Consider the following 57307-nt stretch of genomic DNA (forward strand, 5'->3'; position numbering starts at 1 on the left):
TCAGCTTGCGGGCAACGCGGACGCCGTCGGCGTCGGTGATCGAATCGAGCAGCGTGCCATCGGCGTGCTCGCCGCACAGCCGGATCGAGCGTGGACCGCGCGCGCCCGCGTAGACCTTCGGCGGCGCCGCGGGCGGCCAGTCCAGCGCCACATCGTCGAGGTGCACGTAGCGGCCGGACGTGGTGACCCGCTCACCGGCCAGCAGCGCACGCAGCGCGCCCAAATGCTCGCTGAGCAAGGTCACCGGCGACTCGACACGCGCGCCGACCTGCTCCATCCAGGTCTGCACACCATGTCCGATACCGAGGATCAGCCGGTCGGGGAACAGCCGGTAGAGCGTCGCGGCCTCCATGGCGGTGAGTGCGACATTGCGCAACGGCACCGGCAGCAGCCCGATGCCGACACGCACCCGCTCGGTCCACGCGAGCGCCGCCGCAGCAGTGGCGATTCCGCTCTCCAGAAAGCAGTCCTCCCACAGCCACAACTCCTCCAGCCCCGTCGCCTCAGCGACACGGACCGCCGCGCGGAGCGACTCGGGCGGATTTTGCGGACGGAACACAGCACCGAGAACAGTCACCCGGACATTCCTACCCGCCGCGTCCGGTCGGCGCAGGCAGATTTCGCCCAACGCTGCCGATCCCAGTGAATGCCAGCTAGCCTCACTCAACAAGATCGCCCATTCCAGTCAGAGGACCACCCGTTGTGAACAGGCCCCTACATACGTCCGCTCGAGGGGATTCGACCGAGGATCTGCTCAGGGGAAGGACCGCTGTCGTTACTGGAGCCAGCCGTGGCATCGGCCGGGCGATCGCGATCAGATTCGCGGCGGAGGGCGCGAACGTCGCGATGATCGCCCGAACCCAGGAACCGCACCCCCGACTACCCGGCACGATCCACACCGCCGCCGCTGAAGCCGAAGCCGCAGGCGGCGACGTGCTGCCCCTGGTCGCGGATGTGCGCGATGACAAGGCGCTGGCCGATGCGGTCGATCAGATCGTCGAACGGTTCGGCGGCATCGACATCCTGGTCAACAACGCCGGATCGGTCGATCTCACCGGCGCCGAGCAGATCGGCATGCGCCGCTACGACCACATGCAGGCCGTCAACCTCCGCGCCCCGTTCCTACTGTCCAAACTGGCACTTCCACACCTGCGCGCCTCCGCGCGAGCCGGGCGCAACCCACACATCCTCACGCTCTCCCCACCGCTCAACATGAACCCCGACCACATCGGCAACGGCGTCGCTTACACCATCTCCAAATATGGCGTCAGCCTTGCCTCCATCGGCCTGGCGCATGAGTTCCGCCCGTATGGCATCGCGGTGAACTCGCTGTGGCCCCGGACGAAGATCGATACCGCGGCGGTACGCAATCTGCTCGGCGGCGCGGAAGCCGTCGCGGCGTCCCGGACCGCCGACATCTGCGCTGACGCCGCTCTTTTGGTGGTGACCAGCCCCGCGGCGACCTACACCGGTCACCTGCTCTTGGACGAGGATGTCCTCGCTTCCCATGGCGTCACCGACCTGGACCGATACCGCGTCGTACCGGGCACCGGCGCGCTCGCCAACGATCTCTTCGTCGACGCGTAGACCACACAACCGGCTGCTCGGCGAGCTGATGGCCGCGGAGCGCTGGAAATTGTGCTTCACCGGCGGCCTCATGCCGGTGCCTGCAGAACCAGCTGATCCCAAGGCCGGGGTGGGTATTTGAAGATGGATGCGCGCATCAGGTGCGTCACGAACTCCTCGCGGTACGGGTCCCACAGCACGACGCGCTGGTTGGTCACTTCGTCGTCGGTCGGAGTGCTGCGATACATCTCCATGAAGGCCGGCTCTACCTGGCAAGCTTGCACGATCTCATCGATCTGGCGCTGCGGCACAGCTCCGGGCGCAAGGGTTCCGAAAGCTGCCGCCATCAGCCGGGCGCGCAGGTCCCAGTTCGCAATGACCTTGCGGGCAAGGGGATTGGTGAACATCCAGACGATGAGACTGGCTGGTTGCTCAGCGTCGGGTGGGGCCGGCGCGAGTCCTGGAAAGCGATCGAGAAACGGTCTGTTGCAGCCGTATAGGTCGAACGTTATGCGGTCGTGGCAGCAAGCCGGGTCGAGGATGCGGTCGAGGCCTGTCTGATCCTCTGTGGTCCAGACCGGCGGCACGCTCGACCAGTCGAGGGTTTCGAGCGGTGCCCTGTGGGACAAGGACCGAACTCGCTGAATCACCACAATGAACCGTTGGCGCTTCCAGTTCGGTACGCCGACCACTTCGAACCACAGTCTCAGTGCCTCGCCGTCGGGCACTCGCACGCCGGTCTCCCAGTAGTGCACCAGTTGCCGCGAGACGTGACAGGCTTCGGCGACGCGGGTTCTGCTCAGTTCGGCTGCCGCACGCTCCGCGGCCATCAGCTCGCCGAGCAGCCGGTTGTCAACTGGAATTTCTGCGTGATCCCGGGAACCGGAGCTAGTCCGGATGCGTCATTGAATAGTGACGGACCACGATTAACAGTGACTGGCCACGAGACGATGTAGGGACAGTCTCGCCGAGTCGGGTTCGGGGGATTGCCTGTGACGGTAGAGGCGAGCAACGGAGGTGCGATGGCGACCGGAGTGCCGCGGCCTGTATTCACGGCCGAGTTGCTCGCCGACCTGCACGCCGACAATCTGACGCCAGAGCAGCGTGCGCAGTGGTGGCCGGCGATCTCCCACGATCAGGAAGCGTTGTGTTTCCTGCGGTCGCTGGATGCGGTCAGCGCCGAACTGCGCACGCTGGGCAGCGACGAGCGCATCATTCACCCCATGCCCGCAGACGTTGCTGCCCGGCTCACCCAGTTCCTCGACGAATTGGACCCACCCGGGGACCCCACCCCGCAGGACGCCACGATCCAGCCCCCGCCGACCGATTCCGAAGCCACGCCGCCGCCGGTCGCGCTCGCCGAGTACCGCCACCGCCGGGTGCGCTGGTTGGCCGCGGCAGCCGCGGCGATCCTCACCTTCGCCGCCGTGGGCGGGGTTGCCGCCACACTGCGCGGCGGTGAGAATCCCGCGCCCACTGCCCAACCTACCGCTGGAAACGACCAGCTCGGCGGCGATCTCACCGCTAGTGCACTCGCCGCACTCGGCCGCCACACCGTCACCGGTTCCCTCGCCAACCCGGCCGCGCTCGATCGCTGCGTGCAAGCCAACGGACTCGATCGGACCGTCCTCGGCTCCACCGACATCACCTTCCAGGGCCGCACCGCGGTCCTCATCCTGCTCAGCGGTACGCGTACACCGACGATCACTGCGCTTGTCGTCGGAACCGGTTGCGGCACAGGCGATCCGCAACGCAGGGCCGTGCAGGACATCGGCTGACGCCCAAATACCCGCCACGACCGTGGGACATCCTGATCTCGCAGGGCGAACATGGGTCAGGACATCGAGCTACCTACCGCCGAGCAGTGATCCTCCCTCCTGGCTCAGCTTTTCCGGGCGCATATGTCGTCCATGGACACCTCCGCAGCATCGAGCCAGTGCCTTGCACACGACTCCTGGACGAACAGGCGCGCGGCTGTAGTGCGCGCGAAATGCGGCCGGCATCGTGCAGGAACAGAGGAAACGCTTCGTCGTATCGGACGAGCGGACTCTCGGCTCGGCCCGCTCAGGGCAGCTGCCGGGCGAAACGGGAGCCGCGCCGATGTGGCGGCCAACCGGCGTCCCCGACCTGTCCGGTGTGCACGAATTCGCCCCAGTATCTGCGGGTTTGAACGCCGAGCGTGTCGATCTCCTCGGGAGTGAGGGGCGCGAGCATCGGGGCGGCAGCCCAGGCCGAGCCAGTTCCGTACAGCAGCGGCAGGTCGATGCAGTGGCAGGCGCCGTATGGGTTGGCCGGATGCAGCTGTCCTACCCGGTAGCTGTAAACGGTCGCGCCCGCGTCGGACAGCTCGTCGGCGAAGCGGAAGAGGCCTTCCTCGAAGGCCTTTCGCCCGATCAGCCGCTCCACTGCGCGGGTCGCCTTGTCGCCGACCAGCGGCAGGCGCCCGACCTTGCCGAAGACCGGATGCGGGCCGCCGTAGTACGCCCGCGCCTCCTCGTCCGCGCAGCCGAGCACCACTCGCAGGCCTGCGGCCGCGTCGTGCACCGCCTGTCGCCAGGTGTGCTCGTCGGGCAGCGGATCCGATTCGGCTACCGGCAGGAAGGGCGGCGCCGAGTTCAACGCGCCCGGCCCCGCCATCCGGCGGACTGTACGACCCTGGGCGGCAAGGAATTCGGGCACGGGAGCGGTGAACGGGTCGGCGTCGAGTTCGGCGAGGAACATCGCCCCCACCCGTTCGGCGCGCTGGTGGCTCTGGAATCCGATGCCGAACGGTGCGCTCTGCACGATGGCCTGAGCGAACAGCGGTCTCGCTTCCGCGATGCCCAGCAGCGCGACGACCGACTGTGCGCCCGCCGACTGCCCCGACACGGTGATGCGCTCCGGATCGCCGCCGAACTCGGCGATGTGCTCACGCACCCACCGCAGAGCGGCGATCTGGTCACGCAAACCGAGATTGCCCGCCGAAACCCCCGGCGCCCGTAGGTATCCGAGGGCTCCGAGCCGGTAGCTCACCGACACCACGACGATGCGGGTCTCGCGCACGAGCTGGTCGGCGTCGTACAGATTCCACTGTCCACTGCCCGCGAGATACGCGCCGCCGTGCAACCACACCAGCACCGGACAGCTGCCGGGTTCGACGCCCTCCGGAGTCGTGACAGTCAAAGCCAAGCAATCCTCGGATTGATCCAGCGGGTCCGGCTTCCCCATCACGGGTTCGAGCCGCCCCGGCAGCTGCGGCGCGATGGCGTACCGCCGGGTCGCGTCGTACACCCCGTCGTGGGGTGCGACCAGCTGGGGCGCACCGAACCGCTCTGCCCGCGCATAGGGGATGCCGCGAAACACCGCTACCCCGCCGAGGGCTTCGCCCCGCCAGCGCCCCGAGGGCGCGACCACGTTGTCCATGCCACTCTCCGCCTTCTATCGCAAGTCGACTTGCGATAGCACCACGCTAGGCACCGAAACCGAGCAACGCAAGAGGACTTGCGATAATTGGCGGCATGGGCCAACCTCCGGCACAGATTCGCGGTGCCCGGCTGCGGAAAGCCGTCATCGACGCGACGCTCGCCCGCATCGAGTCGGTCGGCATCGGCAACGTGCGGGTCGCCGATGTCGCCGCGGACGCGGGCGTGCACGAGACCTCGATCTACCGGCGGTGGAAAACCCTGCCCAAGCTACTGCTGGACGCGCTGCTGTCCCGGATGGCCGAGGAGATCCCGCTCCCGGACACCGGGTCGCTACGCGGCGATCTGGAGCGATTCATGACCGACCTCATCCGCTTCGCGGAAACGCCGTCGGGCATGGCCTTGATCCGCGGCACGGTGATCGGCGACGCCGACCCGGACGTCGACGCCACGCGGCGGGAGTTCTGGATGCGGCGGTTGTCGGTATCCGAGGAGATCGTCCGGCGTGGCATCGCCCGCGGTGAGATCGCGTCGACGGCGGACCCCCGGCTGACCATGCTGACCCTGGCTGGTGTGGTCCACCTGCACGTCACCCAGCTAGACGCGGCGCTGCCCCCCGGCCTCGCGCGCGATGCCGTCGATCTCGTCGTGGGCGGGATCGCACCGCACTGAACACAGGCCGCACGTGCCACCCCAAGACGCTGATCGAAGCCTGGGTCCGCGGCTGGCGCGATGTCCTGGCGCGTGAGGCCACCGATCCCGTCCCGGGGCGGAATCACACGGCGCTGAACGCAGGCCGCACGGCCACTTCGAAACACTGATGGAAACCTGGGTCCGCGGCTGGCGCGATGTCCTGGCGCGCGAGGCCGCCGATCCCGTCCCGGGGCGGAATCACACGGCGCTGAACGAGGCCGCACGGGCCGATATTTCGGAATCTCTCAGGTAAGCCGACGATGATGGCGGCTGCAGCCCGGCCACCCGCAGATGTGGGCGGCGCATCTACGATCGTGGCGGCAGGTACCGTCCGGCGAGCGAAAGGCGTGGTGAGCGCACGGTGAGCAAAAACCAGGGTGGGAAGTCGAACCCGCTGCTGGCGGCGGAACGCGCCGACCGCAACCGCAAGATCCTGATCCAGGTCGGTGTCGCGGCCGTGCTGATCGGTCTGATCGCGGCCATCGGCATCGGCATCGCGGTCAAGAAGGCCCGCAAGGACGATCCCGGTCCCACCCCGTCCATCGCCGCGACCGGGAACCTGAACTCCGGCGGCGTTCCCGGCTCGATCACCGACAACGGCGCCGTCCGGCTCGGCAAGCCGGACGCGAAGGTCACCGTGCGCGTCGTGGCGGACCTGCAGTGCCCCGCATGCAAGGCCTTCGAGGCGGCCAACGGCAAGGTGCTGGAAGACGCGGTGAACAACGGCACCGCGGTCGTCGAGTACAACATCATCGCGTTCTTGGACAAGGCTTCCACCACGCGGTACTCGACGCGGGCGGCGAACGCCTCCTACTGCGTCGCCCAGGCCGACCCGACGAAGTACCAGGGCTGGCTGAAGACGATGTTCGCCCAGCAGCCGCCGGAGGGCGGCGCGGGCCTCACCGACGACCAACTGGTCCAGATCGCCAAGAGCGCGGGCTACACCGACGACGCGGTCGCCCAGTGCATCACCGGCCACACCTACGACAAGTACATTCAGGCCCGCACCAAGGACGTGCTGGAAAGCGGCATCCAGTCGACCCCGTCGGTCTTCGTCAACGGCAAGCAGATCCAGACCGCCCAGGAACTGATGGCCCCCGGCGGTCTCGCTCCCGTGATCAGCGCCGCCGCGGCCCAGTGATCACCGCGGGGCCGCGGGCCGCGTGGGTCCTGCTGATCGGTGGACTCGCCGGCTGGTTGGCTTCGGTCGCGCTGACCGTGGAGCGGTTCAAGCTGTTCACCGATCCCGGTTACACCCCTACGTGCAGCATCAACCCGATCCTGTCCTGCGGGTCGGTCATGGTGACCGACCAGGCCGCGGCGTTCGGGTTCCCGAATCCGCTGATCGGCGTCGTCGCCTTCTCCGTCGTGGTCACCCTCGGCGTGCTGTCGGTGGCCGGGCTGGGGTTCCCGCGCTGGATCTGGGGCGGGTTGTGGCTGGGCACCGTGTTCGGCGTCGGCTTCGTCTGCTGGCTGATCTTCGAAAGCCTCTACCGGATCAACGCGCTGTGCCCGTACTGCATGGTGGTCTGGGCGATCATCACGCCGCTGCTCGCGGTGAGCATCGACCAGTTGTGGGGCCGCTCCGGCGGCCCGCTGGGCATACTCGCCGAGTGGCGCTGGACCCTGGTCGCGGTGTTCTTCGCGGTGGTACTGCTGCTGGTTTTCCTGCGTTTCCAGGACTACTGGCTGTCGCTGGTCTGATCCGGCCGGATCAATTCGGCGGACCCGCGGTCAGCACCACCGCAACCGTGCGCTCCCCGCCCGCGCCGATGACGCCCAATCGGACGGTGTCGTTCGGTTTGCGTGTGTTCAGCGCGGCCCGCAGGGATTGCACGCTGGTGACGGCGCGATCGTCGACCGAGGTGATCACATCGCCCGGACTCAGCCCCGCGGCGTGCGCGGGCATGCCGTAGATCGCCACATCCACCCGGGCGCCCGTGCCGGTGGGCAGCGCGTTGGAGATGAGCACACCGAGGGTGGCCGTCGGGCCGATGTGCACCGTATCGGTCGGGGTGCCGGATCGAATCTGGTGGACCACCCGCATCGCCGCGTCGATCGGCACCGCGTAACCGTTGGGCGAGCGATCCTGGGCATGTTCCGGGTCCCCCGACGCCGCGGCGATGACCCCGACCACGAACGCGTTCCGATCGACCAGTGCCCCACCGGACTGTCCCGAGGTGACCTCGGCCGCGACCTCCAGCATGCCGCTGAGCGCTTTGCGCGACAGATCGGCGACGTTGACCGCCACGATCTCGCTGTCCAGGTCGGTGAGCGGGCCGTGCACCGCGGACGGCGGGCCGCCGGTCCCGCCCGCGTTGCCGATCGCCAGGACCTCTTCGCGCAGCCGCAACCCGGCCGAGCTGCCGATGGTGGCGGTCGGCAACGCGGCCGCAGGAAGGTCGAGCAGCGCGATGTCGGCGCCGGAGTCGTAGCCGAGCACCACGGCGTCGTAGGCCTTCCCGCTGCCGACGTCGGTGACGGTCACCGTGTCCGCGCCCTTGACCACGTGGTGGCTGGTGAGCACCTCACCGTCGGCGGTCAGGACGATGCCGGAACCCGCCGCGCCGGGGCCGGCCAGCGTGGTGGACGCACTGATGTTGACCAGCGCCGGTTGCACGGCCGCCGTGACGAACGCGGGGTCCAACGGCTCGGCGAGGGCAGGCAGGACGGAGGCCGCGGTCCTGGTGGGGTCGGACACGTCGCGCCCGGGCAGTTCGCCGCGATACCCGAGAAACGCGGCAATGGTGAGCACGAAAGTGATCACCATGACGAGCGCGCGCCCGCCACCCCGCGCGCGCCGCGCGATGATCTGCTGCCGTCCTCCGTCCATGGCTCTCCCGCCTCGGCGAATCGCTGCCGTTTCCATTGTCGCCGCAGATCACCGGCGAAGATCATCGAACCGGAGATCGGACCGAAAGAATGGTTTGTGACCAGGTTGTTTACCTGTCATGGTTGGCAACCGCACACATGCGGCGGTAGGCATGTATCCATGAGTACCGCTGCCGCCTACGCCCTGCCCGCCCCCGATGGCTCGTTCGAGAAGGTCACGATCGAGCGCAGAGGCCTTGGCTCCCACGACGTGCTGATCGACGTCAAGTACGCGGGAATCTGCCATTCGGACATCCACACCGCGCGCGACGAGTGGGGCGGGACCCGGTACCCGTGTGTGCCGGGGCACGAGATCGCGGGCGTGGTCGCCGCGGTCGGATCCGCGGTGATGAAGCATCGGGTCGGCGACCGCGTCGGCGTCGGGTGCATGGTCGACTCGTGCGGGGTCTGCGCGCCGTGCCTCGCAGACGAGGAGCAGTACTGCACCGCCGGCGCGACGATGACCTACAACACCCCGGTCGATCCGGTGGTGCAGCCGGGCGGGCACACCCTCGGCGGTTATTCCACGCAGGTTGTCGTCACCGAGAACTTCGTGGTCCAGATCCCCGAGGGGATCGGGCTGGACGTCGCCGCGCCGCTGCTGTGCGCCGGCGTCACGCTGTACTCGCCACTGCGGCACTGGGACGCCGGGCCGGGCAAGAAGGTAGCGATCATCGGCATGGGCGGGCTCGGGCACGTCGGCGTGAAGATCGCCGCCGCGATGGGCGCCGAGGTCACCGTGCTGAGCCACTCGCTGAGCAAACAGGACGACGGCAAGCTCTTCGGGGCCAGCGGCTACTACGCGACCAGCGACAAGCAGACCTTCCGCGATCTACGCGGCCGGTTCGACCTCATCCTCAACACGGTCTCGGCGGATCTTCCGCTGGACGATTACCTGCGGCTGCTCAACCTCGACGGCACCCTGGTGATCCTGGGCCTCCCCGAGAATCCGCTGCGCGTCAAGCCGTTCACCCTCGCCGGGTACCGGCGCTCGCTGGCAGGCTCGATGATCGGCGGCATCGCGCAGACCCAGGAGATGCTGAACTTCTGCGCCGAGCACGGCATCGGCGCCGAGATCGAGCTGATCTCCGCCGACGAGATCGACGGCGCCTACGACCGGGTGGTGGCCAGCGACGTGCGGTATCGGTTCGTCATCGACGTCGCCACCATGTGACCCGCCTGACCCGCGTGGCCACGCGTTCCGGGCCACGAATGGGTCGCCGCGTGGGTACGTTGGCTTTGTGCCTGCGGAGGACGAGGACGAAACCACACAAGCCGCCGAACCCGAGGACGGCGGCACGCGCATGCCGCAGTGGTTGCCGCGCGCGTTCCTGCTCGCCGCGGCGACTATCGCGGGACTGATGGCGGCGGGCTGGGTGCTCCAGCGCTTGCAGGGTCTGCTGACGGTTCTGCTCGTCTCGCTGTTCCTCGCGTTCGCCATCGAGCCCGCGGTGAACTGGCTGGCCCGGCGTGGAATGCGCCGCGGTCTCGCGACCGGGCTGGTGTTCCTCGCCCTGATGGCACTGGTCGTCGCCTTCCTGTGGACGCTCGGCGCGCTGCTGGTGGAGCAGGTCACCACCTTGGTGAAGAACGCGCCCGAGTACGCCGACGGGGTTGTGGACTGGATCAACCGCACGTTCAAGACCGACCTGTCCAGCACCGACATCCAGAAGTACGCCACCGAGTGGAGTTCGACCCTGGAGGGCTACCTCACCGGATTGGCGGGCGACGTGTGGGGCATCGGCGCCGCCGCGATCGGCGCGATCTTCCAGGGTCTCGGCATCCTGTTGTTCACTTACTATTTCGCCGCGGAAGGCCCGCGCTTCCGCAATGCCGTCTGCTCGCTGCTACCGCCGCGGCACCAACGACATGTCTTGCGCGCCTGGGACATCGCGGTGGACAAGACCGGCGGCTACATCTATTCACGAGCTCTGCTCGCGCTCATCTCTACGATCGCGCATTATGTGATGCTGCGGGTGCTGGACATGCCCTCGGCGTTCGCCTTGGCGCTGTGGGTCGGTGTGGTCTCCCAGTTCATCCCCACCGTCGGCACGTATCTCGCGGGTGCGCTTCCGGTGATCGTCGCGCTGGTGCACGGGCCGAGCACCGCGCTCTGGGTTCTCGGCTTCATCGTGCTCTACCAGCAGTTCGAGAACTACGTGCTGCACCCGCGCATCACCGCGAGCACGCTGGACATGCACGCGGCCGTCGCGTTCGGCGCGGTGCTGGCGGGCGCGGCGCTGCTCGGTGCGACCGGCGCGCTGCTCGCCATTCCGGTGACCGCGACTGTACAGGCGTTCTCCAGCGCGTATATCCGCCGCTACGACGTCGAGACCGACGAGGAGACCGACGCCCGGCGGCGGCCGCCGAAACGGCGCCGAACGTGGGCAAGGCAGTTGACTCTTCGCTTGGCGCGCGGCAACCCGCCACCAGCGGAATAGAACTGGTTCTTCCCATAAGTGGCCAGACACTCGCCAGCCGATGTAGAACTCTTCGAAACGATCCGCACCACACGGTGCCGAGGCTGGATGGGAACAATGCTGAAGCGGCCGCCGGACCTGGCCTTCGACCTCGGCAAGATGCACTTGCGGCGCAACGACCTGGCGGCCGCGCGCGAGGCATTCCAAATCGCCGTCGCTTCCGGGCACCCGGAATGGGCTCCGCTTGCCGCCGCCGAGCTGGGCGACCTGCTCAGCGCGCTTGGCGACAAACCGTCCGCGGAGGGCGCCTATCACGTTGCGGTCGATTCCGGCCACTCGGACGCGGCGCCGCGGGCCGCGTACCACTTCGGCCTGCTGCTGGCCGAGCGCGGCGATGCCGCCGCGGCCGAGGCAATGTACCAGCGCGCGGCCGAATCCGGGCACCCCGACGCGGCGCCGCGCGCGTGGATCAATCTCGGCTATTCGCGGGCCAAGCGCGGTGATTCGGACGCGGCGCGCACGGCCTACGAGCACGCGATCGCCTCCGGTCCTGGCGAGATCGCCCGGCTCGCCCTGTCCAACCTCGCCTACCTGCTGCGCACCGAAGACGATCTGGACGGCCTGAAAGCCGCCTACCGTCCCGTCATCGAGGACTGGCCCGCCGAGCAGTCGCTGATTGCCGCTGGCGATCTGGTTCAGCACCTGAGCGACGCCGGGGACTTGGCCGGAGCCAGGGAGGCTGCCCGCTTCCTCGCTGAATCGGATGATCCGGCGGTCGCCGCGCGGGCCAGTTTCGACATCGGGGTGTTCAGCAGCAGGCTCGGTGAAGCGGAGACCGCGCTGGCGGCCTACCAGCGCGCACTCGATTCGACCGACACCGAAGCACGCACCCGAGCGGCGGACGCGCTCGCGCCGGTCTACCACGAGCGGGCGGCGACCGTGCTGCTGGAGACCGACTGGGCGGGGCTGGCCCATGCCCGTGGCTCCGCCTCCGATGCGCCCGCTATGCTCGCCGACCTGATCGGCGACGACGCCGAAGACCGGTCACGCAGCATCGACTTCCTGTATTCCGCAGTGCTGCACGAGGATTCGATCTACTCCGTGACAGCGCCCGCGATCTCGGTCGTGCTCGGCGCCCTGCTGCACGAGCGCACCGACGTGAGCTATGCCCGCGCCTGGCTCAGCGAGCCACAGCCGCTGCGCCTCGAGCTGTTGAACTGGCTGCACGAAGTGATCGACACCGCCGCATGGCAATCGGCCGCCGACGCCGACGACGCGCTCACCCCGGCCGACCGCGCCGCCGCGGCGGCCTGTGTGGCGCTGTTCCCCGACATTCGCTTGGCCGCCGCGGCCGCGCTGGCCATGACGGAAACCGACTCCGTCGCCGATGCCGCCACCGAGGTGCTCGCGACGCTCAGCTCACTGGCCGCGGTCACCGAGTGATCGTGGGCAGCACCGCGCCGCCGGCCGACCGCGCCAGCACCGTCAGCAGAATCCGATAAGGAGCGGGACCGTGTCGGATCGCCCCCCCGACACGGCCCGTGCGGGGTGCGGTGTCACGCGGTGATCGCCGGAGTCGACTCGGCGACCGTGATGCGACGGCGGCGGGACGGGAGCATCGATGTCGGATGCGAGATGCTCCAGGCCGCGCTCTTGCAGATCATCTCCTTGAGTCGCGCGGCCGCTTTGCCGGTGAGCGCGGAGGACTTGGGCTGATCGTCGGGGGTCACCCACTGCATGATCCCGTCGCGGCGGCCGAGGCTGATGCACTGGCCGGTGTAGCCGATCGAATTGCGGGGAACCTCGCGGGCGGTCAGGCGTGCGGCGATGGCGTCGGCCGCCTGGTAGCCCGTCGGGACCCCCGAGGCGCAGGACATCCGCAGCGGACTGCCGCTCGCGCCGGGAGCGAGCGCGGCGTCACCGATGGCGTACACATCCGGGTGCGATACCGACCGCATCGTGTCGTCGACGACGATCTGCCCGGTCTGCGAAACCCGCAGGGTCGTGGCCGCGGCGATGGGATGCACGGCGAAACCGGCCGTCCACACGGTCAGCTGGGCCGGGATCGTTCGCCCGTCCGCGGTGACCGCGCCGGTCGGCTGGACGCGGGCGATGTCGGTGTGCTCGTGCACAGTGATGCCGAGCCTGCCGAACGCCTTGCGCAGATGCCGCTGGGCCTTCTCGCTCAGCCAATCGCCGGGAAAGCCGCGGGCGGCGAGCGCGACCGCGAAGTCCGGCCTGGCTTCGGCGATCTCGGTGGCCGATTCGATGCCGGTGAGGCCGCCACCGACGACCAGCACGGTTGCGCCCGCGGGGAGGTCTGCCAGACGGTCCCGCAGCCGCTGCGCGGACTGCTTGCCCGCGAGGTCGTAGGCGTGCTCGGCGACACCGGGCACGCCGCAGTCGTCGGCGGCGCTGCCGAGGGCGTAGACGAGGGTGTCGTAGTCGATCTCGCCGGGGCCGTCGGCGTCGGCGAGATCGACGGTCTTGCGTTCGACATCGACGGCGGCGACCCGCGCCAGCCGCACCCGCACGCCCGTGCCGGTGAAGACGTCGGTCAGTGTGCGGCGTTTCAGGTCCTGACCGGTTGCGAGCTGGTGCATGCGGACCCGCTCGACGAACTCGGGATCGGCGTTGACGAGGGTGATCTCGGTGTCGGCGGGGTGCAGCCGCTTGGCCAGGCGGCCGGCGGCATTTGCTCCGGCGTATCCGGCCCCGAGGACGACGATGCGGTGCTTCATGGGCTCACTCCTGTCTGGGTGGGGTTCGCTTCCTGAACCGGACAGCGGCCCGAACCCTGACAGAAGTGGCAGGTGATCTAGGTCACCATTCTTCGACGATGGGGTCCCCGTGCTCGGACATGGCCCACTGGCGCGTGGCGCGTTCGAGCTTGCTCGGGTTGGCCTGGGTATGGACGGCCGCGATGCCGTCGGACGTCACCTCCAGGGAGATGACACCGACGACCCGATCACCGACCATGACCACCAGCGCGGGCACGCCATTGGCCACCGCGGCGAACATGGTGGCGCGACCGCCGATGGTCTCCCACTTGGCGGCGGTGGGCTCGAACAGTCGGCGCAGGAACCGTGCCACCCGCAGCGCGCCCGTGACCGGCTGCGGCAGCGACACGACCACGCCGCCACCGTCGCCCGCGCTGATCGCATCGTCGGTCAGCAGCCGCACCAGTTCGTCGGTGTTGCCGCTCAGCGCGGCGGCGAGGAATTCTTCGACGATCTTGCGGGCGGCGGCCTCATCGACTTCCACCCGGGTCCGGTCGTTGGCCATGTGTTGTTTGGCGCGCCGGTAGATCTGCTGGCAGTTGGACTCGGTGACGTCGAGGATTTCGGCGATCTCGCCGTGCGAGTATCCGAATGCCTCGCGGAGCACGTACACGACGCGTTCCTTGGCCGACAGCCGCTCCATCAGGGTGAGCATCGCGATCGACACCGATTCGCGCTGCTCGACGGTATCGGCCGGACCGAGCATCCGGTCCCAGGCGAAGACCGGCTCGGGCAGCCACTGGCCCACATATGCCTCCCGCCGTGCCCGCGCCGAGGTGAGCTGGTTGAGGCAGATGTTCGTGAGCACCTTGGTCAGCCACGCCTCAGGTGTCTCGACGAATTGGCGGTCGGCGGCCTGCCAGCGCAGGAACGTATCCTGCACCGCATCCTCGGCATCGCTCGCCGAACCCAACAGGCGGTACGCGATCGCCTCCAATCGCGGCCTGGATTTTTCGAACACCTCGATGGCACGCTCACCAAGCAGCATGGCTCGAAGTTAACTGCTGCGAACTGCCGCCGAAGTCCCGACCCTGTGACAGGTGCGGAGATTTTATTGTGATGCAGGTCACATCAAGCCGGCTTCAGCCCTGCCCATGGCCGGAGCGACAGCGGAGCTACGCCTGGCTCACTCGGCGGCGTCGGCGGATTCGACGCGCCTGCGGATGCGGCGCGCCGCCGCGACCATGTTCCGCAGCGACGGCTCGAGCTGCCAATAGTGGCGAGTCTTCAGGCCGCCGTCCGGATTGGCCCACAATCGCTGCGGCGTCACCGCTTCGGCTGCCGCGGTGAGCAATTCGTCCAGCTCGTCGATGTCCGGAATGCGCGCGGACCGGCTCTCGTACACGCCGGGGCCGACGCCGTGGCTGAGCCCGTGCCCGGAGGCGCAGTCGTCCCGCAGCGCCCGCAGCACCCACTCGATGGAGCGGGTCGCCACGATCGCGGTGACGTCGGCGTCGAGTTGCTCGATCGCGTCGACCACCTCGGCGCGGCCGGAATAGCCGATGTGCGTGTGGATCTGGGTCTCGGCCTGCACACCGGAGGTGGCCAGCCGGAACGCGCCGACCGCCCAGCGCAGGTACTCCGCCCTGCCCTCCGGGCGCAGCGGCAGCATCTCCCGGATCGCCGGCTCGTCGACCTGGATGATCGAGATGCCCGCCTTCTCCAGATCCACCACCTCGTCACGGATGGCCAGCGCCACCTGGTCGGCGGTCTCGTGCAACGGCTGGTCCTGCCGGACGAACGAACGGGCGAGCATGGTGACCGGCCCGGTCACCATGCCCTTGACCGGCTTGTCGGTGAGCGACTGCGCGTAACTGATCCACTCCACCGACATCGGCGCTGGCCGCGACACGTCGCCGTAGAGGATCGGCGGCCGCACACAACGGGATCCGTACACCTGCACCCAGCCGAAATGGGTTGTCGCGAAACCGTCGAGCAGCTCGGCGAAGTACTGGATCATGTCATTGCGCTCGTGCTCGCCGTGCACCAGCACGTCCAGCCCGATGTCCTCCTGCAGCCGGATCGTCGCCTCGATCTCGGCCTCGATCCGCTTGCGGTACTCCTCGTAGGACAACCGTCCCTGACCGAGGTCGTAGCGCGCCTGACGGATGTGCGTGGTCTGCGGGAAGGACCCGAGTGTGGTCGCCGGCACCGCAGGCAGGTTCAGCTTGCGCTGCTGCGCTTCCCGGCGCACCTCGTAGGGCTCGCGTGAGCGCATGTCCGACGTGATCGCGTACACCCGTTGACGCACCGCGTGCTTCTGCTTGAAGTGCACCTCGGTCGGCCGCTTGCGCCACTTCTCCGACGGCCCCTCGGTGAGCGCCTTGGCGAGCGAAACCACTTCGCCCACCTTCTGTTTCGCGAACGCGAGCCGGTCGGCGACATTGCCCTCGATGTCGTATTCGATGAGCAGGTCGTAGGGCACGTGCAGCAGCGTGGTCCCGGTGGAGACGACCAGGTCCGGACACACCTGAGCGAGTTCGTTGAGGTATTCCAGCGTCACGTAGCGGTCGGCGCGCCACACGTTGCGGCCACTGATCACGCCCGCGTACAGGCGCTTGCGACGGATGCCGGGCACCTTCGCCAGGTCCTCCGGTCGCATCCGATGACTCGCCAGGTCCAGGCCGATCGCCTCGACACCGGTACCGGCCAAGATGGTCAACGCTTCACCGAAATCGCCGTACTGCCCGGTGACCAGCATGCGCGGGCGCAGCGGCGCTTTGGACAGCCGGTGGTAGGCGGTCTCGAACGCGGCCAGTTCGGCGGGCGTGCGCTCGCTGGTGAACGCGGGCTCGTCCAGCTGCACGCACGTGGCGCCGCGCTTGGCGAGGATCTCGAACAGCTCCTCGTAGACCGGCAGCAGCTTGTCCAGCAGGCTCAGGACGTCGAACCCGCCCGGCTCGCCGGGGATGTGCCCGGCCTTGGACAGCAGCAGCAGCGAAACCGGGCCGAGGACGACCGGCCGCAGCTCGATGTCTTGCCGCTTGGCCCGGTCGAATTCGTCGAGCAACGCCTCGGGATGCAGCGAGAACTCGGTGTCGGCGTCCAGTTCCGGCTGGCGGTAGTGGTAGTTCGTGCCGAAGAACCGGACCAGCTCCAGGGGCGGCAGGTCCGGGCGGCCGCGCGCCATCAGGAAGTAGAAATCCAGCGGGTGCAGGCCCTCCCGGTACGGCTCGAACCGCTTGGGCACCGCGCCGAACAGCAGCGCGTTGTCCAGCACGTGGTCGTAGAAGGAGAAGGTATTGCCAGGAACCTGGGTCAGGCCGGTCGCGGCCAGCTCGTTGAACTGGGTCTCCTGGATCTCGCGCCCGACCGCCAGCAGTTCGTCGCGGTCGATCCCACCGTGCCAGTAGGACTCCAGCGCCCGCTTGAGCTCGCGGTGCGGCCCGATCCTGGGATAGCCGAGGATGCTCGACCCGTAGCCGTCGGTCACGTTCACCATGAGCGGGACAACCCCTTTCGATCACCTGCGCGACGCCGCCGAGACCGGCGGGCACGCCCCAGCGCTACGCCCTGGAAATTCAGCCGAGCGCTCACACGGCCCGACCCTTTGCAGCTTATGCCGATTGTCGTCACCGGCTGAGTTACCGCACCACCCGCAGGCCGCTACTTCGGCAAACCTGGTACCAACCGTCCGATGATCGGCTTCCCAGCCCCGTCGGGTGCGAGTCTTACGAGCACCGTTCGTGGCCCGTCTCGGGTCCGAGTGTCCGATGCGCATGCGCCGCAGGCGCGAGCAGCGGATGCTCGGACGCGAGACTTCCCGGGGCCACGAACACGCAGCGCCGCAGGCGCTGCAAATCGAACACAGCTAGCGGTTGTTGTACTGGTAGAAGCCCGCCCCGGTCTTCTTGCCGAGCAGCCCGGCCTCGACCATACGCATGAGCAGCGGCGGGGCCGAGTACAGCGGCTCCTTGAACTCCGCGTACATCGAGTCCGCGATGGACTTCACGGTGTCCAGGCCGACCAGGTCGGTCAGCGCCAGCGGGCCCATCGGGTGGGCGCAGCCGAGCACCATGGCCTTGTCGACGTCCTCCTTGGTGGCGAAGCCGGATTCCACCATGCGGATGGCCGACAGCAGGTACGGCACCAGCAGCGCGTTGACCACGAAGCCGGAGCGGTCGGCCGAGCGCACCACCTGCTTGCCGAGCACCTCCCCGGCGAAGGCCTCGGCCCGCACGGAGACCGACTCGCTGGTCTTGAGCGTGGTGACCAGCTCGACCAGCGGCAGCACCGGGACCGGGTTGAAGAAGTGCATGCCGACCACGCGCTCGGGGTTCGCCGTGGCGACCGCGATCTTCATGATCGGGATGGAGGAGGTGTTGGAGGCCAGCACCGCCGACGGGTCGGTGACGACCTTGTCGAGTTCGGCGAAGATGCTCGTCTTCACCTTCTCGTCCTCGAGCACCGCCTCGACCACCAGCTGGCGGTCGGCGAAGTCGCCCAGGTCGGAGGTGAAGCGCAGCCGCCATGCGGCCTGTTCGCGCTCGCGCTCGGTGATCTTGCCGCTGCTCACGCCACGATCGAGGGACCGCAGGATGCGCGCACGGCCCGCGGCAGCTAGTTCGCGGGTCTGCTCGTACACCAGCACGTCGACGTGCGCGCGTGCACACACCTCCGCGATTCCTGCGCCCATCTGTCCGGCGCCGATGATCCCGACGCGTTGGATCTTTTCGCTGCTCACGTCCCGCTCCTGCTGGGTTGTCTGGCTCTGGGGTGGCTGGTCTGCGAAGGTGCCGCTCCGGTGTGAGCGAACGCCCTTCGATGGTCCAAGGTATAGGGATGCCCTCCCCGCCGGGGCTGTTCAGCGGGGAGGGCAGTACACCCCTACCGGAGTAGAGGATGGTCGGTATTCACTGTGTTTGATTTGCAGCACCTGCGGCGCTGCGTGTTCGCGGCCCCGGGAAGTCTCGCGTCCGAGCGACCGAGACTCGCGCCTACGGCGCATGCGCTTCGGTCACTCGGATGCGAGACGGGCCGCGAACGGCGCTCGATAGCCTCGCGCGTTCTGGTTGAGTCAGCCACGACGCTCACGGCTTTCGATTCCGCATGAGGGGGGTCGCCCAGCTCAGTGGAACTGGCCCTCTTCGGTGGAGCCCTTGAGGGCGGCCGTCGAGGTGTTCGGGTCCACGGTGGTGGCGATGGTGTCGAAGTAGCCGGCGCCGACCTCACGCTGGTGCTTGATGGCGGTGAAGCCACGCTCGGCGGCGGCCTTGAACTCGCGCTCCTGCAGGTCGACGAAGGCGGTCATGCCCTCGCGGGCGTAGCCGTGGGCCAGGTCGAACATGCCGTAGTTGAGCGAGTGGAAGCCGGCCAGGGTGATGAACTGGAACTTGAAGCCCATCGCGCCGAGCTCACGCTGGAACTTCGCGATGGTCGCGTCGTCCAGGTGGGCCTTCCAGTTGAAGGACGGCGAGCAGTTGTAGGCCAGCAGCTGGTCCGGGAACTCGCCACGGACGGCCTCGGCGAACTTGCGCGCGACCTCGAGGTCCGGCACGCCGGTCTCCATCCAGATGAGGTCGGAGTAGGGGGCGTAGGCCTTGGCGCGCGCGATGCAGGGCTCGGTGCCGTTCTGCACACCGAAGAAGCCCTCGGGGGTGCGGGTGCCGTCCAGGAACTCACGGTCGCGCTCGTCGACGTCCGAGGTGATCAGGGTGGCGGCCTCGGCGTCGGTACGGGCGATGATCACCGACGGAACGCCGGCGACGTCGGCGGCCAGACGCGCGGAGGTCAGGGTGCGGATGTGCTGCTGGGTCGGGATCAGCACCTTGCCGCCCAGGTGGCCGCACTTCTTCTCGGAGGCCAGCTGGTCCTCCCAGTGCACACCGGCGGCGCCGGCGGCGATCATGGCCTTCTGCAGCTCGTAGGCGTTCAGCGCGCCACCGAAGCCGGCCTCGGCGTCGGCGACGATCGGGGCCAGCCAGTTGGAGACGGAGGTGTCGCCCTCGACCTTGGCGATCTCGTCGGCGCGCAGCAGCGCGTTGTTGATCCGGCGGACCACGGCCGGAACCGAGTTGGCCGGGTACAGCGACTGGTCGGGGTAGGTGTGGCCGGAGAGGTTCGCGTCACCGGCGACCTGCCAACCGGACAGGTAGATGGCCTTCAGGCCGGCGCGGACCTGCTGGACCGCCTGGTTGCCGGTGAGGGCGCCGAGGGAGTTGATGTAGTCCTCGTTGTTGACGAGATCCCACAGGATCTCCGAGCCGCGGCGAGCGAGCGTGTGCTCCTCGACGACGGTGCCCTGGAGCTTCACCACCTGCTCCGCGGTGTAGTTACGGGTGATGCCCTTCCAGCGCGGGTTGGTGTCCCAATCCTGCTGGATCTCCGCAGCGGTCTTCGGGGTGCCGGTGGTCGACATCTGTGACTCCACTTCCTCGTTCAGTCGAATGCCCAACGCTCGAGCTGGCAGACAACTCGAACTGCTGGAGCGGCAATTCGCAGGCTTGCTAGTGCCTGGGGGTGTACTTCCACACGATGGCACACGAAGAAATAGGCGTCTACCTGTTGCTAATGCGAATCTGAGCTAGGTTTCCTACCCTCTTTGCTAACTCTGCAAAATTTGCCACCGAATTGCAAAGGTCAAATCTACCCACCGGTAGCCCTGACGTGCGGTTTTAGCGTAACGCTCGTACTGTTAGCGGACCGCCAGCGGGGCACGCATGACACGTCCACCCATTCCCGGCTGTGAGCACCTTCACAAGTCCCCTGTGGTGCGCATCACCGGTGGGCAGCGGCCGGAATCGCGGGGTTCCAGCCGACCCAACCACCCATGCCGAGCAAGAGCATGTACGCAGGGGTACCAAGAGGAATCGCTCGGGCCGCGGAGTTCTTTCCGCGTGCGGCCGTTCGATGTGCCGCCTCTCAGTCGGGACTTCCCCACAGACGATGCTGTCGCGCCGAGTCCGGGGTGATGCGTCCAGCCGCGACCAATACCTCGAACGCGGCGCGCTTGCGCGCGCAATCGTGCTCCCGATGCAACTGCATGGCGCGATGGGCGTCGACGATCGTCAGCGGTTGCTCCGGTCGATCGCACGCCCAGGCCTTCGGCCACACCACCGGGCGCATCGAGCAACGCCCTCGGCCGGGCTTGCCGACGGGGCCGGGGCGGCGCGGCCGACTGACCGGCCACACACACGCCACCCCCGACCATCGCGCACACACCAACCCCGACCACAGCGAGAACACTCTCCACTACGTGCCACGCGCACACGGCCGCTCGCCTGAGAGTGGGGGCCAATGCGTTGAGGTTGCCTGGCAGGATAGTGGCCGCGTCGGCGTCCGCGACTCGAAGAGCCCGACTGGCTCGGCACTGGTCTTCACTCCAGGCGCGTGGGACGCCTTCACCGCTGGCGTGGTCAGCGGCGAGTTCAACCGCCCGAACGCCTAGTCGGCCCGCGCTGTCTGATGTGGATCAGGCAGCGCGCGCAGCGTAGTTGGGGGTGAGGGCGCTCATCGTGCACAACCAGGCGCCGTCCTCGCGGACGAACACCTCGGTGACCCACTCATCGGAGCTGAACGGCTCACCGCGCCAAGCTCCTTTGTTCGTCCCGTGCGCGAGGATCACCGCCACCTCACCGAATACCCGCACTTCAAGCAGTTCGAACTCCATCTCCGAATGGGTCAGATCGCCGGAGGCGACGAGCGACAGGAACGTTTCCCGGTCGCCGGGGCCACCTTCTGGGCCGGTCAATATCCAGTCGGAGGTGGCGAAGCTGCCGATGGAGTCGGCATCGTTGGCGACAATCGCCGCCGCCCATTTGTCGAGCAGAGCCTGGAACCCAGTCTTGTCATCCATACGCCAAGGATCGACCGATCCGCTGCTCCTGTCTTGTACGAATGGAACTACCTGGAATATCGCAGCCCTCACAGCCGAGGCCGGGCATTTGATCGTGTCGGGTGCGCGGCACGGGTGACCCCGCCGGTCGGCGGACACCAACGAGCGAATACCTTCCCCAGCGCACCACTTCGAAACGCCACGATCCACAGTAGGAAAATGGTTGCTGCCGAGCGGTCCGACAACAGCCATTTCTCTACGTTCGAAGATCACATCCGTTCGCGCGCAGTGATTCCTAGGAACGGCGGGCTGGTAACCACGTTCGGCCTCGCCATAGTCGCCCCGGAGCTGAGCGAGAATACCCAACTGGTGGTGGCCGGTAGCCATGCCGGTGCTGGCCCCGGCCGCCCCACCAACGGGAAACCGGTCTTTTCACCGCTAAGATCGGCGGTTCCATCAAAGCGGTATCGAATCAGGATTGCCAACAATGACTTTCAATCCGCAGTCGCAGCGGCGGGCGTACCAGCAGGCGCAGGTGTGGGTGCCGGAGGAGGCGGGCGAGAACAGGCTGGGGCTGGCTGCGGTAGCGGACAGCTTGCTGGTGTTGTTCGTCGGTCTCGGTGTCTCTCAGCGCGTCTTTCCCGGCACCGATGGCGCTCTGGCGTTTCTCGCGGGCTGGGTCGTGTGTGTGCTCGCGCTGTCCTTCGTCAACCATGTGGTCGGCACGCTGCTGTTTCGCGGTAGTGCCGCCAAGCTCCTGTTCGGCATGCGCGTGCTGCGATGGAAGGACGGGCGACGTCCACGCTTCTGGCAGACGCTGTGGCGGTGGCTGTTCGGCTTCGTTCTCATCGCCTTGCAATACATCTTGGAGGGCGAGAGCGTCGGGCAGGCGTGTGGTCTGCGCACTGTGCGCAGGCGTGATGAGCTGCGCCAGACGCCGTGAACGCCACACTGGCATGCATCCATGGGCACCAGAATTGGGGGCATAGACCTGATAGCGCCCGGTTCGCGGGTCTCCTAGAGTCGGTCGTGCCGTCTACGGCGGATCGATGCTGTGCGCCATATTCGTTGCACCCGTGGGTAGTCCAGAGAGCTGCATAGAAGGAAAATCCGTGAAAACACGTACGTTGCTCGGTGCTGTGGTTACCGCGGCGGCTGTGTCGATGGCAGGCAACGCGGTTGCCGCTGCCGCGCCGGCGCAGATCGCGAATCAAGATCCGGCCGAGTATCTGGTCGGCGACACTGTGTATTTCGCCTACGCCAGTTCGAACTGCGCCATCCGGCCGAACGGTAATGTGGGGTGCGATATCCCATTCGGCACGAACCTGTACGGCTTCACCGTCTACGACCTCTCCATCGATCTGCCGTTCCTGCCCGCCCATCCGACCTTCGGCCTGGTCGGTGCACACGGCCGCGCGGGCAGCCAACCTATCGCAGGCACTATCAACTACGCGGGCGCCAGCTGCACCGGCGGCGGCCGAGGCGCGCTGACCTGCACCTCGAAGGGCCACAGCTTCAGCTTCGGCTGGTCGGGCACCCAGATCAGCTGACGACGGTCCGGATGTCCACCGGCACCAGGCGCTTGTTGGAGACGATGACCGCTGCGGGGCATGGCGTTTGCAACGTTCATGCAACCCCCTCCCCGTGTCTGGTCTCGACTGACCGTGCCGCGTCACAGTGTGCAAAAAGACAGATGCCACCAAATCAGAGGTCGATAATGCGTTGTCTGGAACTGCCCGATGGTGTGCCGATGAACCACGAAGACCATGGGTGCGGCCGCCACACAACGATCTGGTCGCACGAGTGACCGACGGGGTGCGACGGCTGCCGGCACCGGCAGGAGAGGACTGGTGACACCGAGACCAGACCAAGGCACGCTTCCGGATCGGGAGGCGCTATTGGCGGCGTGCCGTGGTTGGCCGCCGCCAACCGACAGCCCGATCCTGGCGGCGGCCATTGAACTGGCGGAGCTGCACGAAATACGGATGAGCCGACCGGACGGTGACGCATGGCAGCTTGATCGGGCACGGCTGCGGTGGACAGCTGCCATCGACCACCTGGTCGCCTCGAGCACACCGGCGCCGTCTTCGGATGCACCTTTGCACACCGAGACACTCGGACAGATCATCGACCGAATGGCCCAGCTCACCGCACTCGCGTTCGCCATGCTGATCGACGGACTGGAGACCGTCTTCCACGACGTCCACACCCAGCTCAACGATCTGGCACAGGGCTATGAAGATCTCGCCGCCGAAGTGCTCGCCGGAACGAGGCGCCTACCTGTTCGTGACCCCAGCCGATAGTGCCGACTCCGTTGATCGCACGGCTCGCCCAGCTGTGCGACCGAACGGTGGACTACCAGCCGAACAATGCACGATTCCGGCAGCGAGAGAGATGCGAGGAATCCAGCAGCATCAGGCCGGGTGCGCGGTGCGCCAATGTTCGGCGATGTCGATTCGCCGGGTAATCCACACCTGGTCGTAGGACTGCACATGGTCGAGCAAGCGCTCCAGGGCTGCGGTGCGGGCGGGACGTCCGATCAGGCGGCAGTGCAGCCCGATCGACAGCATCTTCGGGCTGCCTTCCGCGCCTTCCCGGTAGAGCACGTCGAATGCGTCGCGGACGTGGGCGAAGAACTGCTCGCCGGTCGGGAAGCCCGCGGGCGAGGCGAAGCGCATGTCGTTGGTGTCGAGGGTGTAGGGCACCACCAGGTGGTCGCGGTCGTGCACGCGTACCCAGTACGGGAGGTCGTCGGCATAGGAATCGGCGTCGTAGACGAACCCGCCGTGCTCCACCACCAGCTCCCTGGTGTGCGGCGAATCGCGCCCGGTGTACCAGCCCAGGGGTGCGGCGCCGGTCAGGTCGGTCAGGATGCGCACGGCCTCGGCCATGTGCGCGCGTTCGGTGTCGCGGTCGGTCAGCTGGTAGGACCTCCAGCGCAGCCCGTGGCAGGCGATCTCGTGGCCGAGTTCCCGGAAAGCGGCCACCGCCTCCGGGTTGCGCTGCAGGGCGCGGGCGACGGCGAAGACGGTCAGCGGCAGCCCGCGGCGTTCGAAGACGCGCAGCACTCGCCATAGTCCAGCGCGGGAGCCGTACTCGTAGAGCGATTCCATGCTCATATGCCGGTTCGGGAACGCTTCCGCGGGTGTCATTTCCGACAGAAACGTCTCAGAATGTGCGTCCCCGTCGAGCACGTTGTTCTCGCCGCCCTCCTCGTAGTTGAGCACGAACTGGATCGCGATCCGCGCGTCGCCCGGCCACTTCGGGTCCGGCGGGTTCGGGCCGTAACCGACGAAATCCCGCTCGCTCATACCTGGACCTCGCTAACGCGAGGCTCCGGCACCAGCGAGTGCCCGGCCCGTCCGCTGCGCTCCCCCATGGCCTGCGCCTCACCGGCGCCCGGCTCCGGCACCAGCGAGTGCCCGACTGCATCGATGACACGCCCGCTCATGCGCCGAGCTCTCCGTACAGCCGCAACCGCGCCAGTCCACCGTCGGGGTAGATGTCAAGGCGGACCTCTTCCACCGACGCGGCCATCGGTGCGATCGGGAACCGGTGTCTGGTGTCGGGCTGTAGCGCGGTGCGCGGCAACAACTCCAGTTCGGTGCCGTCGGCGGTGCGGCCGGTGAGCCGAGCCGCGCCCGGGTTGTTGCCCAGGAAGTAGGAGGTGTCCAGCTCGGCGAGGCGGATCAGTCCCGGCCCGGCCAGACGGATACGCACCCAGTCGTTGCCCTCGTCCCTGCGGCGGGCGGTCTCCCAGCCGTCGCCCATGGACCGGGCCAGGCCGGGATAGAGCAAGTGGTTGGGCGAACTGTAGAAACGGTTGGAGCAGTCCAACACCAGTGCGCCGTTCTCCAGTGCGGCCAGGTCCAGCGGCCCGAGGCCGAGCAGACGCGGATCGGGTCTTCCCTCGCCGTGCACCCGCAACCGCGCCACACCGCCGTCGGGATGCATGGTCAGCTTCACGTGCGTCCAGCGTTTCTCGTTCTCGACGGTGAACAGGTTGCGGCGGTCGCCAGCGACCGGGGAACGGTCGATCAGGATCACCCAATCATCGCGTGCGGCAATGGTTTCCGCCGGAGGATAGTCCTCGATCTCCAGCGCCGACACCGAAACCGCGGGCGGGTAGTTGCCCGAGAACCACGCGGTGTCGACCATGATGCCGCGGATCACGCCCGGCACGCCCAGCCGCACGATCGCGGAATCGTCGCCCGGCTGCCCGCGGTGCCTGCGGGTCTCCCAGCCGTCGTAGATCTGACCCTTGTGCCCGAAGGTGGACGGCCGGTGCTCGGCGGGGCCGGGATTGATCAAATTCTCCTTCTCGGCGAAGAATTCGTCATCGGCCCAGATCACCGAGCCGCCGAGCGGGCGGACCGCCAGATCGGGCAGCAGCATGAACTCGTCGTCCTCGACGCCGTCGTGCATCGCGCCTCCTGGGTCTTCGCGGGACGCCCGCACCTGGTCGGGGCGATGAGGCGCTCCGCGATCGGCCACGCCTTCGGCGTCGTCCGGAGCCGCACCGTTCGGTAGGCCGCTCACAACTTCGCCTCGTTGGCGCTCGGCTCCGTCGTGCGCGGCCGCGCCCTGCGTCCCAGGTTCACTCGCTGACGCTCCATCACGACTGCACCTCGCCGACACTCAGCTCCATCGTGCGCGGCAGCGCCCTGCATCCCCGATTCACTCGCTGCCTCACGTCGACTCCTCCGGAACCGGTGCGCGCGCCGCCAGTGCGCGCAGCACCCTCTCGGTCAGCTCGGGTACGCCCGCGGTCGGCCGGGCCCCGCAGTCGATGCCGCGCAGTACTGTGGCGGCCATCGCTTCCGCTGTGGCGGGCTCGTCCATGATGTCGCCGCCGCGGCGGGCCAGATAATCCAGCAGCCGCGGCACCGCCACCTCGATGGCCTGGCGGAAGAAGTCGTAGGTGGCCAGCCAGCGCGTGACCAGGTGACCGGGATGCATGTCCCAACCCTGGTAGTACCCACGCCGCAGGGCTCGGGCTACCAAGCGGTGATGATTGCGCAGCGCGGCCTCGGGGTCGGCGTCGGGCACGATCTGGGTGGAGCCGTCGCACACCCACACCCCGGTCTGGGCGGCCGCGACCTGCATGACCGCCTTGGCGTAATCGGCGGCCGGATGGTCCAGCGCCTGGTCCGGCGCGGCGACGCCGCACGCCGCGGTGTAGTCGTAGGTGCCGAAATGCAGTCCACTGCAACGTCCTTCGGCTAACGTCAGCATGGTGGCCACCGGAGCGGTGCCGTCCGCGGCGAGAATCGCCTGCGGGCTCTCGATCTGCAATTCGAACCGCAAACTGCCTTCCGCGATGCCGTAACCGCGTTCCAGCCCGACGCACAACTGCACCAAAGCGGGGATTTGCCGCGCGGCACGAATTTTCGGAACTGTGAAGACGAATCCCTCGGGCACGCCACCGGCGGCTTCCAACACCAGGTCCAGGGTGCGCAGGGCACGACGCCGCTCGCCACTCGACAAGCCCTTCATCCGGATGCCGCTGCTCGCCGGGCGCGGTCGCTCCGCCCGCGCGTCGACGATCTGCTGCGACTGGTCGAAGTGCTGCTGGTGCGGGAGGCCCGGGTGAGGCTCGCCAGGTTCGGTGATGCCTGCCGCGACCACGGACTCGCCGACAGCCGAGCTACGGGAGCGCCGCGACCAGGCCGCGAGCACGGCACCCGCCGCCGTGGCCGCGCGGTCCTCCTCGGCATCCGTGCGCAGGCCGTAGCCGTCCTCGAAGTCGATGCGCAGATCTTGGACCGGGTCCTGTTCCAGCCGCTTGCGGACGTCGGGCAGCGACCCGGTTTCGTCGAGGGTGGCCAGCAGGTCCTGGTGGCGGTCGAGCAATTCGACCGCGGTGGCGCCCCATTCGGCAGGGGTCTCCTCCGCGACTCGGTCGGCCGGAACGTACACCGTGTGGATCGGCTGCGACCTGCCGTTCGATCCCGGATACCTCCGGCGCAGCTCGGCGTCCACCGTGTCGAGCATCGCCTCGATCCTGGCGCGGACATGCTCGGGCACCTTGGTCATCGCGACTCCTTCTTCCGCAGCGCGGCCCACACCCGGTCCGCGGTCATCGGCAGGCGGTCGAGGCGGACGCCGACCGCGTCGCGGATCGCATTGGCCAGCGCGGGCGCGACCGGGTTGTACGGCGACTCGCTCATCGATTTCGCGCCCAGCGGCCCGAGGGTGTCGGCCGTATCGGCGAAGTACACCTCGGTGCGGGGCACGTCAGCGAACTGTGGCACGTGGTAGTGCCGCAAGGTCTGCGTGAGCACCACGCCGTGGTCGCTGCGCATGTCTTCGTACAGCGCGGTGCCGATGGCCTGCGCGACACCGCCTTCCACCTGTCCACGGCACTGCACGGGGTTGAGCACCGTGCCGGCGTCGGCCGTCTGGATCGACTGGAGGATGCGGACCGAGCCGGTGCCAGGATGCACCGCCACCCGGAAAGCGTGCACGTTGAAACTCACCGACCTGGGGCTGCCCGCGTGCTCGGCGCGCGCTGTCAGGTCGCCGGGAGCCAGCAGCTCGGTTGCGCCGAGTAGCTGGTCATCGCAGTGCACGCCGCCGGGTGTCAGCACGCAGTCGTGCTCCGGAACGCCCGACAGCTCGGCCGCTCTGGCCAGCAGCAACCCGCGCAAGGCGCCGGCTGCCGCGTAGACGGCCTTACCCGCGACCACGATGCCGGTGGAGCCGAACGCGCCGGTGTCGTACTCCACCAGGTCGGTGTCGGCATGCCGGATCACGATGCGGGACACGTCGGTGTCCAGCGCGGTGGCCGCGAGCTGCGCATGCACCGTCGTCGTGCCGTTGCCGAATTCCGCTGTGCCGACGCGGATCTCGTAGCGTCCGTCGGGCAGCAGCGACGCTGTCGCCGTCGATCGGTGGCCGCGCGGCGGGATGGTCGCGATCATCGCGGCGGCCATCCCGGTGCCGACGCGCCACTCCGGGCCGGGCGCGTGCACGTCATTGCCCCGCAGTAGTGCCCGCTCGGCCAGGTCCAGGCACTGATCCAAGCCATAGCTGCCGAACATCAGGTCGCCCTCGTTCACCGCGGCCCCGACGAACCGATCGCCGGGCACCACGACATTGCGGCGCCGGAATTCGAATGGGTCGATGCCGAGCGCGTGCGCGAGCTCGTCCAGCGCCGACTCGACCCCGAAGATCACCTGCCCGAGTCCGTAACCGCGGAATGCCCCGGAGGGAACGTTGTTGGTGTACACCGCTTGGGCGTCGACGCGCTTGTTGGCGCAGCGGTAGAGCTCCACCGACTCACCCACGCCGTGGAACATCACGCCGCCGCTGTGGTTGCCGTAGGCCCCGGTGTCCGCGAGTACGTCGACGGCCAATGCGGTCAGCACTCCGTTCGCGTCGGCGCCCGCCGTCACGGCGACCCGCATCGGGTGCCTGCAGGTCGCGGCGGTGAACTCGTCGGAGCGGGTGAACTCGTACTGCACCGGCCTGCCGGTCCGCAGGACGGCCAGCGCGATCAGGTCCTCGGCCAGCATCTCCTGCTTCGCGCCGAATCCGCCGCCGACCCTGGCCGCGAACACCCGAACCCGCTCGGACGGCAGTCCGAAGACGCGACACAGTTCGGCGCGCACCAGGAATGGAACCTGGGTACTGCATCGGATGACCAGCCTGCCCGTGTCGTCCAGCCATCCGACCCCGCCATGTGTCTCCAGGTGCACGTGCTGCCCGCGCGGTGAATGCCACACACCACGCACGATTTGGGCCGCTGCCGCCAGACCCGCCGCCATGTCGCCCACCTCGCCGTGCACTTCGGCGACCAGATTACGGCCGGGATCGTCGATCCGCGCCGAATCCGGCTTGTCACCATGCAGTTTCGGCGCGTCGGCTCGTAACGCTTCCTGCGGGTCGAACACCGCGGGCAGCCTCTCGTAGTCGACGTGCAGCAGCCGGACCGCCGCGCGGGCGGTCGCCACGCTCTCCGCCACCACCGCCGCCACTCGCTGTCCGACGAATCGGACCGTCCGGTCCAGTACGTAGGTGTCGTCGGGATCGTCCGTCCGCAGCTCATGCCGTGCGGTCGAGAACGCTACGTCCGGCGCGTCGGCGTAGGTCAGCACAGCATGCACGCCCGGCAATGCCTCGGCGTCCGCGGTGTGGATCGATCGAATTCGCGCGTGCGGGTATGGACTTCGCAAGACCGCGATATGTAGCGGTGCGGTCGGGGGCCCGTCGGCCATTCCTATGCTTTTCTCCGCGGCGGAACCGGCGACGAACTCGCCCCCCGTCGCGGCCTGCGGCACGACCGCGGTCGGGGGCACCGCGGCCACATCGCCCGTTCCGCGCCTGCTCTCCGCAGCGAAATCGGCGGCGAACCCGCCCGCGGTGGCGGTAGGGGGCACAGCCACGGTCAGCGGCGCGGCCGTGTCACCTATTTGCGGAGCGTCCATCGTGGCGGAAGTAGCGGCGCGCTCACCTGCGATGGCGGCAGGCGGCAGATCGAAGGTGAAGGGCTCGCTGCCGGTGACGATGCGCGGTCCGGCAAGGGCGCCGACTCCGGTGCCCGCGCCGCCAGCCGCCGTCACGGCCTGATCCGGCGCTATGGCTGCCGGGTCGTCCGGTGTCTGCGGCTCACCCAATGCCGCGCGGATCGCGCGGTAACCCGTGCAACGGCACAGGTTTCCCTTCATCAATTCAGCAAGTTCGCTCTCGCGTCCGCCAAGTGGTCCCTCCGGGGCGCACTCCAGTCCCGCGGCGGTGACGACCATGCCCGCGGTGCAGAAACCGCATTGGAATCCGGCGTTGTCGACGAATCGGCGCTGCACCGGATGCGGGTGCTCCGGCGTCCCGAGCCCGGCAGCCGTCGTGATGGAACGGCCGGCCGCGCGATAGGCGGGAAACACACAGGAGTGCAGCGCCATTCCGTCGACCAGCACCGAGCAGGCCCCGCAATCGCCCGCGTCACATCCCTTTTTCACGGCCAGGTGCCCAGTCTCACGCAAGGCCGTGCGCAGACACTGCCCTGGCCGCACCTCGAACTCGACGGGCTTGCCGTCCACTTCGAACCTGATCACCATCCCCATCCCCCTTCCCAGGTGACCTCGCGCCAGCCACTCACACCCATGGCCGAGCGCAGGCACCGGCCCGATCGCGGCTCGATCCAGACGCGCCTACCGTCCACCCGGAACCGCATCACCAATCCCACCCCTGCGGCCCTCCAGCGACCTCGCGCCGACCGCTCAGGCACTGGCCCCGCCGCGGCTCGAATCCGACGGATCTGCCGTCCACTCCGTACGGCACCAGTTCCGCTCCCCCGGTTCCAGCGACCTTCCGATGGCCGCTCACAGCCAGGGCCGTGCGCAAGCGCTGCCCCGACGCCTCGATTCAGGCGGGTCTGCGGTCCGCTCCGAACCGCAGCACGACTCCCGTTACCCGGTTCCGGCGACCTCACGATCACTGCTCGCGCACAGGGTCCTGCGTAGGCGCTGGCCCGACGGCACCTCGAACTCGACGAGCTTGTTGTCCACTCGAGCCGCGTCATGATGCGCGTTCCCGTAGTTCACCGGCGACCTCGCGGGCGAGCAGCCCGGCGACGTGCCGCCGCCACTCCGGCGAACCGTGCGGGTCGTCGAACCAGAGCGTGGTATCGATCGCGTCGAGGGCGTCCCGCAGCTCGGGGTCGCTCGGCGGTGCGGCGAAGTCCAGGACGACCGGCTTGGTCGTGGCGGCCGTGATGGTGACCGCGCTGCGGCCGTCCGGATCCCGCCGCCCCATCACCAGCGCACCGGACCGGCCGAGTGGAGCAAGCGCGATCTTCCGAAAGCTGGTGTGCGCCAGCAGACTCGATTGAGGCAGGTAGATCGAGCGCAGCACCTCGCAGGGCCGCAGGGCGGTGTATCCAGGACCGAGGACGAAGTCCCGCAAGGGAATACCGCGATCGATGCCGTCCGCCGCCCACACCAACGCCAAACCGTCGAGCGCGACCAGCGCGCCGAGCACCGCGCCGGCGGGCAGCGCGAGACAGACGTTGCCTCCGACGGTCGCGGTGCGCCAGATCTTGTGTGAGGCCAGCAGCGCCCGGCAGGACTGCGCGAACAGCGCCGTCCCCGGCCACTGGTCGCGCAAAACCGGCGCGCCCAGCTCACGCCCCTGCGCCGCCCCCGCGAAATCGGCCAACGTACAGGTCGCGGCGATCTCCAGGCCGTCGTCCACCACCTCGAACGCGGGCCAGCCCATGGTCGTGATGTCGACCAGGCGCACCAGCTGATCCTGCGGTTCGGAGAACAGAAAGGTGCCGCCGGCGAGCACCGCGGCCGACTCGCCGAGCAGGGTCAGGTCCGCTCGCTCGCGGGCGATCACCACTTCCCGGATCGTGTCCAGGTCCACGTCTCACCTCGTTCCTGCCTCTCCGTCACGGTAGAGCCAGTCGGTTGCCGCCACATTGCGCGCGACGCACGCCAGATTGCGCGGCCGTTACCTCGCCGCGCGACGACCGCCCGCGGCAGGGAGCTACCGCTGCCGCGCCCTTCCCAGGCGCGCCATCCGCGATCCAGAGCTCCCGCCCGCCTCCGCGAGTCGTCCGAGCCGACACTGCTTCAGTATCTCGCGTACAACCTGACCAGGCACGACACCTCGCTCACCGCCGCGATTGCGCACCGCGCCCGCGCTGCTTACCAGCACCGCAATCCGATCACGGCGTCTCACCATCGCGCGTGCGCGACCTCCCAGCCAGACACCGGTGACAGCGTCCACCGCACCGCCTCGCCCAGCGCGTTTTCGCACATCACCAGCAAGTTTGTAGCGTCAACACCCGCATCCCCGATCAGCCCGCCGCCTCCCCCACGACGTCGAGGTACACGGCAACGCCGGCACGCCGGATCGCCATAGCACGGACCCGACAGCCGGTCCGGGATCGTCTTCGACTAGCGCTTGGAACGGCATCAGCCACACCAGAGCGGTCTCGCCAACAGCCTGCAAGTCCCTGTCCCGACACCCGCGCTACGAGTGGCGCGACCCGCTCATCACGCCTTCCAACACCCGCCACCCGCGCGCGACGCCGACGTGCATCGCAACGCCGTCACGGCGGATCGCCATGGCGGGCAGCCGACATGCCGGTCCGCGATCGGCCCCGACCAGCGCTCGGAACAGATCGCCCACACCGGAACGGTCTCGCGCATCACCAGCAAGCTCGCGCTGCTCCACTACCCACGCCCGATCATCCCGCTTTCGCGAGCAACGCCGCCTGTGCCCGGGCCACCTCGGTGGCGACCACGTCCGTGGCGACCGTGCGGATCTCGCCGTCGCGGACCACCTCGCGTCCGTTCACCAATAGCGCGGCCAGCGGTGGCTGTGCGCCGAGCACCAGTGCGGTCACCGGGTCATCGATTCCGGCGTGTGCGGCGGTGTCCAGGCGCCACAGTGCCAGATCCGCCAGCTTGCCCACTTCGATCGAGCCGATTTCGGCGGCGCGGCCCAGCACTCGCGCGCCGCCGATGGTGGCCAGTTCCAACGCTGTGCGCACCGTCATCGCGCGGGGCCCGCCTCGGTTGCGGGCCCACAGCAGCGCGTGCCTGAGCTCCTCGATCATCGAGCCGGACTCGTTGCTGGCCGCACCATCGACGCCGAGCCCCACCGGGACGCCCGCGCGCACCAAGTCGGCGGTCCGCGCGATACCGGCCCCGAGCCGCGCGTTCGAGGTGGGGCAATGCGCGACGCCGGTGCCGGTGCGCGCCATGGCGTCGATCGCGTCGTCGTCGAGATGGACGGCGTGCGCGTACCAGACGTCCGGGCCGAGCCAGCCGAGCCGCTCCAGGTACTGCGCGGGCGTGCAACCGAAAGTCTGTGCGCAGTAGTCCTGCTCTTCGATCGTCTCGGCGAGATGGGTGTGCAACCGGACTCCGGCGGTGCGGGCCAGGGCCGCCGACTCGCGCAGCAGTTCCGGCGTGACCGAGAACGGCGAGCACGGTGCCAGTGCGATCCGCAGCATCGAGTCGTAGGACGGGTCATGCCAGCGCTCGACGGCCGCCGCACTCGCGGCGAGGATGTCGTCCAGGCTCTCCACGACCTCGTCGGGCGGCAACCCGCCGGCACTCACCCCCAGGTCCATCGAGCCGCGGCAGGGATGGAACCGCAGGCCCACCTCAGCCGCCGCGGTGATCTCCGCCCCGAGCAGGTCACCGCCCTCGCGCGGAAACAAGTAGTGGTGATCGGTGGTGGTGGTACATCCGGTGCGGGCGAGCGCGGCCAGCGCGCCCGTGGCGGCGACGCGCACCGCGTCCTCATCGATGCCGGCCCAAATGGGATAGAGCGTCGTGAGCCACTCGAACAGCGTGTGGTCCGTGGCCAAGCCGCGGGTGATCCACTGGTAGAGGTGATGGTGGGTGTTCACCAAACCGGGAGTCAGCAGGCAGCCGCGGCCATCGATGCGCCGCGCGCCCGCGTCGGCTTCCGGCGCGTCACCCTCCCCGACCGCCTCGATCCGGTTGCCGCGCACGACGACGTAGCCGCGCGAGTACTCGGTGCGGCGGTCGTCGACGGTCGCGATGGCACAGCCGGCGATGACGGTCACCTGGTCCACGCGAGACCCGCTTCCGGTGCGTCGGCACGCGCCACCGTGGCGTGGATCAGACCGTAGGGGCGGTCGTCGGCGTGATAGACCTCGCCGCGGTTCTCGATGCCGAAACGAGCCAGGTCGTAGTCGAAATGGTGCTTGTTCGGCGCGGCGAGCCGGATCTCGGCCAGCACCGGGAACGCCGCCAGCGCGGCTTTGCCCATCTCGAACAGCGTCTGCTGGAGCGCCTTCGAGTGCAGCGTCGCGAAGGTCTCCACCAATCGCGCCCGCACTCCCGCGTAGACCTCGTCCCAGTCGATGCCGCCGGTGCCGGCGAAGCGCCACTCGGCGACCAGCGAGGTGGCCAGCATCCGGTCGTCGGTCGGCGCGAGCACGGTGAAGTCGTCGGTCAGGAAGCCCGTGAACTCCGACCCGGTCGACTTCAGGATGGTCAGGTCCTTCACTCCGCCCACGACCCAGGCCAGCCGATCCGCGCCCGCACCGGCCACGGTGACCGCCGCCGTGCGGACCTCGGCCCCTTGGCGCACCCAGGTGTGGTCGTGCTCGACCCCGCCGACCGGCACCCGCAGCCAGGCGTATTCGTCGACCTCGACCCGTGCGCTGGTCACCGGTTCGATCTCGGTGACGAAGTGGTCGGCCAGCGCCAGCGCGTAGTCCTCGATCGTGCGCAGTCCCGGCTGTTTCGCGAAGGCGTAGGCGGTCTGCTTCTGCGTGTCGGTGGGCAGTACCTTCGCCTGGTCACCCGTGACGTACGCGTCGGCGAAATCGCCGCGCAGCACCGTGGAGACGTTCACGTCACGGATCTCGTGGCGCGCGGTCTCCCGGTAGATCCGGACGATCCGATTCTCCGCCTTGCCGTAACGGTGGTCCGACAGCACGATCGGCCCGGTCAGTTCCATGCTCGGCTCAGCTCCCTCGATAGGTGGAAAAGGCGAACGGCGACAACAACAACGGGACGTGGTAGCGCCGCTCCTCGGTGACGGTGAACGCGACGACGACCTCGGGATAGAAGGTTTCGACCTCCTGGCGCGCGAAATAGGCGCCGGTGTCGAACACCAGACGATAGGTTCCCGGTTCGAGCGCCTCGCCCAACGCCCTGATCCGGCCGTTTGCGTCGGTTTCCCCCGAATCGAGCTGCCGCGCTTGCTGATACAGCGTCACCGTGACGCCCGCGGCCGGTACACCGCGCACCGCGTCCAGCACATGGGTGCTCAGAGTACTCATGACCGCTCCTCCAGCAGCGCCCGCAGCCGGATGCGGTTGATCTTCGCCAGTTCTGTTCGCACGACTCGCCTTTCGGTCTCGGGATCATTGCGCAGCCGAGCGGTGAGCAGCGCGAGCAGCTCCTCGGCCGACTTTCCGCTCGCGCACACCAGGTAGATGTGCCCGAACCGTGCCTCGTAGGCGCGATTGCCTTCGGCGAGCGCCGCGCGGACCGCGTCCGCCGCACCCGCCACCCCGGCCTGCTCCCGCGCCGATGCCACCGAACGCGGTCGCTCCCCGATCCGGGGGTGACCGGCGAGCGCCGCGTCGAGCTCGGCGTCCGGCAATCGCTCCAGCACCGCGTCGGCGGCGTCGAGCAGTGCCTCGACACTCGGGTACGGACGGCCCTCGACCAGCGACCGCGCGAAGCCCGGCGACGAGCAGCAGCCGAGCACCGCTTGGTAGGCCGCGTCGTCGGACAGCGCGCCGAACGCCGCGAGTCCAGGTCGCTGATCCGTCATCCGACCAGCATCGAATACGACCACGCGGGCCGCCACCGGAAACGGGAGGTCACCTTCGGCGTGTCGCGCAGGTGAACGCGGCCCGAGGAGTGGTTTTACGTCGTGCGGCGCAGACCGCCCGGTATTACCGTCATAACCATGGCTGATCAGGACCGCCCCGCTGTCGCGGGCGTTGTTCTCGCCGCCGGTGCGGGAACACGCTACGGGCGGCCGAAAGTGCTCGCCGAGGGCGGCGCGTGGCTGCGCGCGACGGTGGCCGCGCTGCGTGACGGCGGCTGCGATCCGGTGATCGTCGTGCTCGGCGCGACCGGCCCCACGCCGCAGATCGTCGATCTGCCGCCGGGCGTGCAGCACGTGTGGGCCGACGACTGGGCCACCGGGCTCAGCGCCGCGCTCCGCGCAGGCCTGATCGCCGCAGCCCGCACGCCCGCGCGCTACGCCGCGATCATGCCGGTCGACACCCCCGACGTCGGCGCTGATGTAGTCGCCCGGGTCCTCGCCGCCGCGGTGGCGGCCCCCAGCGGCCTCGCGCGAGCTGTGTTCCACGACACACCTGGGCACCCAGTTGTTATGACGCACAAGCACTGGAACGGCGTTTGTGCAGCCGCAGCAGGAGATTCCGGAGCTCGTACCTATTTGACAGGCAGAAACGATATGGTGTGCGTCACGTGCGACGATTTGGCGACGGGGATCGATCGTGACTTTCCGGCCACGACCGCACGGTGATCGGAGCTAGCTGATGCGGGACATCATCGACGACCTGTTGCGGGTGTGGCACTCGGGCCGGACCGGGGGGCTGGCCACCGTCGTGCGCACGGTGGGATCGGCCCCGCTACCGGTGGGCTCCGCGATGCTGGTCGACCCGGACGGCGGCGTGTACGGATCGGTCGCCGCGGGCGGGCTGGAGGACATCGCGTACGAGGCGGTGCTCCAAGCCGTCCGCACCGGCCAGCGCGTGTTGCACCGCTACGGCGTGGCCACCGGTCTGGAAGCGGGCGCGAACACCGAGGGGATGATCGATGTCTTCACCGAACCGTTCTCCCGAAGACATTTCCCCGAGTTCCCCGATGTTGCCGCCGAGATCGCGGCACACCGGAGAGTCACCGTCTTCACGGTGGTGTGGAACTCCGACCCCGACCTGATCGGCCAGCACCTGATCACCGACCGAAGACACCCCACCGAACTGCTCGCGCTGCCGGATTCCGATGTATTCGTCGCTTCGTTCGCTCCGCCCCCGCGCCTGATCATCTTCGGCGCCAATTCGTTCGCCGCCGCCCTCACCGTCCAGGCCAAGCTGCTCGGCTACCGGGTGACGATCTGCGACTCGCGCCCTAATTTCGCTACGCCGGAATCGTTTCCGGGTGCCGAGGTCGTGGTCGACTGGCCACACCGCTATCTCAACACCCTCTCCTCGGCCGGTGAAATCGATAGCAGCACAGCCATCGTCGTGCTCTCACACGATCCCGCGTTCGAAATCCCGCTGCTCACCGTGGCGCTGCGACTACCCGAGCTGGGGTACCTCGGCGCCATGGGTTCACGCCAAGTACACATCCGGCGCATGGAGGACCTCAGGGCAGGCGGTTTCGGCGACCAGACCCTCGCCCGACTACATTCGCCCGCGGGCTTCGACATCGGAGCGCGCACGGCCCCCGAAGTCGCGGTCTCGATCGCGGCCGAACTTCTTGCCGCACGCGCGGCACAACCGGCACGACCGTTAGACCCCTACAGCGGCGAAATCCCGATCACGCCGAAAGCCGCTGTGGGGCTCGGAATCTAGTTATTTCAGGCCGGGATTCTCGGCATACACCTCGCGCAGCACGGACAGGTCGAACAACTGCTGGGCCTTGATATCGATCTTCGCGGTGCGCAGCGCGGCGATATTCTGCTCGATCAGCGCGTCGGTCATCGTGAGCAGGCCGTTGGCGGCGGTATCCGGCGAGACCACCAGATCGTTCTGCGCGATGGCCTCTTGCGTCTGCTCGGCCAGATCGAGCTTCTGATCCTTGCCGTACACCTCGACCGCGAGCCGGGCCGACTCTGCCGGATTCGCCACCGCGTCCTTCCAGCCCTTGATCTCGGCGGCCAAAAACGCCTTCAGCTTGTCACGCTCTTTGTCGATGGTGGACTGCGCGACCGTCAGCGTCTCGGCGACCAGCGGCAGGTTGAAGTCGGCAAACAAGAAATGCGTGTTCTGGAAGCCCTTGGCGGCCAGCACGATCGGCTCGTTTGTCACATAGCTGACCCATCCGTCGACCTCACCGTTGGCCAGCGGGGTCGGATCGAACTGCGCGGGCACGACGGTGACGTCGCTCGGCTTCATCCCGTTGGCGGTGAGCAATGCGTTGAAGATCAGCTGGTTGGTGTCCTGCACGCCGATCTTGCGGCCCTTCATATCCGCCGGCGTCCGGATCGGCTTGGCCGCGGAGCTGACGATCGCGAACGGGTTCTTCTGGTAGGTGGTCGCGACGATCTTCGCGGGCAGGCCCTCCAGGATCGCCGGTGCGGTGGTCTGCGGCGCCGACAGTCCGAGCCACACCTTCCCGGTGTCCAATCCCGCTTCCACCGACGTGCTCGCCGCGCCGCCCGCGATGAGATCGACCGCGCCGAAACCGGCTTCCTTGAAATAGCCTCTGGCGTCGGCGAAGTACTCGCCCGCGAATTCGATGTTCTTCAGCCAGGACAGCTGCACCGCGACCTTTCCGTACTTCGAGCCGTCCGGGGTCGAGCCGCCTGAGGTGTCGCTCGTCTCACCACCGCAGGCGGCAAGGGTCGCCGAGCCGCCGAGCACGGCCGCGGTGAGCGAGGAGTAACGGAGAAAGGTGCGTCGGTTCAAGTGCCCGAACGTGGAGCGCTGCACGGGTGTCATGGGCCGAATCTATGTGCACCGCGTTTCAAATTCTTTACTTTGACGTTCCGGGCCTGAATTTGCGGGAATTTCGCCGGCCGACCGCGCGGTCAGTATCGTCCCGCCTCCGGTCCGAAGCGCGCGAGCACCACGTTCTCGATGACGCCGACGATGGCGTACAGCACCACCGAGACCAGCGTGACGATGACGATCGAGGCCCACAGCTTGCTGTACTGGAAGGTCGGGATGGCCCGGATCAAGCTGGCGCCGAGCCCGGTCCCGCTGCCGAGCCATTCGCCGAGCAGGGCGCCGATCAGCGCGCCGGGCACCGAGATCCGCGCGGCGGCGAACACCGAGGGCAGCGCCGCAGGCACGGCGACCATGCGCAACCCGGTCCACCGGGATCCGCCGTAGGCGGCCACCAGTTCCAGCGCCTGCCGCGGCGCGTTGCGCAGTCCCGCCATGATCATCACCAGGGCGGGGAAGAACACCACGATCGCGGCGAGCACGGCGACCCCGGCCAAGCCGCGGCCGAAGACCAGCACGATGATCGGCGTCAACGCCACCAGCGGCACCGAGCGCAGCAGCATCGCCACCGGAAGGAAGGTCTGCTCGACCGCGGCGAACGACACGAACAACGCGGCGACCACGAGTGCGGCGAGCATGCCCGCGCCGAACCCGATGGCCGCGTCCCGCAGGGTGATCTGGAGATCGTCGAGGATGGCCTGACGCGCGGTCTCCGCGTTGGGCGCGGTCACCAGATAGGCCCAGATATCGCCGGGTGTCTTGCCGACTCGCGGACCGACCTGTGGGAACGCCTTCAGGAAGACATACCAGATCACCAGCATCAGCAGCAGCGAAGTGGCCAGCGGGAACAGGAACCGCCCGATCCGGCGCAGGACATTCATGCCGCATCCTTTCCCAGCACACGTGCTCGCCCGCGGCTTCTCATCGCGCATGCGGCAATCCGCGCCCAGACATGGTTGGTGTGACAAGGCGCTTCATGCCCGTCCATCATCGCTGCTCCTGCGCGGTCCACGGCGCGACCACCCGGGCGGCCAGCGCCACCAGCACGTAGCCGAGTCCGGCCAACGCCGCGGCGGCCAGCGCCATGCCCCAGGTGCGCGGCACGTTGTAGGCGGTCTGCGCGGCGGTCAGCGCCACCCCGATGCCGCTGTCCACGCCGCCGAGGTACTCGCCGATGATGGCGCCGAGCACGGCGGACGGCGCGGCGATCTTCAAGGCCGCGAAGGTGCTCGGCAGCGCCGCGACCGCCTGGACCCGGTAGAGCTGTTGCCAGCGTCCGCCGCCATAGGCGCGCACCAGGTCGAGGCTGGTGCGGTCAGCCGAGCGCAATCCGGCGACGGTGCCGACCATCGTGGTGAAGAAGCAGTACATCGCGGCGAGGAACACGGTCGGGGTGCGCCCGCCGAAGACGACCAGAATGATCGGGCCGAGCGCGAGCAGCGGCGTGCAGTAGCTCAGGATCGCCAGCTGGGTGGCCAGCGATTCGATCGGCGGGACGAGCACGATCACCACGGCCAGCGCGATGGCCAGCCCATTGCCCCAGACGAACCCTTGCAACGCACCGAGCGCGGTGATCCGGAAATTGGGTCCGTACAAGCCCCATCCGTCGGTGAACATGGTGTGCAGCACCAGCCATGGGCTGGGTATGGTGCCGCCCGCGACCTCGAACGCCGCGAGAATCCACCACACAGCGACCAGCCCGAGCACGCCGAGCACACCGCCATAGCGCTTCATGACGCGCCTCCCGCCCGCCGGATGCACCGCGCGAGCGGGTGCCGCCGCACCGGTTGCATATGCGTGCTCACCCGCTGCCATCCCGGCTTGCGATGGCGTAGACAGCGCCATCTCATGCTGCCTCCATTCATGCCACGCCTCCCTTCCCCGACTTCCCGAACAGCAGCTCGGACAGATAGTCGTGCAGCTTGTGGAACTCCGGCGTGCGCATCATCTCCGGCAGCCGCGGGCGCGGCAGGTCGATCTCGACCAGCTCCAGCACCCGGCCCGGCCGCGGGCTCAGCACGGCCACCACGTCGGACAGGAACACCGCCTCCGCGATGCCGTGCGTGACCATCAGCGTGGTTGCCGGTTTCTCGGTCCAGATCCGCAGCAACTCCAGATTGAGCCGCTGCCTGGTCATGTCGTCGAGGGCGCCGAACGGTTCGTCCAGCAGCAGCACGGTCGGCTTCACCACCAGCGCCCGCGCGATCGAGACCCGCTGGCGCATACCGCCGGACAGTTGCGCGGGTTTGGCCTTCTCGAAACCGTCCAGCCCGACCAGCCGGATCAGCTCGGCGATCTGACCCGGCTCCGGTGTCATCCCGGCGACCTGCAGCGGCAGCTTGATGTTCGACTCCACCGACCGCCACGGCAGCAGCGCCGAATCCTGGAACGCGATGCCCAGCTCGTGGTGCCCGCGCAATTCGGCGGGCGTCTCGCCGTTGATCAACGCCCGGCCCGCGGTCGGCGTCTCCAGACCGGCGAGAATGCGCAGCACCGTCGACTTGCCGCAGCCGGAGGGGCCCAGCAGCGACAGGAACGCGTCCTGTTCGGTGTGCAGATCCACGGAATCCAACGCCTGCACCGTTTTCCGGCCTACCCGGAAGGTCTTGGTCAACCCGCTGAGATGAATTCCGGTCCCCCCGGCGGTACCGCTTTCCGTGCTCATGACGGTCACCCTAGGAGCACCTGGTTGCGCGGATATTGCGAATGGCGTCGTCAGATTGCGCAATCGTTACGGTGCGCACGACGGCCGCCGCGCGGATTTCGAATCGCGGCGATCGGATGTGGATGAGATGCGCCCCGCCACTGGTTGCACGACAGGTGAACCCGATCATCACGCTGCTCGACGCCAAGCTGCACATCGCGGGCTCGGAGATCCTCTGGCGCGAAGTGATCGGCAACGGCTTCGGCCTGGCCTCCGCCATCGGCGGCATGCGGCGGCGGGTCTGGGCCTGGCCGATCGGCATCACCGGGAACGCCCTGCTGTTCACGGTGTTCGTCGGTGGCGTGTTCCATACCCCACAGCAGCTGAATATGGCGGGGCAGGCCGGACGCCAGCTGATGTTCATCGTGGTCAGCGTCTACGGCTGGTGGCGGTGGTATCGGCACGCGACCCGGGAAACCGGACTCGAGCATCGCGGGGTCGATCCGCGCTGGGCCAGTGCGCGCGAACGCGTGGCCCTGGTGGCGGCGATGCTGCTCGGCACGGTGTTGTTCGCCCAGCTCTTCGCATCGATCGGCTCGTACGGTCCGTGGGCGGAGGCGTGGATCTTCACCGGGTCGGTACTGGCCACCTATGGCATGGCACGCGGGCTGGCCGAATTCTGGTTGATCTGGATCGCGGTCGACTTCGTCGGCGTTCCGTTGCTTCTGCGGGCCGGTTACTACCCGTCCGCCGCCATGTATCTGGTTTACGCGGGCTTCGTGGCCTGGGGATTCCTCGTTTGGGCGCGCAGCATGCGACCCAGCGACGAGAACGTTCGGCTACGGCTGCCGGTCGCCGCTCCGGACTGACTCCCGGGAAGCGTTGTCCGCTTACACCACGTCGACCCGCACGCCCGCCGCGCGGATGGTCGCGACCGCCGCGGGGTCGGCGTCGGTGTCGGTCACCAGTAGCTGTATCTGCTCGATGCCGCAGATGCGGGCCAGCGCCGTGCGTTCCAGCTTGTCCGCGGTGGCCACCACAAGCACCCGCCCGGAACGGCGGACCATCTCGGTGGTCACCCCGGCCTCGTCGATGTGCCTGCACTGCGCGCCGCCCTCGGCGGAGATCGCGTTCACACCGAGAATGAGATCGTCGAGCCGCAATTCGGCCAGGGAGCGTTCGGCCAGCGGTCCATGCAGCTCGTAGGACTCCCGCCGCGCCACACCGCCGAGCACGATCGTGCGCACGTGCGGCCGCAGCACCAGCTCGCCCGCGATGTTCAGCGCGTTGGTGACGATGGTCAGCTGCTCGTCGCCGGACAGTCCGAGATCGGTCCGTCCGGCCAGCGCCCTGGCCACCGCCGTGGTGGTGGTGCCGCCGTTCATCCCCACCACCGCGTGCGGATCGATCAGGGCGGCGGCGTGTTCGGCGATGCGCTGCTTGGCTTCGCCGCCGGACTGGCGGTAGCGGGCGGGCAGGTCGTAGGCCACCGCGGTGGCCACCACGCCGCCGTGCGTCCTGGTCGCCAGTTGCTGTTCGGCGAGTGCAGTGAAATCGCGGCGCACGGTCGCGGCGGACACACCGAGCCGCTCGGCGGCTTCCTCCACCGACAGCCGGCCGGATTCGGCGAGCAGTTCCAGCAACCGGTTCCACCGTTGCGGACGGTCGGTCGGCCCGGTCATTTCAGGCCGTCCCGGTCGTGTGAGAAACCCGCTGTTTCGCTGAGCACGCGAACAATATGACCACAGGCATTCCGCTCAAGTGAGCGCGAGGCCGGAATTCACGAAATACGCAATTTCCTCGCATATTTCGTCGAGTCCGAGTGCCGCGTCCGGCGCCGTGCTCTGCACCAACTCCTGGGCAAGGGAATTGACCGCACCGATCACGGCCAGAGCGAACAGATCGAAACGCCGCCGCGACCCGGTCTCGCCGCGCTCGATGGCGCGTTCGGCCTCGCCGATCAGCAACTTCGACAGCAGGCGGCGCTGCTCCCTGCGCCACTCCTCCACCGCGCTGCTCACGCCGACCACCTCGACGTAGCACACTCGGGCTCGGCGCGGGTCGGCGCAGGTGACTCCGAGATACGCCCGGAAACTGGCCACGACACGGGTGGCCAGGGGCTTGTCCGCGGTTTCCGCGAGCGCGGCGAGCGCGCGGTCCAGGGCCTGCGTGGTGATGCGATTCGCCAGCGCGATGAGCAATGCCTCGCGGCTGCCCATGTCCTCGTAGAAACTGCGCGTGGAGACATTGGCGAAGGAACAGAGCCGTTCGATGGACGTGGCCGCGTAGCCCTGGGTGCCGAATAGTTCGAGCGCGGCGTCGATCAGCCGGGTCTGCCGCTGGGCCACCCTTTGTTCCTTGGTCAGGCCGCCGTAGTGGCGACCGTCGTTGGCTCCGTGATCCTGCCGTGTCACCATTCGATGCTACCGCGCGGCAATCGCTGGTCTGCGCCACGAACGTCGCTCCCTTCGGGTGGTCCGCGGAGGTTCCGGCCATGGACGGCAAGGGATCTGGCCAAATCCCGGCTATTTGAGACTGCCCGCTGTGAGCCCCGCCACCAAGCGCTTCTCGATCACCGCGAACAGCAGCACCACCGGAATGATGCCGACGGTGGAAATCGCGAACACGTACTGCCACGCCGTGTCGTACTGACCGACGAACTTGGTGAGCGCCACCGACAGCGGCTGGTTCTCCGGCGTGGTCAGCACGACCAGGCTGGCGGCGAACTCGTTCCAGCACGCCACCACGACAAAGATCGTCGCCGTGACGATGCCCGGCCACACCAGCGGCAGGCTCACCCGCAGCAGCGTCTGCCATCGATTCAACCCGTCGAGCAAGGCGGCCTCCTCGATCTCGATCGGGATCGCCGCGAAGAAGCTGTGCAGGATCCACACCGCGAACGACAGGTTGAACGCCGCGTTCACCAGGATCATCGCCAGCCAGGTGTCGTTGATGCCGAGCGCGAAGAACTGCCGGATCAACCCGGTGACCAGGACGGTGGGCTGCAACATCTGGGTGACCAGCACCAGGCCGAGAAACACTCCGCGGCCCGGAAAGCGATGGCGGGCGGTGTAATACCCCGCTGGTATCGCGACCAGCAACACCAGCGCGGTGGCGCAGACCGCGATGATGATCGTGCTGGCCAGGTTGAACGGCAGCGGCGTCTCCGGCGTGTCCCACATGGTCACGTAGTTGTCCGGGTGCCAGGACTGCGGCAGGTACGTCGGCGGGATGCGCAGGATCTCGGCCCTGCTCTTCAGCGAGCCGAGCACCATCACGACGAACGGCAGCAGGAACGCCGCCGCCAGCACCACCCCGACCGCGGTGAGCTCCCAGCGCCTGCGTTTCGCCCGTGCGCGAACGGCGACGGGTCGCGTCGTGTCGGGAACCTGCTCGATTCCTGCCACCTCGGTGCGGGTCGTCATCGGTCGATCTCCTGGGTCGGGCGGACCACCTTCACGTAGATCGCGATGACGACCACGATCAACGCGAAGTTCAGCACGCTCATCGCCGCCGCCGTGTCGACCTGCTGATTCTGCCTGATCAGCTTGAAGGTCAGCGTGGTCGTGGTGTCGGCGGAGAAGCCCGCGATGCTTCCGGTGATCACCTGCAGAATCGGCAGGGAGTTGAACACGTTGATGATGTTGATGATGGTCGCCACCGCGATCGCCGGGCGCAGCTGCGGCAGCGTGAGGTAGCGGTAGCGCTGCCATGCGCTCGCCCCGTCGACCCGGCCCGCCTCCTCGATCTCCGCCGGAATCGACTGCAGTCCGGCCAGCATCGTGTAGGTCGTGAACGGCACCGAGACGAACACCGCGACGCCCATCGCCACCAGGAACGCCTGCGTCGGTTGCTTGGTGAAGCCGTAGCCCCGGTCCAGCAGGCCGATATCGACCAGGAACCGGTTGGCGATGCCGACATCCGGATCGAGCATGTAGTAGAAGATCGTCGTCGTCATCACCACCGACGCCGCCCACGGCACCAGGATCGCCATCCGCACCGCCGTGCGGCCGGGGAATTCCTTGTTCAGGAACTGGGCCAGCGCCGCGGACAGCAGCAGCGTGATCAGCACCACGCCGACCACCCAGACCACGGTGTGGACCAGCACCGAGCCCAGTTCCGATATCCCGAACAGGGCCCGGTAGTTGGCCAGCCCGGCGTTGCCGCGGTCCTGACCGTAGGCGCTCAGGTCCCTGGTGCTGGTCCACACCATGTAGCAAGCCGGGAAGGCGACGATGGCCGCGATCAGGACCAGCGACGGCCCGATCCACGGCAGTGCCGCCAGTATTCCTCTGCGCCGCACGCTACTTCGCGGCTTCCTGGATCCGCCGCAATACCTGCGCCGGGTCCGCGCCCTGGGCGATGGTGCCCATCTGCTGCCGGATGGCGCCCTGCGCCGCCGCCCATTTCGGGTTGTTGCTGGGATAGAACCGCGCCACCGGGAGCGTGGCGGCGAACGCCTTGGTGACCGGGTCGTCGGCGAGCGCGGCCGCTGCGCTGTGCGTGATCGGGATGAAGCCCTCGTGCTTGACGAAATTCGCGTACACGGCGGCGGAGTAGAAGTAGTCGAGGAACTTCCTGATCGACTCGGTCTTCTTGCCGTCCTTCTTGAACGCCATCAGGTGATCGGCGACCCCGAGAGTGACCGGCGCGCCGGTCTTGGTCGGCGACGGCGCGGTCGCGTAGCGCAGGCCGGGATTCTTCGCGGCGATCTGGCCGATGGTGGGCGGTAGCGCCTCGATCATGCCGATCTTGCCCTGGATGAAGGCGTTGATCACGTCCTTGCGGTCGGTCGCGCCCGGATTCGGCTGCGTCGCGCCCGCATCGATGAGCGCACGCATGGCCCGCACGCCATCCAGGTTCTCCGCGGTGTCGACAGTGATCTTGTCGCCGTCCGCCCAGGCGCCGCCCGCGCCGAACGTCCAGATGGAGGTCTCCCCCTGTGCCTCCTCGCTGCCCAATGGCAGTCCGTACCCGGAGACACCGTCGCCGAGTGCCTGGATCTTCTGGGCCGCGTCGGTCAGCTCGGCCCAGGTCTTCGGCGGCCGGGTGATGCCTGCCTTGTCGAACAGCTCGGAGTTGTAGAACAGCGTGCGGGTGGAGGCGAACAGCGGCAGAGCGTACTGGGTGCCGTTCAGCGCGGCGTTCTGCGCGAAACCCGGCTGGATATCGGCCAGCACCGGCGCGGAGACGACCTCGGCCGCCGGGTAGAGCATGCCGTCGCCTGCGAAGCTGGCGTAGGCGTCGATATTGAGGATGTCCGGGGTGGTCGACGTGGACTGGAGCTTCGTGCGCACCACGTCATTGATCGAATTCCAGGACTCCATCTGCAGATTGACGGTGATTCCCGGGTTCTGCTTCTGGAACTCGGCGATGATGCCGTCCCACAGAGCCTTGGTGCCCGTCGCGCCGTCGCTGTAGGTGGGCGCGAGGAAGTTGATCGTGGTGTCGGAGTCCGCGGCGTCTTTCGAACCGAACCCGCAGGACGAGAGGGCCAGCGTAAGGCCGGTGACCATCGCGACTCCGGCAAGCACGCGGTGGAATGGTCTTTTCACGAGCAGAACCTTTCAGATTTACCCACCCGGCGCCAACGGAGGAACCGATGATGGGAGGACGCACCGTCCGTGCACCTCAATCTAGCGTGGCCGGTGATCAAATGTGACCGATTTGAGCGTAAATTTGACATGAACGATCACGCGGGGTGAAGCTGTTCGTGTGCCTGCCGAACACATCCCCGCGCCGCATCTAGTCACCGAGGTAGCCACCCAGCCGGATGACTGGGAACACGCCGAGACCGTTGCCGCCGACTACCGCGCCGTGCTACCCCGAGCGGGTGAGCGTGTGGCCATAATTGGTTGCGGTACTTCATTTTTCATGTCCCGAGCGATCGCCGCCCTACGCGAGGACGCGGGTCACGGCGTCACCGACGCATGGCCCGCCAGCGCGGTTCGCGATCGCGACTACGACCGCTACCTGGTGATCTGCCGGTCCGGAACCACCACCGAAGTCGTGCGCGCGATGCGGGCCATCCCGGCGGACATTCCCCGGGCCGTGATCTGCTCCACCCCGGGCACACCCGTGCTCGACCTCGGCGATCCGATCCTGATCGATCAGGTCGACGAACAGTCGGTGGTGCAGACCCGCTTCGCGACGACCACCCTCGCCATCCTGCGCTGGCACCTGGGCCAGAACCTGACACCCGTGATCGCCCAGGCCCGCGCGGTGCTCGCCGAGGATCTCGCCGAGTCTCTGACCGCGGTGCGCGCCGCGGAGCAGATCAGTTTCGTCGGCATGGGATTCGCGGCGGCCATCGCCGACGAAGCGGCGCTCAAACTGCGCGAATCCTGCCAGTCCTGGACCGAGGCGTACTTGGCGACCGAATATCGCCATGGTCCGATCAGCATCTCCGCGCCGGGCCGCGCGGTCTGGGCGTTCGGGCCGCTGGAGCCGGACTTCGCCGCGGATGTCGCCGCCACCGGCGCACACCTGGAACACCGCGACATCGACCCGATGGCCGATCTGATCCGGGTGCACCGGCTGTGCGTAGTGCGCTCCACCGACCTCGGACTCGACCCCGACCGCCCGCGCAGCCTGAACCGCTCCGTTGTCCTGAAGTCATGACCGGGGCCGGGCGATGACTCCCGTCCGGGGCTGTCGATGCCGCCGAACCGCGGCCGCACTCCACGCCGCAACACCGGCAACAAGCGCGCCACCGCGCGCGCCCGTCCGATTCCGCGCCACACTTGCCCTGCACACACCGGAATCCCCGCCGCCCGACGCGGGCGTCTCCTTTCCTGCCGCGTGTGCGGCGGCATGGGCGCTACCAGGAACTACTGTGCCGAACATGGGAACAGAACAGCCGGAGACTCCCGCACCCTCCGGCGTAACCAGACCCGGATCGCCCGGGCCGGAGTTCGCCTGCTCCGGCGCCACACCGGACATGGCCGCACAGTCCGCGACCACACCTGTCCCGGCCGCTGCGACTCGATCGGCCGCGCCATCACCGACCCCGGACGCGGTCGAACAGCACCGGGGACCCTCGCACTCCAGCACTACCAGGCCAACCTCGCACACGGAGGAGTTGAGACGCTCCGCCGCACCGGATATGGCCGCACAGTCCGCAACCACGCTCGGCCCGGCCTCGACTCGATCAGCCACGCCATCACCGGACGCAGCCGCGGTCGAACAGCACCGGGGACCCTCGCATTCCAGCGCTACCTGGCCCAGTGCGCACACGACGACGAAGTCGACCCGCTATGCCGCACCGGACATGACCGAACAGTCCGCAATCACGCTCGGCCCGGCCGCTGCAACTCGATCAGCCGCGTCATCACCGGAACCGGACGCGGTCGAACAGCACCGGATGCCCCCGCACTCCAGCACTACCATGCCAAGCTCGCACACAACAGAGGTGACCGGCGATACCGGACTGGACATGGCAGCACAGTCGGCGACCCCGCTCGGCCCGGCGGCTATCACGAGATCTGCCGCGCCATTGCCCAGTGACGCGCTTGTGCTCGGGTTGGATGTCGGTGGAACCACCATCAAAGGAGAGATCACCGATGCTGGAGGCACGGTGCTGGCCGTCGCCGCGGTCGCCACGCCGCGCGGCGCGGCCGCCTTCGACGCCATGGGCGAGCTGGGTGAGCGATTGCTGGCCGAGTTAGCGGAATCCGACCGGGGCCGCGTCGCCCGTGCGGCCGTGGTGCTGCCCGGAATCGTCGACCCGGGCCGATCCATCGCGGTGTTCAGCAGCAACGTCGGCTGGCGCGACGTGCACGTCGGCGACCGTTTCACCAAGCGCTGGGGCATGCCTACCCTGATCGAACACGATGTCGCCGTCGCGGGTTGGGCGGAAGGGCACTACGGCGCCGGACAGGGCCACGAGAACGTGTGCGTCGTCATCCTCGGCACCGGCATCTCCGGCACGCTGTCCGTCGGCGGTCGGCTGGTGCGCAGCGGCTACGGACAGGTCGGCGAATACGGGCACATACCGGTACGGCGCGACGGATTGCCCTGCCCGTGCGGCAACACCGGCTGCGTCGAGACGATCGCCTCGGGCGCGGCGATCGCACGGGCCTACACCCGTCGCACAGGACGCGAGATCGACGGTGCCGCCGATGTTTTCGAGCGCATACCCACCGATCCCGACGCCGCGGCCGTGCTCCAGGACGCGATCGACGCACTCGCCGACGGACTGGTGGGCATCGTGCACGCGGCCTGCCCCGAACTGATCGTTCTCGGCGGCGGACTCGCCGGAGCCGGCGCCGCACTCACCGAGCCACTACACCGAGCACTGGCCGACCGCCTCCGCCTGGTCCCCGCACCCCGTGTTGTGCTCGGCGAATTCGGCGCACGCGCAGGTCTGGCGGGCGCAGCGCTCCTCGCACGGAAGGGGGCGCTGGCATGACGCGCACGCCCGCCGGTCGACTTCGCCTGGTCCCCACACCTGGAATCGCGTCCGCCGAGCGCGACACAAACGCGGACCAGGCGGGCACCGCATTTCGCCCGGGACCGAACACCGGCACGACGCGCACGCCCGCCAATCGGTTCCACCCGGGCCCCGCACCTCGAATCACGTCCGCCGAATGCGGCACACATGCGGCCCCCGTGGGCGCCGCACAATTCGCGCAGCAGGGAGCACTGGCATGACAGAGCAGTCCGAGCTGACGATTCGTGGGCGCATCGTTTCGGCGAGTGTCACGCTCGATGACGGTGTGGTGATGACTTCTGGGGAGCGGATCACGGCGGTGCGGTCGTTCGCGCAGTGGCGGGCGGTCCACCTGGATTTACCCGAGCCGCCATTTTCCGGAATCCTGCTGCCGGGGCTTGTAGATACTCACAATCACGGCGGGTTCGGGCATCGGTTCGACACGGTGGACGCCGCGCAGGCGAGAGCTGCGGCCGAGTCGCATCATGCGAGCGGCTCCACCACGGTGGTGGCGAGCGTGGTCACCGGGCCGGCCGCGGAGATGGTGGCGCAGACCGCCGTACTGCGCGAACTGGCAGAGGAAGGCGTGCTCGGTGGCATCCACGTCGAGGGGCCTTTCCTGGCCGAGGCGCGATGCGGAGCGCAAGATCCGCGTTTTCTGCGGCACCCCGATCTCGACCTGACCGATCAGCTGCTGGGCGCGGGCGGCGCGTGGCTACGCGCGATGACGCTCGCGCCGGAGCTTTCCGGATACGCGGAGGTCGCACGGCGATTGGTCGACAACGGCGTGGTAGTCGCGCTTGGCCACAGCGACACCGACTACGAAACTTTCCGTTCTGCACTGCACCCCAGCGGATCAGCCCGCATCGTCACTCATCTGGCGAACGGGATGCCACCGCTGCACCACCGCAACGCGGGCCCGGTCGCCGCGGCTCTCGTCACCGCGGCCGCCGGTGACGTGACCGTGGAACTGATCTGCGACGGCGTGCACGTCGATTCGGGCTTCGCCGCGCTGGTGTTCGCCTCCGCGCCGGGGCGGGTCGCGCTGGTCACCGATGCCATGCAGGCGGCGGGGCTCGGGGACGGCGAATACCGGCTGGGCCCACAGTCGGTCAGGGTGCGCGACGGAGTGGCGCGAATCGCCAATCGGTCGATCGCGGGTGGGGTCAGCACGCTGTTGCAGTGCGTGGCGCGAGCGGTGCGCGAATCGGATGTCCCATTGCGGGACGCGGTGCTGGCGGCCACTTGCACTCCTGCCACCGCACTGGGGCTCGCGGACGTCGGTGACCTGCGGCCCGGCTACTTCGCCGACATATTGACAGTCAGTGACAATCTCCAGTTGCGCCGGGTGCTCAGACGTGGACAGTGGTTGTCGTGATCCTCACCGTGACAATGAATCCCGCGTACGACATGACCTACCGGGTCGAGCGCTTCGAACGCGGGCAGCCCCACCGGGTCCGCTCGGTGGAGCAGCGCATCGGCGGCAAGGGCATCAATGTGACCCGGGTGCTGAACCAGCTCGGCAAATACGCCAGGGCCACCGGTTTCTCCGACCACGCTTTCGCGGCCGCCGCCGAACTAGAGATGCCGGTAGACTTCGTGCACGCGCTGCCCTGGGTGCGCCGCACCGTGGTGATCAGCGAGTCCGAGGACGGCACCGCCACGGCGCTGTGGGAACCGGGCGCCCGCGTCTCCAATCCCCATGCGGCCGAGCAACTGGCCGTCCGGGTGGCCGGGCTGCTACCCGAGATCGCGGGGCTGGTCATCTCCGGTTCGTTGCCGGGCGGCATCGAACCCTCGCTTCCCGCCGAGATCGCGCGCACCGCCATCGCGGCCGACGTACCGACCATCGTCGACGTCGACGGCGAGGCGTTGCGCCTGGCCGCCCAGGTGCCGGGCATCGTGCTCACGCCGAACCGCGGGGAAGTGCACCGTCTCACCGGGATCGAACCCGACACCGCCGACGCCATCGCGACCGCCGCCTACCCCCTCGTCGAACAGGGTGTGCGCGCGGTGATCGCCACCCGCGGTGCGGAAGGAATGGTCGCGGTAACCGCAGACGGCGCGTGGTCGGCCGCGCTGCCCGAACCTCTCGCCGGAAACCCGACCGGCGCGGGAGATTCCGTAGTGGCTGCGGTGATCGCGGCCCTTTCCACGGACTCCAGCCCGGACTGGGCGGCCCTGCTCACCGACGCGGTGGCGACTTCGGCTGCCGCCGTGGTCATCCCGGTGGCCGGTGAGATCGACCGCGGCCTGCGGACCCGCCTCGCCCCGACCGTCCGAGTCGAACGACTCGATTTACCGAAAACCCAGGTAACTTCCCCATGACAGTCGCTCACCGCAACGGCTGCGGAAAAATCCACGACATCGACTCTCGGCCGCCCGCGATCCGGACCGGCGTCGACTTCACCGGGGCCACCAGTGCCGAAGCCCACCGGGAAAGTTCCGGCCGCGTGTGCAAGCGCTCCGGGCCAGGCAGGCACGCGGCAGACCGCCATGACCGTCGCGACCGGCCCGCAGCGCATCAAAGCAGCCGCTACAGCGGTCATAGCCTTCGGCATGGCCGCCCAGCGCGCCCACCCTCAGCTGCGGCAAAGCATCGCCCTGCCTGCCGAGCCAGGCCGATCCGCTCCACGCGCCTGGCTGCACGAAGGCACGAACTATGCCGCTGACCTCTGTTCCGGAGCTGATCGCAGCGGCCCGACCCGGCGGGCTCGGCGCGTTCAACGTGATCACCCTCGAGCACGCCGAGGCGATCGCCGTCGCAGCCGAATCGGCGAAAAGACCAGTGGTCTTGCAGCTTTCGGAGAACACCGCGATCTACCACGGAAGCATCGCCCCGCTCGCGCTCGCCTGTTTGCGCATCGCCGCCGACAGCAACGCGGCCATCGCGGTCCATCTCGACCATGCCACCACCGCCGAATTGGTCCATGAAGCAGTCGACCTCGGTATCCGCTCGGTCATGTACGACGGCTCCACCCTCGACTACGCCGACAACCTCGCCGCCACCGCCGCCATCGCCCGCTGGTGCCACGACCGCGGCGTGCATATCGAAGCCGAACTCGGCGAAGTCGGCGGCAAAGACGGCGCCCACGCCCCCGGCGCACGCACCGACCCGGACGAGGCCGTCGAATTCGTCGAGGTCACCGGCGTCGACGCGCTCGCGGTAGCCGTCGGCTCCGCACACGCCATGCACACCCGCACCGCGCAGCTCGACAACGACCTGATCGCCTGCCTGGCGGCAAAAGTCCCCGTCCCCCTCGTACTACACGGCTCCTCCGGCGTCCCCGACGACGGCCTCCGCGCCGCCATCACCCACGGCATGACCAAAATCAACATCGCCACCCGCCTCAACATCCAAATGACCACCACCATCCGCACCACCCTCACCACCAACCCGACCCTCTCCGACCCCCGCAAATACCTCACCCCCGCCCGCACCGCCATCCAGTCGGAAGTCGAACACTTCCTCCACCTCCTCGCCTGACCCCCGCGAGTGGCACACCACGGAGAGGCCTTCTCGCGTTTCGCCGCAGCCATGTGCCACTCGCGAAGGATGTCGGGGGTGGTGGGGAGGATGGGGTGTATGGGGGAGATGGATGAGCCTTTTCCGGGTAGTTGGGCCGTTCGTGCTGGGAGGGTGAGCGTTTGGGAGTTGCGTAAGGATTTCGGGCGTGTGTGTCCGGATGTGTACGTGCGGAAGGGGATTCGGTTGGGCGCGCGGGGCCGCGCTCAGGCGGCCGCGCATTGGGCAAAAGGGGCTGGCGTACTGGTCGGGTTCTCCGCCGCCGCGATGCACGGCACGCTATGGCTGGACGACAAGCCCGCCGAGATCACAGTGCCCACCCGTGCTCGACCGCCACAGGGCGTGCTGGTCTACCGCGACGCGATCCCGGACGACGAAGTGTGCACTATCGGCGGGTTCCGGTGCACCACACCGGCACGCACCGCGTTCGACCTGGCACGACGGCTCGATTTCAGTGAGGCGGTCGAAGTCGTCGATGCCCTCTGCAACGCGACCCGGCTGGGTACCGAAGAAATTGAGCGGCTCTCGAATCGCCACCCTGGCGCACGCGGTGCCAAAAACCTGCGCAGAGCACTGCCCTATGTCGACGGCGGCGCCGAGTCCCTCCAAGAGACGCGCACCCGATTGTTGCTCCGGCACGCCGGGCTGCCCGCACCGGAAACCCAGATACGCGTCTCGGCCCCGGACGGGCTGTCTGTCGCACGCATCGACATGGGTTGGCGGAGTTGGCAAGTCGGTGTCGAATACGACGGAGCGCACCACTGGACCGACCGCCACCAGCGGGCCTGGGACATCGACCGCACAGCCGCCCTCGAATCCCTGGGCTGGTCCCTCATCCGAGTAAGCGCCGCCCTCCTGACCACCCGCCCCCACGTCATCATCGCCCGAACCCGCCACGCCCTCCGCCGCCACGGCGCAGACATTTGACGAGTGGCACACAACGGAGGGACCTTCTCGCGTTTTGCCTCAGCAATGTGCCACTCACGCTAGGAGCGGCCGGCGGCGCGGGCGAGGGAAGTCGGCGCCGCCGGCCGGTCGGGTGGTGGAGCAGGGCAGTTGTCCACCGGCCGTGCTGTCGGTTGGTTGCACCGACGGGGCTACTCTTCCCGGTTCGGCTGAGTGTTGCTTGTAGCCGAGCTGAGAGTCAGCTGGGAGTAGGGCGGTTGCGGTTGTCGCTCAACTAGGCAAGTTCGGCGGATCGAATCGCCGACATGAATGCGGACCCCTGGGCTGGTGTGAACGCAAGGACGGGTTCAGCGCCCGGCGTGCCATGAAACTTGCTGTCACCGACCAGTACTCGGTCGCCGGACGAAGCACACCTGGACGCAGGTCTGGCTGTCGTTGGAATGTGATGACTCGAGCCAGCTGGTCGCCCCCATGCCAATCAGGCTACAGCGCAGCGGTATGTGCCTTCGATAGCCGTTATCAGCTCATACCGTGGGAGTGCCCGCAATGGATACAGTCCGCCCAGGCAAGTTCGGCGGATCGAATGCGGACCACTGGGTGGGTGTGAACGCAGCGACCGGCCGGACATCCTCGCATCCTTGAAACTTGCTGTCGCGAACGATGACTCAGCTGCCAGCGAAGCGACCTCGACGCAAGGCCGACTTCGCTGGAGTGGGTCGACTTGAATCATCCTCCCACAGGGAAACTCCAGCTATCCACAACCGCGAGCTTACAAGCCGTTTGCTCTGGTCTCGATCAACGCGAGCGAATCGACCCGGGATAATGCGTGATCGACGAGCACGTTGTCGAACATGATGCTGAGATGCCCTACCCGCTCAGCATCCTCGATCAGCCCGAACTGGACAAGGGTCTCACTCCATCCGATGTCTGGCAGGAGTGGGCTCTCGAAGCCGATCACGTGAAAGGTTGCCCCGCCGAGCACCACTCCACCTGGTGCGTTGAACGGAATGACCCTGATGTCCACGTTTTCTTGATGCCGCTGGATCAGCGACGCGAGATGGCGAAGTTGGGCCCCGAGTATTTCGGCACCACCAGTACGATGTGTGAGCGCGGCTTCACCGATTACGGCCACCAGGCGGAGCGGATCGGGTCCGGTCAATCTTTCCTGGCGGCGCATACGCACATCGACCAACCGATCGATCTCGACCCTTCGAACACGAGCCAGGTCATTGGTGTATAGGGCCCGTGCGTAATCGCGTGTTTGCAACAGACCAGGTATCAGCACACTGTCGTAGGTGTGGATACGCTGCGCTCCGTATTCCAATCCGTAAAGTCGTGCCAACTCATCCGACAGCAGTCCGGCATACTCCGACCACCACCCGCGCCGCTTCGCGATTTCGCGCAGCCGCAGCATTTCCTCGCGTTCGTCCGCGTCGAATTCGAGCAGGTTCATCAGCTTTCGAAGCTTGTCTTCGGCGAGGATCCGGTCCTTCTCCACCTTCGACCAGTACGACAGCGTGAAGCCGAGTTCTTTGGCGATCACGGCGCCGGTGACGTCGAACTCGGTGCGGCGGCGCTTGATTCGGAGCATGAGCTCCCAGCGCGCGACCGTCGGCGAGAGTGGTGCCATCGTCCGATGCGTCCTTCCGGCTCCGGCTGTTCGTGCAGATGACCGTACCCGCACGCATGGCGGACCGAGTTTGTCAAAGTGACTGGTCAACTTGACTATTCGATGGACTGGCCGTAGCATCTTTGTGTCGCGCATCACAGGCGGGGGCTTCCGGTCCCGCTCGGCGGGGTTGGAGGGGGTTCTGAATGTCTGTGCATGTCATCGACCGGGTTTGGATGGTGAGTGATCGGTCGCCGCATCAGGCGCGGCGGGTCAGTGCGGACGCGTGGGTGGTGTCCTATCTGCGCGGTCGGACGGTGACGACGGAGCAGGCGACGGCGGCTATTCAAGCGGCGGAGGCGGTTTCGCTGATGGAGGAGTTGGCGAGCCGGATCGGGCTCACCGCGATGGAAGCGCTCGGCCTGGTCGTCATCGAGAAGCCTTGGGATGCCCGTCACGGGTACCGACTGCCGCGCCCGGGCGGGCGGCATCGGCGATGACTCGCGCGTTTCGCGTACTGCCCGGCAATACCAGTCGATCGAGGGGGTAATCGCGGTGCGACCGCTGCCGACCAAAGAACTTGTCCTGCATGCCTGCCGCGCGGCGCCGCGCGGCGACCATCCGCTCCTTGCGTCCGCGCACCTACTCGCGGGATTGCACCAGCGTCGTCTGCTTACCGAGCCGGGCGCGGCGAACCAGATCGATCAGCACCGGGCCGGGCTCGTCGTCGCGATCGACCGCTGGGTGGCGACCGAGATGCCGCTTCCGCACGGCGGCGCCCTCATGCACACCGAAACCGTGGGCATGGTGATCGACCGGCTCGCCCAGTTCTCCGCGTCCGCACACGACATCCTGCCCGCCGCACCGGAATGGGCCGTGCACGACGCCTGGGAGCGCCTGTCCGAACTCGCGCTCGGTTACGAGGACCTCGCCTACGAAGTCGCGGCGGGCGTGCGCCGCCTGCCCTACCTCAGCGCCCCCCGCTCGGGGGCATGAACCTCCGGAACCGGCCAGGCGCGCGCCTCGACGCAGGCGTGCACCCGAGCGACGTCGGCTTCGCACGGCATAACGTTGGTGATCTTGGTGATAGTGATCTGGATATCTGTCGTGTCACCGGAATCGATGATCGCGTTCAGGCAGAGGCATCGGCGATCGGCTTCTGGTTCAGCCGGAATCGGGCGGATGCCAAGTGCCAGCCACCTGCCGCCAGAGGGAGGCGGCACGATAGCGCTGTCGCCCGGTCGCTCCTTGGCGAACCGGCGCTGGCCTGCTCGATCTCCGCGCGGGTGATCCCGGTTTCCGGATTCGAGGCGGCCAGCTCCGCGGCGATCGCGGCCACCGGCGACTACGAGTGCCGCCCGGTTGCCGCGCGTCGTTCGTCCAGGATGAGCTACCTGGTTTGCTCTGCTCAGCCGAATCGGGTGCAGCCGGAAGCTACCGGCCGACCTGCGAAGCGATCGTCGATCCAGTCCGTCGCTCCGGGGATGCCGCTCAGCCCGACAAGGAAGTGTTCGCCGAGATAGACCTGGAAATCAACCGG

At 68.0% G+C, this 57307-nt stretch carries 56 protein-coding genes (1 of these 56 cut by a window edge); 23 read left to right on the plus strand and 33 right to left on the minus strand.

The features are described from left to right. On the minus strand, positions 1-577 hold a 577-nt coding region (locus NA4_RS03340), incomplete at its 3' end, for an LLM class flavin-dependent oxidoreductase (protein ID WP_067463652.1). A 125-nt stretch (positions 578-702) separates the two neighbouring features. Here NA4_RS03340 and NA4_RS03345 point away from each other — a divergent pair. After that, positions 703-1587: an SDR family oxidoreductase gene (locus NA4_RS03345; RefSeq protein WP_067463655.1), complete on the plus strand. Its 885-nt coding sequence runs from the start codon at positions 703-705 to the stop codon at positions 1585-1587. A 68-nt stretch (positions 1588-1655) separates the two neighbouring features. Here NA4_RS03345 and NA4_RS03350 read toward each other — a convergent pair whose 3' ends face one another. Further along, complete coding sequence (locus tag NA4_RS03350; RefSeq protein ID WP_067463658.1) at positions 1656-2396, minus strand: MmyB family transcriptional regulator; 741 nt, start codon at positions 2394-2396, stop codon at positions 1656-1658. Between the two features lie 192 nt (positions 2397-2588). On the opposite strand from NA4_RS03350, the gene NA4_RS03355 reads away from it, so the two are divergent. Then, positions 2589-3344, plus strand: coding sequence for an RsmA family anti-sigma factor (locus NA4_RS03355; protein ID WP_067463661.1), 756 nt, complete (start codon positions 2589-2591; stop codon positions 3342-3344). Between the two features lie 286 nt (positions 3345-3630). Here NA4_RS03355 and NA4_RS03360 read toward each other — a convergent pair whose 3' ends face one another. Beyond that, complete coding sequence (locus NA4_RS03360) at positions 3631-4968, minus strand: carboxylesterase family protein (RefSeq protein ID WP_067463664.1); 1338 nt, start codon at positions 4966-4968, stop codon at positions 3631-3633. A 95-nt stretch (positions 4969-5063) separates the two neighbouring features. Here NA4_RS03360 and NA4_RS03365 point away from each other — a divergent pair, with 95 nt between their 5' ends. The 3 genes from NA4_RS03365 to NA4_RS03375 all read left to right on the plus strand — a co-directional run bounded on the left by NA4_RS03365 (position 5064) and on the right by NA4_RS03375 (position 7364). Then, positions 5064-5639: a TetR-like C-terminal domain-containing protein gene (locus NA4_RS03365; RefSeq protein WP_067463667.1), complete on the plus strand. Its 576-nt coding sequence runs from the start codon at positions 5064-5066 to the stop codon at positions 5637-5639. Positions 5640-6021: 382 nt separating this feature from the next. Beyond that, positions 6022-6801 (plus strand): DsbA family protein, encoded by a 780-nt coding sequence (locus NA4_RS03370; protein WP_067463670.1) that lies wholly within the window; start codon positions 6022-6024, stop codon positions 6799-6801. Further along, the gene (locus tag NA4_RS03375) at positions 6801-7364 is read left to right on the plus strand and encodes a vitamin K epoxide reductase family protein (protein WP_067463782.1); all 564 of its coding nucleotides are present in this window, start codon (positions 6801-6803) and stop codon (positions 7362-7364) included. The genes NA4_RS03370 and NA4_RS03375 overlap by 1 nt, the downstream gene beginning before the upstream one ends. 10 nt (positions 7365-7374) lie before the next feature. On the opposite strand, the gene NA4_RS03380 is transcribed toward NA4_RS03375, so the two are convergent. Then, positions 7375-8493 (minus strand): S1C family serine protease, encoded by a 1119-nt coding sequence (locus NA4_RS03380; protein WP_067463673.1) that lies wholly within the window; start codon positions 8491-8493, stop codon positions 7375-7377. A 159-nt stretch (positions 8494-8652) separates the two neighbouring features. Here NA4_RS03380 and NA4_RS03385 point away from each other — a divergent pair, with 159 nt between their 5' ends. The 3 genes from NA4_RS03385 to NA4_RS03395 all read left to right on the plus strand — a co-directional run bounded on the left by NA4_RS03385 (position 8653) and on the right by NA4_RS03395 (position 12394). Then, complete coding sequence (locus NA4_RS03385) at positions 8653-9705, plus strand: NAD(P)-dependent alcohol dehydrogenase (protein WP_067463676.1); 1053 nt, start codon at positions 8653-8655, stop codon at positions 9703-9705. A 67-nt stretch (positions 9706-9772) separates the two neighbouring features. Next, positions 9773-10972: an AI-2E family transporter gene (locus NA4_RS03390; RefSeq protein ID WP_245671074.1), complete on the plus strand. Its 1200-nt coding sequence runs from the start codon at positions 9773-9775 to the stop codon at positions 10970-10972. 87 nt (positions 10973-11059) lie between these two features. Next, positions 11060-12394 carry a tetratricopeptide repeat protein gene (locus NA4_RS03395; protein WP_067463678.1) on the plus strand — a complete coding sequence of 445 codons (1335 nt, stop codon included), beginning with the start codon at positions 11060-11062 and terminating at the stop codon, positions 12392-12394. A 113-nt stretch (positions 12395-12507) separates the two neighbouring features. Here NA4_RS03395 and NA4_RS03400 read toward each other — a convergent pair whose 3' ends face one another. From NA4_RS03400 to NA4_RS41210, 6 genes are all read right to left on the minus strand, one after another. Continuing rightward, positions 12508-13692, minus strand: coding sequence for an NAD(P)/FAD-dependent oxidoreductase (locus NA4_RS03400; RefSeq protein ID WP_067463681.1), 1185 nt, complete (start codon positions 13690-13692; stop codon positions 12508-12510). Positions 13693-13774: 82 nt separating this feature from the next. After that, complete coding sequence (locus NA4_RS03405) at positions 13775-14719, minus strand: RNA polymerase sigma-70 factor (protein WP_067463684.1); 945 nt, start codon at positions 14717-14719, stop codon at positions 13775-13777. 138 nt (positions 14720-14857) lie between these two features. Then, a complete protein-coding gene (gene metE, locus NA4_RS03410) occupies positions 14858-17173 on the minus strand; it encodes a 5-methyltetrahydropteroyltriglutamate--homocysteine S-methyltransferase (protein WP_067463686.1) in 2316 nt (771 codons plus the stop codon). Between the two features lie 369 nt (positions 17174-17542). Continuing rightward, on the minus strand, positions 17543-18415 hold the full coding sequence (locus NA4_RS03415) for a 3-hydroxybutyryl-CoA dehydrogenase (protein WP_067463690.1): 873 nt from the start codon (positions 18413-18415) through the stop codon (positions 17543-17545). A gap of 384 nt (positions 18416-18799) precedes the next feature. Then, positions 18800-20089 carry an isocitrate lyase gene (gene aceA, locus NA4_RS03420; protein ID WP_067463693.1) on the minus strand — a complete coding sequence of 430 codons (1290 nt, stop codon included), beginning with the start codon at positions 20087-20089 and terminating at the stop codon, positions 18800-18802. Between the two features lie 503 nt (positions 20090-20592). Then, positions 20593-20787 carry a hypothetical protein gene (locus NA4_RS41210; RefSeq protein ID WP_169810970.1) on the minus strand — a complete coding sequence of 65 codons (195 nt, stop codon included), beginning with the start codon at positions 20785-20787 and terminating at the stop codon, positions 20593-20595. Here NA4_RS41210 and NA4_RS43575 point away from each other — a divergent pair. Beyond that, positions 20714-21118 carry a DUF397 domain-containing protein gene (locus NA4_RS43575; protein ID WP_084496767.1) on the plus strand — a complete coding sequence of 135 codons (405 nt, stop codon included), beginning with the start codon at positions 20714-20716 and terminating at the stop codon, positions 21116-21118. The two genes, NA4_RS41210 and NA4_RS43575, sit on opposite strands and share 74 nt — an antisense overlap. A gap of 24 nt (positions 21119-21142) precedes the next feature. Here the strand turns inward: NA4_RS43575 and NA4_RS03430 are convergent, their stop codons facing one another. Then, entirely contained in the window at positions 21143-21526 is a 384-nt protein-coding gene (locus NA4_RS03430; protein ID WP_067463698.1) for a nuclear transport factor 2 family protein, read from the minus strand. Positions 21527-21992: 466 nt separating this feature from the next. Here NA4_RS03430 and NA4_RS03435 point away from each other — a divergent pair, with 466 nt between their 5' ends. The 3 genes from NA4_RS03435 (at position 21993) to NA4_RS03445 (ending at position 23808) form a co-directional block, all read left to right on the plus strand. Beyond that, positions 21993-22448 carry an RDD family protein gene (locus NA4_RS03435; protein ID WP_067463701.1) on the plus strand — a complete coding sequence of 152 codons (456 nt, stop codon included), beginning with the start codon at positions 21993-21995 and terminating at the stop codon, positions 22446-22448. 169 nt (positions 22449-22617) lie between these two features. Further along, on the plus strand, positions 22618-23055 hold the full coding sequence (locus NA4_RS03440; protein ID WP_157128774.1) for a hypothetical protein: 438 nt from the start codon (positions 22618-22620) through the stop codon (positions 23053-23055). 300 nt (positions 23056-23355) lie between these two features. Beyond that, a complete protein-coding gene (locus NA4_RS03445; protein ID WP_067463707.1) occupies positions 23356-23808 on the plus strand; it encodes a DUF4254 domain-containing protein in 453 nt (150 codons plus the stop codon). 111 nt (positions 23809-23919) lie between these two features. Here NA4_RS03445 and puuE read toward each other — a convergent pair whose 3' ends face one another. The 11 genes from puuE to uraD form a co-directional block, all read right to left on the minus strand. Beyond that, positions 23920-24816, minus strand: coding sequence for an allantoinase PuuE (puuE, locus tag NA4_RS03450; protein WP_067463710.1), 897 nt, complete (start codon positions 24814-24816; stop codon positions 23920-23922). Beyond that, entirely contained in the window at positions 24813-24956 is a 144-nt protein-coding gene (locus tag NA4_RS40040; protein ID WP_157128775.1) for a hypothetical protein, read from the minus strand. The genes puuE and NA4_RS40040 overlap by 4 nt, the downstream gene beginning before the upstream one ends. Next, on the minus strand, positions 24953-25930 hold the full coding sequence (alc, locus tag NA4_RS03455; RefSeq protein WP_067463788.1) for an allantoicase: 978 nt from the start codon (positions 25928-25930) through the stop codon (positions 24953-24955). Before alc ends, NA4_RS40040 begins: the two co-directional genes overlap by 4 nt. 264 nt (positions 25931-26194) lie before the next feature. After that, on the minus strand, positions 26195-27541 hold the full coding sequence (locus tag NA4_RS03460) for a DUF6986 family protein (protein ID WP_245671077.1): 1347 nt from the start codon (positions 27539-27541) through the stop codon (positions 26195-26197). After that, complete coding sequence (locus NA4_RS03465; RefSeq protein WP_067463792.1) at positions 27538-30555, minus strand: molybdopterin-dependent oxidoreductase; 3018 nt, start codon at positions 30553-30555, stop codon at positions 27538-27540. Before NA4_RS03465 ends, NA4_RS03460 begins: the two co-directional genes overlap by 4 nt. Positions 30556-31021: 466 nt before the next feature. Continuing rightward, the gene (locus tag NA4_RS03470) at positions 31022-31870 is read right to left on the minus strand and encodes an FAD binding domain-containing protein (protein WP_067463713.1); all 849 of its coding nucleotides are present in this window, start codon (positions 31868-31870) and stop codon (positions 31022-31024) included. Between the two features lie 612 nt (positions 31871-32482). Then, entirely contained in the window at positions 32483-32641 is a 159-nt protein-coding gene (locus tag NA4_RS40045; RefSeq protein ID WP_157128776.1) for a hypothetical protein, read from the minus strand. A 58-nt stretch (positions 32642-32699) separates the two neighbouring features. Beyond that, positions 32700-34061: an 8-oxoguanine deaminase gene (locus NA4_RS03475; protein ID WP_067463716.1), complete on the minus strand. Its 1362-nt coding sequence runs from the start codon at positions 34059-34061 to the stop codon at positions 32700-32702. Beyond that, the gene (gene pucL / locus NA4_RS03480; protein ID WP_067463718.1) at positions 34049-34954 is read right to left on the minus strand and encodes a factor-independent urate hydroxylase; all 906 of its coding nucleotides are present in this window, start codon (positions 34952-34954) and stop codon (positions 34049-34051) included. The genes NA4_RS03475 and pucL overlap by 13 nt, the downstream gene beginning before the upstream one ends. Positions 34955-34961: 7 nt before the next feature. Next, a complete protein-coding gene (gene uraH / locus NA4_RS03485) occupies positions 34962-35279 on the minus strand; it encodes a hydroxyisourate hydrolase (protein WP_067463722.1) in 318 nt (105 codons plus the stop codon). Then, positions 35276-35779, minus strand: coding sequence for a 2-oxo-4-hydroxy-4-carboxy-5-ureidoimidazoline decarboxylase (gene uraD, locus NA4_RS03490; RefSeq protein WP_067463724.1), 504 nt, complete (start codon positions 35777-35779; stop codon positions 35276-35278). The genes uraH and uraD overlap by 4 nt, the downstream gene beginning before the upstream one ends. Positions 35780-35917: 138 nt before the next feature. On the opposite strand from uraD, the gene NA4_RS03495 reads away from it, so the two are divergent. Both NA4_RS03495 and NA4_RS03500 read left to right on the plus strand, forming a co-directional pair. Continuing rightward, a complete protein-coding gene (locus NA4_RS03495; protein WP_067463726.1) occupies positions 35918-36505 on the plus strand; it encodes a nucleotidyltransferase family protein in 588 nt (195 codons plus the stop codon). A gap of 13 nt (positions 36506-36518) precedes the next feature. Beyond that, positions 36519-37556 carry an XdhC family protein gene (locus NA4_RS03500; protein ID WP_067463729.1) on the plus strand — a complete coding sequence of 346 codons (1038 nt, stop codon included), beginning with the start codon at positions 36519-36521 and terminating at the stop codon, positions 37554-37556. On the opposite strand, the gene NA4_RS03505 is transcribed toward NA4_RS03500, so the two are convergent. The 4 genes from NA4_RS03505 to NA4_RS03520 all read right to left on the minus strand — a co-directional run bounded on the left by NA4_RS03505 (position 37557) and on the right by NA4_RS03520 (position 41316). Then, positions 37557-38645, minus strand: coding sequence for an ABC transporter substrate-binding protein (locus tag NA4_RS03505; RefSeq protein WP_067463731.1), 1089 nt, complete (start codon positions 38643-38645; stop codon positions 37557-37559). An 89-nt stretch (positions 38646-38734) separates the two neighbouring features. Then, positions 38735-39532 carry an ABC transporter permease gene (locus NA4_RS03510; RefSeq protein ID WP_067463733.1) on the minus strand — a complete coding sequence of 266 codons (798 nt, stop codon included), beginning with the start codon at positions 39530-39532 and terminating at the stop codon, positions 38735-38737. A 106-nt stretch (positions 39533-39638) separates the two neighbouring features. Then, positions 39639-40385: an ABC transporter permease gene (locus NA4_RS03515; RefSeq protein WP_084496769.1), complete on the minus strand. Its 747-nt coding sequence runs from the start codon at positions 40383-40385 to the stop codon at positions 39639-39641. Between the two features lie 127 nt (positions 40386-40512). Beyond that, the gene (locus NA4_RS03520; protein ID WP_067463795.1) at positions 40513-41316 is read right to left on the minus strand and encodes an ABC transporter ATP-binding protein; all 804 of its coding nucleotides are present in this window, start codon (positions 41314-41316) and stop codon (positions 40513-40515) included. Positions 41317-41471: 155 nt separating this feature from the next. Between NA4_RS03520 and pnuC the strand changes: the two genes are divergently transcribed. Beyond that, the gene (pnuC, locus tag NA4_RS03525; RefSeq protein WP_174552902.1) at positions 41472-42164 is read left to right on the plus strand and encodes a nicotinamide riboside transporter PnuC; all 693 of its coding nucleotides are present in this window, start codon (positions 41472-41474) and stop codon (positions 42162-42164) included. 21 nt (positions 42165-42185) lie between these two features. Here the strand turns inward: pnuC and NA4_RS03530 are convergent, their stop codons facing one another. The 5 genes from NA4_RS03530 to NA4_RS03550 form a co-directional block, all read right to left on the minus strand. Continuing rightward, the gene (locus tag NA4_RS03530; RefSeq protein ID WP_067463738.1) at positions 42186-42977 is read right to left on the minus strand and encodes a DeoR/GlpR family DNA-binding transcription regulator; all 792 of its coding nucleotides are present in this window, start codon (positions 42975-42977) and stop codon (positions 42186-42188) included. A 75-nt stretch (positions 42978-43052) separates the two neighbouring features. After that, positions 43053-43712 (minus strand): TetR/AcrR family transcriptional regulator, encoded by a 660-nt coding sequence (locus tag NA4_RS03535; protein WP_067463741.1) that lies wholly within the window; start codon positions 43710-43712, stop codon positions 43053-43055. Positions 43713-43820: 108 nt separating this feature from the next. Beyond that, a complete protein-coding gene (locus NA4_RS03540) occupies positions 43821-44720 on the minus strand; it encodes a carbohydrate ABC transporter permease (RefSeq protein ID WP_084496771.1) in 900 nt (299 codons plus the stop codon). Next, a complete protein-coding gene (locus tag NA4_RS03545) occupies positions 44717-45598 on the minus strand; it encodes a carbohydrate ABC transporter permease (RefSeq protein ID WP_067463744.1) in 882 nt (293 codons plus the stop codon). The genes NA4_RS03540 and NA4_RS03545 overlap by 4 nt, the downstream gene beginning before the upstream one ends. 1 nt (position 45599) lies before the next feature. Continuing rightward, entirely contained in the window at positions 45600-46850 is a 1251-nt protein-coding gene (locus NA4_RS03550; RefSeq protein ID WP_245671079.1) for an extracellular solute-binding protein, read from the minus strand. A gap of 160 nt (positions 46851-47010) precedes the next feature. Between NA4_RS03550 and NA4_RS03555 the strand changes: the two genes are divergently transcribed. The 6 genes from NA4_RS03555 (at position 47011) to NA4_RS03580 (ending at position 54179) form a co-directional block, all read left to right on the plus strand. Beyond that, positions 47011-47916, plus strand: coding sequence for an SIS domain-containing protein (locus NA4_RS03555; protein ID WP_067463750.1), 906 nt, complete (start codon positions 47011-47013; stop codon positions 47914-47916). A gap of 790 nt (positions 47917-48706) precedes the next feature. After that, positions 48707-49705 (plus strand): ROK family protein, encoded by a 999-nt coding sequence (locus tag NA4_RS03560; RefSeq protein ID WP_245671081.1) that lies wholly within the window; start codon positions 48707-48709, stop codon positions 49703-49705. A 238-nt stretch (positions 49706-49943) separates the two neighbouring features. After that, on the plus strand, positions 49944-51104 hold the full coding sequence (locus NA4_RS03565; RefSeq protein ID WP_067463752.1) for an N-acetylglucosamine-6-phosphate deacetylase: 1161 nt from the start codon (positions 49944-49946) through the stop codon (positions 51102-51104). Then, on the plus strand, positions 51101-52054 hold the full coding sequence (locus tag NA4_RS03570; protein WP_084496773.1) for a hexose kinase: 954 nt from the start codon (positions 51101-51103) through the stop codon (positions 52052-52054). The genes NA4_RS03565 and NA4_RS03570 overlap by 4 nt, the downstream gene beginning before the upstream one ends. Positions 52055-52388: 334 nt before the next feature. After that, positions 52389-53213 carry a class II fructose-bisphosphate aldolase gene (locus NA4_RS03575; RefSeq protein ID WP_067463755.1) on the plus strand — a complete coding sequence of 275 codons (825 nt, stop codon included), beginning with the start codon at positions 52389-52391 and terminating at the stop codon, positions 53211-53213. A gap of 207 nt (positions 53214-53420) precedes the next feature. Further along, positions 53421-54179, plus strand: a complete 759-nt coding sequence (locus NA4_RS03580; protein ID WP_307188567.1) for a type IV toxin-antitoxin system AbiEi family antitoxin — start codon at positions 53421-53423, stop codon at positions 54177-54179. 748 nt (positions 54180-54927) lie between these two features. Here NA4_RS03580 and NA4_RS03585 read toward each other — a convergent pair. Next, complete coding sequence (locus NA4_RS03585; RefSeq protein ID WP_067463758.1) at positions 54928-55788, minus strand: helix-turn-helix domain-containing protein; 861 nt, start codon at positions 55786-55788, stop codon at positions 54928-54930. A 185-nt stretch (positions 55789-55973) separates the two neighbouring features. Between NA4_RS03585 and NA4_RS03590 the strand changes: the two genes are divergently transcribed. Beyond that, positions 55974-56267 (plus strand): hypothetical protein, encoded by a 294-nt coding sequence (locus tag NA4_RS03590; protein ID WP_067463761.1) that lies wholly within the window; start codon positions 55974-55976, stop codon positions 56265-56267. Further along, positions 56215-56763, plus strand: coding sequence for a DUF4254 domain-containing protein (locus NA4_RS03595; RefSeq protein WP_084496774.1), 549 nt, complete (start codon positions 56215-56217; stop codon positions 56761-56763). Before NA4_RS03590 ends, NA4_RS03595 begins: the two co-directional genes overlap by 53 nt. Positions 56764-57175: 412 nt before the next feature. Here NA4_RS03595 and NA4_RS03605 read toward each other — a convergent pair whose 3' ends face one another. Then, on the minus strand, positions 57176-57307 hold the 3' portion of the coding sequence (locus NA4_RS03605) for a lipase family protein (RefSeq protein ID WP_245671084.1). 1191 nt of this gene lie beyond the right edge of the window; 132 of the gene's 1323 nt are visible here — the last part of the coding sequence; its start codon lies beyond the right edge, outside the window; it ends in the stop codon at positions 57176-57178.

It is taken from the genome of Nocardia amamiensis NBRC 102102 (assembly GCF_001612745.1).
Taxonomy (GTDB): domain Bacteria; phylum Actinomycetota; class Actinomycetes; order Mycobacteriales; family Mycobacteriaceae; genus Nocardia; species Nocardia amamiensis.

Bases quoted from the DNA above. Each gene is read 5' to 3' on its own strand.
- NA4_RS03360 (WP_067463664.1), bottom strand. From the start codon at position 4,968: ATGGACAACGTGGTCGCGCCCTCGGGGCGCTGGCGGGGCGAAGCCCTC.
- NA4_RS03575 (WP_067463755.1), top strand. From the start codon at position 52,389: ATGCCGCTGACCTCTGTTCCGGAGCTGATCGCAGCGGCCCGACCCGGC.
- NA4_RS03595 (WP_084496774.1), top strand. From the start codon at position 56,215: ATGCCCGTCACGGGTACCGACTGCCGCGCCCGGGCGGGCGGCATCGGC.
- NA4_RS03380 (WP_067463673.1), bottom strand. From the start codon at position 8,493: ATGGACGGAGGACGGCAGCAGATCATCGCGCGGCGCGCGCGGGGTGGC.
- NA4_RS03505 (WP_067463731.1), bottom strand. From the start codon at position 38,645: ATGACACCCGTGCAGCGCTCCACGTTCGGGCACTTGAACCGACGCACC.
- NA4_RS03395 (WP_067463678.1), top strand. From the start codon at position 11,060: ATGGGAACAATGCTGAAGCGGCCGCCGGACCTGGCCTTCGACCTCGGC.
- NA4_RS03355 (WP_067463661.1), top strand. From the start codon at position 2,589: ATGGCGACCGGAGTGCCGCGGCCTGTATTCACGGCCGAGTTGCTCGCC.
- NA4_RS03520 (WP_067463795.1), bottom strand. From the start codon at position 41,316: ATGAGCACGGAAAGCGGTACCGCCGGGGGGACCGGAATTCATCTCAGC.
- NA4_RS03385 (WP_067463676.1), top strand. From the start codon at position 8,653: ATGAGTACCGCTGCCGCCTACGCCCTGCCCGCCCCCGATGGCTCGTTC.
- NA4_RS03500 (WP_067463729.1), top strand. From the start codon at position 36,519: ATGCGGGACATCATCGACGACCTGTTGCGGGTGTGGCACTCGGGCCGG.
- NA4_RS03460 (WP_245671077.1), bottom strand. From the start codon at position 27,541: ATGACCAAGGTGCCCGAGCATGTCCGCGCCAGGATCGAGGCGATGCTC.
- NA4_RS03565 (WP_067463752.1), top strand. From the start codon at position 49,944: ATGACAGAGCAGTCCGAGCTGACGATTCGTGGGCGCATCGTTTCGGCG.
- NA4_RS03405 (WP_067463684.1), bottom strand. From the start codon at position 14,719: ATGCTGCTTGGTGAGCGTGCCATCGAGGTGTTCGAAAAATCCAGGCCG.
- NA4_RS03435 (WP_067463701.1), top strand. From the start codon at position 21,993: ATGACTTTCAATCCGCAGTCGCAGCGGCGGGCGTACCAGCAGGCGCAG.
- NA4_RS03365 (WP_067463667.1), top strand. From the start codon at position 5,064: ATGGGCCAACCTCCGGCACAGATTCGCGGTGCCCGGCTGCGGAAAGCC.
- uraD (WP_067463724.1), bottom strand. From the start codon at position 35,779: ATGACGGATCAGCGACCTGGACTCGCGGCGTTCGGCGCGCTGTCCGAC.
- pucL (WP_067463718.1), bottom strand. From the start codon at position 34,954: ATGGAACTGACCGGGCCGATCGTGCTGTCGGACCACCGTTACGGCAAG.
- uraH (WP_067463722.1), bottom strand. From the start codon at position 35,279: ATGAGTACTCTGAGCACCCATGTGCTGGACGCGGTGCGCGGTGTACCG.
- NA4_RS43575 (WP_084496767.1), top strand. From the start codon at position 20,714: ATGGCGCGATGGGCGTCGACGATCGTCAGCGGTTGCTCCGGTCGATCG.
- aceA (WP_067463693.1), bottom strand. From the start codon at position 20,089: ATGTCGACCACCGGCACCCCGAAGACCGCTGCGGAGATCCAGCAGGAT.
- NA4_RS03585 (WP_067463758.1), bottom strand. From the start codon at position 55,788: ATGGCACCACTCTCGCCGACGGTCGCGCGCTGGGAGCTCATGCTCCGA.
- NA4_RS40040 (WP_157128775.1), bottom strand. From the start codon at position 24,956: ATGAGCGGGCGTGTCATCGATGCAGTCGGGCACTCGCTGGTGCCGGAG.
- NA4_RS03530 (WP_067463738.1), bottom strand. From the start codon at position 42,977: ATGACCGGGCCGACCGACCGTCCGCAACGGTGGAACCGGTTGCTGGAA.
- NA4_RS03515 (WP_084496769.1), bottom strand. From the start codon at position 40,385: ATGAAGCGCTATGGCGGTGTGCTCGGCGTGCTCGGGCTGGTCGCTGTG.
- NA4_RS03350 (WP_067463658.1), bottom strand. From the start codon at position 2,396: ATGGCCGCGGAGCGTGCGGCAGCCGAACTGAGCAGAACCCGCGTCGCC.
- NA4_RS03510 (WP_067463733.1), bottom strand. From the start codon at position 39,532: ATGAATGTCCTGCGCCGGATCGGGCGGTTCCTGTTCCCGCTGGCCACT.
- NA4_RS03590 (WP_067463761.1), top strand. From the start codon at position 55,974: ATGTCTGTGCATGTCATCGACCGGGTTTGGATGGTGAGTGATCGGTCG.
- NA4_RS03400 (WP_067463681.1), bottom strand. From the start codon at position 13,692: ATGAAGCACCGCATCGTCGTCCTCGGGGCCGGATACGCCGGAGCAAAT.
- NA4_RS03540 (WP_084496771.1), bottom strand. From the start codon at position 44,720: ATGACGACCCGCACCGAGGTGGCAGGAATCGAGCAGGTTCCCGACACG.
- puuE (WP_067463710.1), bottom strand. From the start codon at position 24,816: ATGAGCGAGCGGGATTTCGTCGGTTACGGCCCGAACCCGCCGGACCCG.
- NA4_RS03535 (WP_067463741.1), bottom strand. From the start codon at position 43,712: ATGGTGACACGGCAGGATCACGGAGCCAACGACGGTCGCCACTACGGC.
- NA4_RS03495 (WP_067463726.1), top strand. From the start codon at position 35,918: ATGGCTGATCAGGACCGCCCCGCTGTCGCGGGCGTTGTTCTCGCCGCC.
- alc (WP_067463788.1), bottom strand. From the start codon at position 25,930: ATGCACGACGGCGTCGAGGACGACGAGTTCATGCTGCTGCCCGATCTG.
- metE (WP_067463686.1), bottom strand. From the start codon at position 17,173: ATGGTGAACGTGACCGACGGCTACGGGTCGAGCATCCTCGGCTATCCC.
- NA4_RS03430 (WP_067463698.1), bottom strand. From the start codon at position 21,526: ATGGATGACAAGACTGGGTTCCAGGCTCTGCTCGACAAATGGGCGGCG.